Origin of the sequence: Aeromonas bivalvium (assembly GCF_046078285.1) — a bacterium.
GTDB lineage: Bacteria > Pseudomonadota > Gammaproteobacteria > Enterobacterales > Aeromonadaceae > Aeromonas > Aeromonas bivalvium.
Genome location: NZ_JBGXBV010000001.1, coordinates 1,371,228 through 1,427,855 on the forward strand (window position 1 = coordinate 1,371,228; position 56,628 = coordinate 1,427,855).

The 56,628-nt window shown below is 63.6% G+C and carries 53 protein-coding genes (2 of these 53 running past the window's edge); 28 read left to right on the plus strand and 25 right to left on the minus strand.

What is annotated here, in order from left to right; genetic code table 11:
* The 13 genes from ACEUCR_RS06220 to torS all read right to left on the minus strand — a co-directional run.
* A protein-coding gene (locus tag ACEUCR_RS06220) for an ABC transporter permease (protein ID WP_041995675.1) crosses the window boundary here: on the minus strand, positions 1-124 show its start. 851 nt of this gene lie to the left of the window's left edge; 124 of the gene's 975 nt are visible here — the first part of the coding sequence; the start codon lies at positions 122-124; its stop codon lies off the left edge, out of view.
* Positions 125-219: 95 nt separating this feature from the next.
* Positions 220-1,776, minus strand: a complete 1,557-nt coding sequence (locus tag ACEUCR_RS06225) for an ABC transporter substrate-binding protein (RefSeq protein WP_041995672.1) — start codon at positions 1,774-1,776, stop codon at positions 220-222.
* 70 nt (positions 1,777-1,846) lie between these two features.
* Positions 1,847-3,568, minus strand: a complete 1,722-nt coding sequence (locus ACEUCR_RS06230; RefSeq protein WP_041995669.1) for a dipeptide ABC transporter ATP-binding protein — start codon at positions 3,566-3,568, stop codon at positions 1,847-1,849.
* Between the two features lie 486 nt (positions 3,569-4,054).
* Positions 4,055-4,537, minus strand: a complete 483-nt coding sequence (locus ACEUCR_RS06235) for a phosphatidylglycerophosphatase A family protein (protein ID WP_111873374.1) — start codon at positions 4,535-4,537, stop codon at positions 4,055-4,057.
* Positions 4,534-5,493, minus strand: coding sequence for a thiamine-phosphate kinase (gene thiL, locus ACEUCR_RS06240; RefSeq protein ID WP_111873375.1), 960 nt, complete (start codon positions 5,491-5,493; stop codon positions 4,534-4,536). The genes ACEUCR_RS06235 and thiL overlap by 4 nt, the downstream gene beginning before the upstream one ends.
* A gap of 55 nt (positions 5,494-5,548) precedes the next feature.
* Positions 5,549-5,962 carry a transcription antitermination factor NusB gene (gene nusB, locus ACEUCR_RS06245; RefSeq protein ID WP_111873376.1) on the minus strand — a complete coding sequence of 138 codons (414 nt, stop codon included), beginning with the start codon at positions 5,960-5,962 and terminating at the stop codon, positions 5,549-5,551.
* A gap of 14 nt (positions 5,963-5,976) precedes the next feature.
* On the minus strand, positions 5,977-6,447 hold the full coding sequence (gene ribH / locus ACEUCR_RS06250; RefSeq protein WP_041995660.1) for a 6,7-dimethyl-8-ribityllumazine synthase: 471 nt from the start codon (positions 6,445-6,447) through the stop codon (positions 5,977-5,979).
* A 131-nt stretch (positions 6,448-6,578) separates the two neighbouring features.
* The gene (gene ribBA, locus ACEUCR_RS06255) at positions 6,579-7,688 is read right to left on the minus strand and encodes a bifunctional 3,4-dihydroxy-2-butanone-4-phosphate synthase/GTP cyclohydrolase II (RefSeq protein WP_041995658.1); all 1,110 of its coding nucleotides are present in this window, start codon (positions 7,686-7,688) and stop codon (positions 6,579-6,581) included.
* A 75-nt stretch (positions 7,689-7,763) separates the two neighbouring features.
* Positions 7,764-8,420 (minus strand): riboflavin synthase, encoded by a 657-nt coding sequence (locus tag ACEUCR_RS06260; protein WP_408746901.1) that lies wholly within the window; start codon positions 8,418-8,420, stop codon positions 7,764-7,766.
* 20 nt (positions 8,421-8,440) lie between these two features.
* Entirely contained in the window at positions 8,441-9,550 is a 1,110-nt protein-coding gene (gene ribD / locus ACEUCR_RS06265) for a bifunctional diaminohydroxyphosphoribosylaminopyrimidine deaminase/5-amino-6-(5-phosphoribosylamino)uracil reductase RibD (RefSeq protein ID WP_408758932.1), read from the minus strand.
* Between the two features lie 178 nt (positions 9,551-9,728).
* Positions 9,729-10,178 (minus strand): transcriptional regulator NrdR, encoded by a 450-nt coding sequence (gene nrdR, locus ACEUCR_RS06270; protein WP_041995651.1) that lies wholly within the window; start codon positions 10,176-10,178, stop codon positions 9,729-9,731.
* Between the two features lie 165 nt (positions 10,179-10,343).
* On the minus strand, positions 10,344-11,597 hold the full coding sequence (gene glyA, locus ACEUCR_RS06275; protein ID WP_041995648.1) for a serine hydroxymethyltransferase: 1,254 nt from the start codon (positions 11,595-11,597) through the stop codon (positions 10,344-10,346).
* Positions 11,598-11,811: 214 nt separating this feature from the next.
* Entirely contained in the window at positions 11,812-14,694 is a 2,883-nt protein-coding gene (torS, locus tag ACEUCR_RS06280; protein WP_408788820.1) for a TMAO reductase system sensor histidine kinase/response regulator TorS, read from the minus strand.
* 71 nt (positions 14,695-14,765) lie between these two features.
* Here torS and torT point away from each other — a divergent pair, with 71 nt between their 5' ends.
* The 3 genes from torT to ACEUCR_RS06295 all read left to right on the plus strand — a co-directional run bounded on the left by torT (position 14,766) and on the right by ACEUCR_RS06295 (position 16,835).
* Complete coding sequence (gene torT, locus ACEUCR_RS06285) at positions 14,766-15,842, plus strand: TMAO reductase system periplasmic protein TorT (RefSeq protein WP_408788823.1); 1,077 nt, start codon at positions 14,766-14,768, stop codon at positions 15,840-15,842.
* A 196-nt stretch (positions 15,843-16,038) separates the two neighbouring features.
* Entirely contained in the window at positions 16,039-16,548 is a 510-nt protein-coding gene (locus ACEUCR_RS06290; RefSeq protein ID WP_408788826.1) for a GNAT family N-acetyltransferase, read from the plus strand.
* Between the two features lie 11 nt (positions 16,549-16,559).
* Positions 16,560-16,835: a hypothetical protein gene (locus tag ACEUCR_RS06295; RefSeq protein WP_041995636.1), complete on the plus strand. Its 276-nt coding sequence runs from the start codon at positions 16,560-16,562 to the stop codon at positions 16,833-16,835.
* 146 nt (positions 16,836-16,981) lie between these two features.
* Here ACEUCR_RS06295 and torR read toward each other — a convergent pair whose 3' ends face one another.
* Positions 16,982-17,692, minus strand: coding sequence for a two-component system response regulator TorR (gene torR / locus ACEUCR_RS06300; protein WP_041995947.1), 711 nt, complete (start codon positions 17,690-17,692; stop codon positions 16,982-16,984).
* A 147-nt stretch (positions 17,693-17,839) separates the two neighbouring features.
* Between torR and torC the strand changes: the two genes are divergently transcribed.
* From torC to ACEUCR_RS06355, 11 genes are all read left to right on the plus strand, one after another.
* Positions 17,840-19,003 carry a pentaheme c-type cytochrome TorC gene (gene torC / locus ACEUCR_RS06305; RefSeq protein WP_408788829.1) on the plus strand — a complete coding sequence of 388 codons (1,164 nt, stop codon included), beginning with the start codon at positions 17,840-17,842 and terminating at the stop codon, positions 19,001-19,003.
* Positions 19,004-19,030: 27 nt separating this feature from the next.
* On the plus strand, positions 19,031-21,541 hold the full coding sequence (gene torA / locus ACEUCR_RS06310) for a trimethylamine-N-oxide reductase TorA (RefSeq protein WP_408772468.1): 2,511 nt from the start codon (positions 19,031-19,033) through the stop codon (positions 21,539-21,541).
* Positions 21,542-21,636: 95 nt separating this feature from the next.
* Entirely contained in the window at positions 21,637-22,305 is a 669-nt protein-coding gene (gene torD, locus ACEUCR_RS06315) for a molecular chaperone TorD (protein ID WP_408788832.1), read from the plus strand.
* A gap of 46 nt (positions 22,306-22,351) precedes the next feature.
* Positions 22,352-22,720, plus strand: a complete 369-nt coding sequence (locus ACEUCR_RS06320; protein ID WP_041995626.1) for a hypothetical protein — start codon at positions 22,352-22,354, stop codon at positions 22,718-22,720.
* Between the two features lie 210 nt (positions 22,721-22,930).
* Positions 22,931-24,877: an acetate--CoA ligase gene (gene acs / locus ACEUCR_RS06325; protein ID WP_111873385.1), complete on the plus strand. Its 1,947-nt coding sequence runs from the start codon at positions 22,931-22,933 to the stop codon at positions 24,875-24,877.
* Positions 24,878-25,165: 288 nt separating this feature from the next.
* Positions 25,166-25,624 carry a type II 3-dehydroquinate dehydratase gene (aroQ, locus tag ACEUCR_RS06330; protein ID WP_041995621.1) on the plus strand — a complete coding sequence of 153 codons (459 nt, stop codon included), beginning with the start codon at positions 25,166-25,168 and terminating at the stop codon, positions 25,622-25,624.
* 26 nt (positions 25,625-25,650) lie between these two features.
* Positions 25,651-26,112: an acetyl-CoA carboxylase biotin carboxyl carrier protein gene (gene accB, locus ACEUCR_RS06335; protein ID WP_041995618.1), complete on the plus strand. Its 462-nt coding sequence runs from the start codon at positions 25,651-25,653 to the stop codon at positions 26,110-26,112.
* A 14-nt stretch (positions 26,113-26,126) separates the two neighbouring features.
* The gene (gene accC, locus ACEUCR_RS06340; protein ID WP_041995615.1) at positions 26,127-27,467 is read left to right on the plus strand and encodes an acetyl-CoA carboxylase biotin carboxylase subunit; all 1,341 of its coding nucleotides are present in this window, start codon (positions 26,127-26,129) and stop codon (positions 27,465-27,467) included.
* A gap of 176 nt (positions 27,468-27,643) precedes the next feature.
* Positions 27,644-27,907 carry a DUF997 family protein gene (locus ACEUCR_RS06345; RefSeq protein WP_408788835.1) on the plus strand — a complete coding sequence of 88 codons (264 nt, stop codon included), beginning with the start codon at positions 27,644-27,646 and terminating at the stop codon, positions 27,905-27,907.
* On the plus strand, positions 27,897-29,360 hold the full coding sequence (gene panF, locus ACEUCR_RS06350) for a sodium/pantothenate symporter (protein ID WP_408788838.1): 1,464 nt from the start codon (positions 27,897-27,899) through the stop codon (positions 29,358-29,360). The genes ACEUCR_RS06345 and panF overlap by 11 nt, the downstream gene beginning before the upstream one ends.
* 86 nt (positions 29,361-29,446) lie before the next feature.
* Positions 29,447-30,853 carry a PTS transporter subunit EIIC gene (locus ACEUCR_RS06355; protein ID WP_408788840.1) on the plus strand — a complete coding sequence of 469 codons (1,407 nt, stop codon included), beginning with the start codon at positions 29,447-29,449 and terminating at the stop codon, positions 30,851-30,853.
* On the opposite strand, the gene ACEUCR_RS06360 is transcribed toward ACEUCR_RS06355, so the two are convergent.
* Positions 30,838-31,749 (minus strand): LysR family transcriptional regulator, encoded by a 912-nt coding sequence (locus tag ACEUCR_RS06360; protein ID WP_408788843.1) that lies wholly within the window; start codon positions 31,747-31,749, stop codon positions 30,838-30,840. The genes ACEUCR_RS06355 and ACEUCR_RS06360 overlap by 16 nt on opposite strands.
* Before the next feature lie 96 nt (positions 31,750-31,845).
* Between ACEUCR_RS06360 and ACEUCR_RS06365 the strand changes: the two genes are divergently transcribed.
* The 3 genes from ACEUCR_RS06365 to ACEUCR_RS06375 all read left to right on the plus strand — a co-directional run bounded on the left by ACEUCR_RS06365 (position 31,846) and on the right by ACEUCR_RS06375 (position 35,062).
* Complete coding sequence (locus ACEUCR_RS06365; RefSeq protein WP_392443461.1) at positions 31,846-32,868, plus strand: zinc-binding alcohol dehydrogenase family protein; 1,023 nt, start codon at positions 31,846-31,848, stop codon at positions 32,866-32,868.
* A 569-nt stretch (positions 32,869-33,437) separates the two neighbouring features.
* The gene (gene prmA / locus ACEUCR_RS06370; RefSeq protein WP_041995597.1) at positions 33,438-34,316 is read left to right on the plus strand and encodes a 50S ribosomal protein L11 methyltransferase; all 879 of its coding nucleotides are present in this window, start codon (positions 33,438-33,440) and stop codon (positions 34,314-34,316) included.
* Between the two features lie 200 nt (positions 34,317-34,516).
* Positions 34,517-35,062, plus strand: a complete 546-nt coding sequence (locus ACEUCR_RS06375; RefSeq protein WP_408746891.1) for a sugar O-acetyltransferase — start codon at positions 34,517-34,519, stop codon at positions 35,060-35,062.
* A gap of 384 nt (positions 35,063-35,446) precedes the next feature.
* Here the strand turns inward: ACEUCR_RS06375 and ACEUCR_RS06380 are convergent, their stop codons facing one another.
* Both ACEUCR_RS06380 and ACEUCR_RS06385 read right to left on the minus strand, forming a co-directional pair.
* Positions 35,447-35,995: an NAD(P)H nitroreductase gene (locus ACEUCR_RS06380; RefSeq protein ID WP_408788846.1), complete on the minus strand. Its 549-nt coding sequence runs from the start codon at positions 35,993-35,995 to the stop codon at positions 35,447-35,449.
* Positions 35,996-36,129: 134 nt separating this feature from the next.
* Positions 36,130-38,157, minus strand: coding sequence for an oxidoreductase (locus ACEUCR_RS06385; protein WP_408788849.1), 2,028 nt, complete (start codon positions 38,155-38,157; stop codon positions 36,130-36,132).
* A 309-nt stretch (positions 38,158-38,466) separates the two neighbouring features.
* Here ACEUCR_RS06385 and sppA point away from each other — a divergent pair, with 309 nt between their 5' ends.
* Positions 38,467-40,308: a signal peptide peptidase SppA gene (sppA, locus tag ACEUCR_RS06390; protein ID WP_111873391.1), complete on the plus strand. Its 1,842-nt coding sequence runs from the start codon at positions 38,467-38,469 to the stop codon at positions 40,306-40,308.
* Positions 40,309-40,389: 81 nt separating this feature from the next.
* Here sppA and ACEUCR_RS06395 read toward each other — a convergent pair whose 3' ends face one another.
* A complete protein-coding gene (locus tag ACEUCR_RS06395) occupies positions 40,390-40,950 on the minus strand; it encodes an NUDIX hydrolase (protein ID WP_392445182.1) in 561 nt (186 codons plus the stop codon).
* Positions 40,947-41,747, minus strand: coding sequence for a DUF2989 domain-containing protein (locus tag ACEUCR_RS06400; RefSeq protein WP_041995581.1), 801 nt, complete (start codon positions 41,745-41,747; stop codon positions 40,947-40,949). Before ACEUCR_RS06400 ends, ACEUCR_RS06395 begins: the two co-directional genes overlap by 4 nt.
* A gap of 215 nt (positions 41,748-41,962) precedes the next feature.
* Between ACEUCR_RS06400 and ACEUCR_RS06405 the strand changes: the two genes are divergently transcribed.
* Together ACEUCR_RS06405 and ACEUCR_RS06410 are read left to right on the plus strand one after the other, a co-directional pair.
* Complete coding sequence (locus tag ACEUCR_RS06405) at positions 41,963-43,396, plus strand: glyceraldehyde-3-phosphate dehydrogenase (protein ID WP_408788852.1); 1,434 nt, start codon at positions 41,963-41,965, stop codon at positions 43,394-43,396.
* A gap of 40 nt (positions 43,397-43,436) precedes the next feature.
* Complete coding sequence (locus tag ACEUCR_RS06410) at positions 43,437-43,715, plus strand: YeaC family protein (protein ID WP_041995575.1); 279 nt, start codon at positions 43,437-43,439, stop codon at positions 43,713-43,715.
* Between the two features lie 315 nt (positions 43,716-44,030).
* Here the strand turns inward: ACEUCR_RS06410 and ansA are convergent, their stop codons facing one another.
* Positions 44,031-45,038 carry an asparaginase gene (gene ansA / locus ACEUCR_RS06415; RefSeq protein WP_041995570.1) on the minus strand — a complete coding sequence of 336 codons (1,008 nt, stop codon included), beginning with the start codon at positions 45,036-45,038 and terminating at the stop codon, positions 44,031-44,033.
* Positions 45,039-45,451: 413 nt separating this feature from the next.
* Between ansA and gltS the strand changes: the two genes are divergently transcribed.
* Complete coding sequence (gltS, locus tag ACEUCR_RS06420; RefSeq protein WP_041995567.1) at positions 45,452-46,654, plus strand: sodium/glutamate symporter; 1,203 nt, start codon at positions 45,452-45,454, stop codon at positions 46,652-46,654.
* Positions 46,655-46,732: 78 nt separating this feature from the next.
* Here gltS and ushA read toward each other — a convergent pair whose 3' ends face one another.
* Complete coding sequence (gene ushA, locus ACEUCR_RS06425; protein ID WP_111873396.1) at positions 46,733-48,400, minus strand: bifunctional UDP-sugar hydrolase/5'-nucleotidase UshA; 1,668 nt, start codon at positions 48,398-48,400, stop codon at positions 46,733-46,735.
* 258 nt (positions 48,401-48,658) lie between these two features.
* On the opposite strand from ushA, the gene ACEUCR_RS06430 reads away from it, so the two are divergent.
* The 3 genes from ACEUCR_RS06430 (at position 48,659) to ACEUCR_RS06440 (ending at position 50,442) form a co-directional block, all read left to right on the plus strand.
* A complete protein-coding gene (locus ACEUCR_RS06430) occupies positions 48,659-48,988 on the plus strand; it encodes a DUF2956 domain-containing protein (protein WP_111873397.1) in 330 nt (109 codons plus the stop codon).
* 137 nt (positions 48,989-49,125) lie between these two features.
* Positions 49,126-49,461 (plus strand): hypothetical protein, encoded by a 336-nt coding sequence (locus ACEUCR_RS06435; protein WP_408788856.1) that lies wholly within the window; start codon positions 49,126-49,128, stop codon positions 49,459-49,461.
* A 114-nt stretch (positions 49,462-49,575) separates the two neighbouring features.
* On the plus strand, positions 49,576-50,442 hold the full coding sequence (locus ACEUCR_RS06440; RefSeq protein ID WP_408788859.1) for a tetratricopeptide repeat protein: 867 nt from the start codon (positions 49,576-49,578) through the stop codon (positions 50,440-50,442).
* 93 nt (positions 50,443-50,535) lie between these two features.
* Here ACEUCR_RS06440 and ACEUCR_RS06445 read toward each other — a convergent pair whose 3' ends face one another.
* Positions 50,536-51,939: a sigma-54-dependent transcriptional regulator gene (locus tag ACEUCR_RS06445; protein WP_041995553.1), complete on the minus strand. Its 1,404-nt coding sequence runs from the start codon at positions 51,937-51,939 to the stop codon at positions 50,536-50,538.
* A gap of 151 nt (positions 51,940-52,090) precedes the next feature.
* Positions 52,091-52,918 (minus strand): FKBP-type peptidyl-prolyl cis-trans isomerase, encoded by an 828-nt coding sequence (fkpA, locus tag ACEUCR_RS06450; RefSeq protein ID WP_041995550.1) that lies wholly within the window; start codon positions 52,916-52,918, stop codon positions 52,091-52,093.
* Between the two features lie 119 nt (positions 52,919-53,037).
* Between fkpA and ACEUCR_RS06455 the strand changes: the two genes are divergently transcribed.
* Together ACEUCR_RS06455 and ACEUCR_RS06460 are read left to right on the plus strand one after the other, a co-directional pair.
* A complete protein-coding gene (locus tag ACEUCR_RS06455) occupies positions 53,038-54,006 on the plus strand; it encodes a WD40 repeat domain-containing protein (RefSeq protein ID WP_408788862.1) in 969 nt (322 codons plus the stop codon).
* 14 nt (positions 54,007-54,020) lie between these two features.
* The gene (locus ACEUCR_RS06460) at positions 54,021-54,236 is read left to right on the plus strand and encodes a SlyX family protein (RefSeq protein ID WP_041995546.1); all 216 of its coding nucleotides are present in this window, start codon (positions 54,021-54,023) and stop codon (positions 54,234-54,236) included.
* Between the two features lie 72 nt (positions 54,237-54,308).
* Here the strand turns inward: ACEUCR_RS06460 and ACEUCR_RS06465 are convergent, their stop codons facing one another.
* Complete coding sequence (locus ACEUCR_RS06465) at positions 54,309-54,932, minus strand: FKBP-type peptidyl-prolyl cis-trans isomerase (protein ID WP_041995544.1); 624 nt, start codon at positions 54,930-54,932, stop codon at positions 54,309-54,311.
* 111 nt (positions 54,933-55,043) lie between these two features.
* The gene (locus tag ACEUCR_RS06470; RefSeq protein WP_041995542.1) at positions 55,044-55,250 is read right to left on the minus strand and encodes a YheV family putative zinc ribbon protein; all 207 of its coding nucleotides are present in this window, start codon (positions 55,248-55,250) and stop codon (positions 55,044-55,046) included.
* Between the two features lie 39 nt (positions 55,251-55,289).
* On the opposite strand from ACEUCR_RS06470, the gene ACEUCR_RS06475 reads away from it, so the two are divergent.
* Positions 55,290-55,955, plus strand: a complete 666-nt coding sequence (locus ACEUCR_RS06475; RefSeq protein WP_408788865.1) for a hypothetical protein — start codon at positions 55,290-55,292, stop codon at positions 55,953-55,955.
* A gap of 132 nt (positions 55,956-56,087) precedes the next feature.
* Positions 56,088-56,628, plus strand: partial view of a chemotaxis protein gene (locus ACEUCR_RS06480; protein WP_408788867.1) — the 5' portion only. Its footprint extends 365 nt past the window's final position; only the first 541 of its 906 coding nucleotides appear in the window; it begins with the start codon at positions 56,088-56,090; its stop codon lies beyond the right edge, outside the window.

A 56,628-nucleotide genomic window follows, 5' to 3' on the forward strand; every position in this document is an offset into this window, starting at 1 on the left:
CGGATTGTCCCACCAACTCACGCAGGGGATCCCCCAGGTTGTCCTGGATGGAGAAGGCGACCAGGCTGATGACGAACATCACTATCACGGCCTGATAGAACCGTTTCAGCAGGAATGTAAACATGCTTGTCCTTGACTCTGGCCGATGTCTTGGCATCGGCTTCTGTTAATGGCGGGGGCACCGTCACGATGCCCCCGCCCGTCCTTCTTGCGGGGTAATTACTTGCCTACCACCAGGTCGCCAAAGTACGGGAAGTTCATCACGTTGACGATGGGCTTGATGTCGGCGTTTTTCTTGGCGCCGTAGGCCAGGTTTTCCCAGTGCAGGGGCACATAGGCGGCGTCGTCGATCAGCATGGCTTCGACTTTCTGCAGCATGGCGCTACGCTTGGCCGGATCGGTTTCCGCGTTCGCTTCCATCACCAGCTTGTCCGCTTCTGCGTTGGCATAACCGGCACAGTTGTACTGGCCCATGCCGGTCTCGGCGCTCTTGGTGAAGGTCAGGAACTCGAAGAAGTTCGCGGTATCTTCGGTGTCGGAGTGCCAGCCGATCAGCTGCATGTCTGCGGCGCACTTGTCAAACTCCGGCCAGTACTGGGCCACCGGCATGGTCTTCAGATCCACCTTGATGTTGATCTTGGAGAGCATGGCGGAGACGGCCTGGGCGATCTTGACGTCGTTGACATAACGCGCGGCCGGGGAGATGAAGCTCATCTTGAAGCCCTGCTCGTAACCCGCTTCCTTCATCAGGGCCTTGGCCTTGGTCAGATCATACTGGGGCACCAGGGCCTCGTTGTGACCGGCATAGCCTTTCGGGCTCAGCTGGCCGGCCGGGGTACCGAAGCCCTTGTTGATCTTGTCGACGATGCCCACCTGGTTGATGGCATAGTTGATCGCCTGGCGCACGCGCTTGTCTTTCAGGGCCGGGTTGGTGCTCTGGTTCAGCTCTATGATGATGGCGCGGGTACCGGACAGGGTCACCAGCTGGGTGTCCTTGCCCTTCTGGACCCGCTCCAGATCGTTGGGAGCGACCGGGTAGATCACGTCCACGTCCCCACCCAGCAGGGCGGCAACACGGGTCGCGTCTTCCTTGATGGGCACCAGGGTCAGGTTGTCGACGTTGCCCTTGGAGGATTTGTCCCAGTAGTTGGCGTTGCGGGTGTACTCCAGCTTGACGCCCTGCTCGCGGAACTTGACGCTGAACGGGCCGGTACCGGAGACGTGGGTGGAGGCGAAGGAGTCGCCGTTCTTGACGATCTCGCCCTTGTCCTTGCCCGCCTCTGTCTTGCCGGTGTAGAACTTGGAGTCCATCGGGAAGATGTAGGTCACGGTCTGCAGCACCAGGGGATAGGGCTTCTCGGTGACGAGATCCACTGTGAAATCATCCACCTTCTTGACGTCGGCGATGGGGTCGAAGATGGCCTTGAAGTCGACGGAATCTTTCAGACGCTTGACGGTCCACACCACGTCATCGGCGGTGAAGTCGTTGCCAGAGTGGAACTTGACGCCCTTGCGCAGGTGGAAACGCACCGTCTTGTCGTCGATGCGTTCAAATTTTTCGGCCAGACGGGGCTCGAACTGCAGGTCCTGCGTCCAGCGCATCAGGGGATCGAACACCAGGTGAGACATCTCCAGGGTCTGACCGGAGAGCTGCTCCTGGGGATCCAGCGAAGTGGGGTCAGAGGCGACGGCGACCTTGATGTCGGCGGCAGAGACATTGAAGGCCAAACCGGCCGCAAACAACGCCATTGCAATCTTGGATAATCCTTTCTTCATGTCTTTCTCCATGCTGTTAGCTTCTTATTGACACTCTTTTTCTAACAAAAACCGGCACGCCGGCACTTTCCTAGCTTGCGATTTCCAGCCCCTCGCGGGACATTCCCTTGAACTCCGGCATGAGGGAAATCAGCTTGCGGCTGTACTCATGCTCGGCATTGGTAAAGAGTTTCTCGGTCTGCGCCACTTCCACCAGATGACCGTGTTTCATCACGCCGATCCGATCGCACATCTGGCGGATCACCGGCAGATCGTGGCTGATGAACAGCATGGTGAGGCCAAGCTCTTTCTGCAAATCCTTGAGCAGGTTGAGGATCTGGGCCTGAACCGACACATCCAGCGCCGAGGTGGGCTCGTCACAGATGAGAAAGCGCGGCCGGGTCGCCAGGGCGCGGGCAATGGAGATGCGCTGACGCTGACCACCGGAGAACTCGTGAGGATACTTGACCCCGGCGCCGCGACCCAGGCCGACGTGATCCAGCAGATCGCTGACGATGCCATCGATCTGGTTCTCCTCGGCCAATCGATGGAAGCGGATCGGCTCGGCGATGATGTCGCGCACCTTCATGCGCGGGTTCATCGAGGAGTAAGGGTTCTGGAACACCATCTGCATCTGGCGACGCAGCGGGCGACGATCGCTCTCGCGCTTGATGGCGGTAAGATCGATCCCCTCGAAGAAGATCTTGCCGCTGTCGGGCGGATATAGCCCTGTGATGGCGCGGGCTATGGTGGACTTGCCGGACCCCGACTCCCCCACCAGGCCGAAGGTTTCACCCTCGAAGATCTCGAAGCTGATGTCGTTGCAGGCGCGCACGTATTCACGGCGGCTCGGGAAGAAGGAGTCCTTGGTGACGAACTTCAGATCCACGTTTTCCACCCGCAGCAGGGCCCCTTCATAGGCCCGCTCGTCCTGGCTCTGACCGAGCCAGTGGGTCTTCAGATCGATGCTGGTATCCGGCGCGCCGGCATCCTCGATGTAGGAGACCAGGGGGAAGCGCACCAGCTTGACGTCGGAGCGGGGCACCGCCGAGATGAGGCTGCGGGTATAGGGGTGATTGGGGCGCCCCAGCACCTGCTCCGTGGTACCAAATTCCACCAGATCGCCGCGATACATGACCGCCACCTTGTCGGTGACGTTGGAGACCACCCCCATGTCGTGGGTCACCAGCATGCAGCCCACGTCCCGCTCCTTGCACAGGGTGCGGATGAGCTGGAGGATCTGATCCTGAATGGAGACATCCAGCGCCGTGGTGGGCTCATCGGCGATGATGAGTTCGGGGTCGCACGAGAGCGCGATGGCGATGACCACCCGCTGGCGCATGCCGCCGGAGAACTGGTGCGGATACTGCTTGATGCGCAGCTCCGGGCTCGGGATCCCCACCGCCTGCATCAGCTCGAGGGCCTTGGCGACCGCCTGGCTGCGAGTGAGATCCGTGTTGGCGAGGATGGTCTCCACCAGCTGATGCTCCACGGTGAACAGCGGGTTCAGGGAGGTCATGGGATCCTGGAAGATGAACCCGATGCGGGAGCCACGAATGGCCCGCATCTCATCCTGGCTCTTGCCGGAGATGAGCTCACCGTTGAGATAGATGTCCCCCCGGGCGATATGACCCGGCGGACTCAGCAAATCGATGACGGCATTGCCGATGGTGGATTTGCCGGCGCCGGACTCACCGACGACACCGACGACCTCACCCTTCTCGATGGAGAAAGAGAGATCCTTGACCGCGGCCAGTACCCCGTAGCGGGAGGGATACTCGATCCGCAAGTTTTTGACTTCTAGCAAGGACATGTTTACCTCTGCGGGGGACATCCGTCCCAAACAATTCTTCCGTAAATCAGCCGCAGATGCCGGTTTGTGCCTTGGGCAATAGATGCTCAATCCATGGGGCAGGGAAACCAGCGATCCGGGCGGGTTTTTTGCATTTTTTTGGAATAACCCGCCAGTAACTTAGACGCTTTGACCGAAAGAGTAAATGACCTGGATATACAATTTCGCAATACTTTGCGGTGCGACCTGGGCGCCAGGTAGTCATAAAGCGTGATCTATCGCCTAAAAAATAGCTTTTTAAACTAATTTTGCATTAATAAACAAAGTTAACATGATACAAAACGTTAACATCTGGCAGATGTGACTGATGCAGACAGGAACGGTAGCGTCGAATGAGTAGTGAATATTTATGTGAAAAGGGTTTCTGATGGCAGCATCTGCCAATGAATGAAAATCAGGCAGTCATAAATAAAGGGCGCCCCAGGGGCGCCCTCCTTCCTGCCCGGCTCAGACGAGCCAATGGGCCAGCAATTGCATACAAAACAGGGCAAAGAATCCGGCAATCACGTCATCGAGCATGATGCCAAGGCCGCCATGGATGCGGCGATCGAACCAGCTGATGGGCCAGGGCTTGAGCACGTCGAACAGCCGAAACAGCGCAAAGCCCGCCAGCAGCCACTCCCAGCCCGCCGGCGCCGCTATCATGGTGATGCCAAACCCTATCACCTCGTCCCAGACGATGGCGCCGTGATCCGGCATGCCGATGGCGTCGGTGGCGCTCTGGCAGATACGAATACCCGCCAGAAAGCCCAGCACCAGCAGGGCGATGAACCAGGGGGTCGACAGGCCACTTGCCAGCAAGTAAAGCGGGATGGCGACCAGGGTGCCCATGGTGCCAGGGGCCCAGGGAGAGAAGCCGGCACCAAAGCCCACCGCCAGCAGGTGGAGGGGATTTTTCAGGTTCAGGCGTTTGAGCTCGGGCTTGATCATGCGAAGTGATCCCAACCTTTGAGGGAGAGCGCCACCGGCTGCTCCGCCCGAATGTAATCGATGCCGGGCTCCCCCGCCAGAATACGGCCGATCCGGCTGAACTTGACCCCGCTGTGGGCCAGGGCCGTATCCAGCGCGCCGCGATGATCTTCCGGCACTGTGAAGCAGAGCTCGTAGTCATCGCCACCGGCCAGGGCCAGCTGCCAGGCATCTTCCGGGAAGACGGCATCCTGCATCACGGGGGAGAGGGGCAGCAGGTCGAGATCGATCTGGGCCCGCACGCCGGAGGCTTTCAGGATATGGCCGAGATCCGAGGCCAGGCCGTCGGAGAGATCCAGGGCGCTGTTTGCCAACCCGCGCAGGGCCTGGCCAGCCAGAATGCGAGGATGGGGGTGCTCGAGACGCGGCAGGACGGCGGCCAGCTGGTTCTCGTTGAGGTTGCGCTTGCCCAGCAGATGGGAGAGCGCCAGGGCGGCATCCCCCAGGGTGCCGGTGACATAGATGCCGTCCCCGACCCTGGCGCCGCTGCGCAGCAGGGCGCGGCCCGACGGCACGGATCCCTTCACCGAGACGGTGATGGAGAGCGGCCCCCGGGTCATGTCGCCCCCCACCAGGGCCACGTTGTAGTATTCGGCAAGCTCGAGGAAACCCTCGGCAAAACCGGCCACCCAGCGCTCGTTGATGGCGGGCAGGGTCAGCGCCAGGGAGACCCAGCGCGGCTCGGCCCCCATGGCGGCGAGATCGGACAGATTGACCGCCAGCGCCTTGTAGCCGAGATCCACCGGATCCATGTCGGGCAGAAAGTGGACGCCGCTCACCAGGGTATCCGTGCTCACCGCCAGCTGGCTGTCGGCTGGCAGGGTCAGCAGGGCACAGTCGTCCCCCGGGCCCAGCACCACGTCCTTGCGGGCGTGGGGCACCTTGAAGTACTTCTCTATCAGTTCAAATTCACCCATACAGTAAAAAGCCAGCGGTTAGGCTGGCTCCTCTCTTAATGCTGTGGCACAGGGATTAACGCTTGTTCAGCGTCTTGATGACCTTGTCCAGCACACCGTTGACAAACTTGTGGCTGTCATCGGCGGCAAACGCCTTGGCCAGCTCGATCGCTTCGTTGATCACCACGCGGGGCGGCACATCATCACGACGGGTCAGCTCATAGGTCGCCAGGCGCAGGATCGCCTTGTCCACCATGTCCACTTCATCGAGCGGACGGGAGAGGAAAGGCGAGTACACCTTGTCCAGCTCGTTGCAATGCAGGGCAACCCCGAACAGCAGATCGCGGAAATAGTTCAGATCCACCCCTTTGGTGTCCTGATCTATCTTGAACTGCTCTTCGATGTCCCCCACGTTGGCCTGGGTCATCTGCCACTGGTAGATGGCCTGGGTGGCGCAATGGCGGGCCTTACGGCGCTCAGACGGTTTCAATCTACTTCTCCTCGTTACACGTCCAGTTGTTTCAGGACGTTGATCATTTCGAGCGCACTCAGTGCAGCCTCTGCACCCTTGTTACCCGCCTTGGTACCGGCGCGCTCGATGGCTTGTTCTATGTTCTCTGTGGTCAGCACGCCGAAGGCGACGGGAATTTCATGCTCCATCATCACCTGGGCCAGGCCCTTGCCATTCTCGCTGGCCACCAGTTCGAAGTGGTAGGTACCACCACGAATGACGGTGCCGAGGGCGACGATGGCGTCATACTTGCCACTCTTGGCCAGCTTCTTGGCCGCCAGAGGGATTTCGACGGCACCCGGCACACGTACCAGAGTGAGGTTGCTGTCTTGCACCTGACCCTGACGCTTGAGTACGTCAACGGCGCCCTCGATCAGGCTCTCGTTGATGAAGCTGTTGAAACGGGCAACGACAATTGCAACGCGCGCCTCAGGGGCGGCGATATTCCCTTCGATAACCTTCATTGGCAATCCTGTAGCTATGCAGTCAAATATGGCCGGGGTCAAAAGTGCGCACAGTCTAGCACAACAGACCCACGACAAAAACCATGGCCGCAACGGGCGGCCATGAGCGCGATTTCATTGGGGCGACACGCTTATTCGCCGACGTATTCCACGACTTCAAGGCCGAAACCGCCGAGGGCGTGATATTTTTTCGGCGAGCTCAGCAGGCGCATCTTGCCGACCCCCAGGGTCTTGAGGATCTGGGAGCCGACGCCGACCCGGCGCGAGGTGCCCTGCCACTTGGCCCCTTCCGGCGCCAATCCCTTGTCGGCGGCCTCGAACCCCTTGACCCTGGCCAGCAGCTCGGCGCCCTGGGCCTCGGCCCCCAGGATCACCAGCACACCCCCCTCTTCGGCGATGCGGGCCATGGATTTGGGCAAGGGCCAGCTGCGGGCCGCGTGGCGATCGGTCAGCAGCAGATCGCTCAGCACGTCGTGCAGATGGACCCGCACCAGGGTCGGCTGATCGGCTGTCACCTCGCCTTTCTTGAGGGCGAAATGCACCTGGTTGTCTATGGTATCGCGGAAGGTGATGAGGTCGAACTCGCCAAACTCGGTGGGCAGCTTGCACTCGGCCACCTTCTCCACCGTGGTCTCGTGCTGGTTGCGGTACTCGATGAGATCCGCAATGGTGCCAAGCTTGATGCCATGCTGCTCGGCGAAGACCTCAAGGTCGGGACGGCGCGCCATGGTGCCATCCTCGTTGAGGATCTCGACGATGACGGAGGCCGCCTCGTAACCGGCAAGACGCGCCAGATCGCAACCCGCTTCGGTGTGACCGGCCCGGGTCAGCACGCCGCCATCTTGCGCCATCAGCGGGAAGATGTGACCGGGCTGCACCAGATCGGCGGCCTTGGCATCAGGGGCCACGGCGGCCTGTACGGTGACGGCGCGATCGGCGGCGGAGATGCCCGTGGTCACCCCCTCGGCCGCCTCTATGGTCACGGTGAAGGCGGTGGAGAACTGGGCATTGTTGCGGTCAACCATGAGGGGCAGCGCCAGCTGCTTGCAGCGATCCCGGGTCAGGGTCAGGCAGATGAGGCCACGGCCGTAGCGGGCCATGAAGTTGATGTCCTCGGGCCGCACACAGGAGGCCGCCATGATGAGGTCCCCTTCGTTCTCCCTGTCTTCGTCATCCATCAGGATCACCATCTTGCCCGCCTTGATGTCGGCGATGATTTCCTGGGTTGTGCTAAGCGCCATGGGCTACTCCGTCAAAGGTGATAAATGCGTAAGGGCTAGATGGGGGCTGCTGGCCCCGTTTCAATCAGACCGGGCTCACAAAAAGCCCGATTGGGCCAACTTCGCCAGGGTCAGGGTGCTGCTCGGCGCCTGGGCTCCGGCCCCGCCTTGCAGCAACCGCTCCAGATAACGGGCTATCTGATCCACTTCCAGATTGACCCTGTGACCGGGCTTCCAGCGCGCGATCGTGGTCTCTTCTGCGGTATGGGGCACTATGGTGAGCAAGAACGCATCTCCCTTGACGGCGTTCACCGTCAGGCTGATGCCATCCACCGCAATCGAGCCCTTCTCGGCGATATAGCGGGACAGGTCCGCTGGCGCCTTGATCCAGTACTCGATGGCGCGGCCGCTGCTCTGTCTGCTCATCACCTGGCCCATGCCATCCACGTGGCCTGAGACCAGATGGCCGCCGAGGCGCGAACTCGGGGTCAGTGCTTTTTCCAGGTTCACCCTGTCCCCGACCTTGGCCTGGGCAAAGCCGGTGCGTGCCAAGGTTTCCAGCGACACATCGGCGCTGTAGCGTTTGTCCCCCAGGGCGATGACGGTGAGACAGACGCCATTGGTGGCGATGGAGTCGCCCAGCTTGACGTCGCTGAAGTCGAGGCCGGGAGCCTCCACGGTCAGCACCACATCCTCTCCCTGACGGCGCAGCTCGGTCAGGGTGCCCATGGCTTCGATAATTCCGGTAAACATCGTCTTGCCTCTCCTCGAGCTCAGGCTAGCCTGGCCGTGATCCTGATATCCTGGCCCACCAGGCGTACATCCTTGAGGGTCAACTTGGGCGCCTGGAACAGTCGCGCCAGACCGGGCAGCTGGAACATGCCCCTACCCTCATCCCCCAGCAGCTTGGGTGCCTGGTAGAGCACCAGCTCGTCCACCAGTCCCTTCTCCAGCAGGGCGCCACACAGGCGCGGCCCCGCCTCCACCAGCACTGAATTGACCCCCTGTTTGGCCAGCAGCATGAAGAGGCTGACCAGGTCGACCCGCTCCTCCAGCCGGGGCAGCACCATCTGCTGCACCGACTCGGGCCACGCGCCGTCGCTTTGCAGTCGCGCCAGCAGCACGGGGCCCGGGCTGGCAAACAGCGGCAAATCCGGGGTGAGTCGGTTTTGCGAGTCGATCACCACCCGCAGCGGCTGGCGCAGGCTCTCCCTGGGATAGGCGACCTTGACCGAAGGGGGCAGCTCGTCCCAGCGCACGGTCAGGGAGGCCTTGTCCGCCAGCACGGTTTCAGCGCTGGAGAGCACGGCGTCATGGCGCGCCCGCAGCCGCTGCACGTCCCGGCGCGCCTCGGGGGAGGTGATCCACTGGCTCTCGCCGCTCGCCATGGCGGTGCGACCATCCAGGCTGGCCCCCAGCTTGACCGTCACCTGCGGGAAACCGGTGCGCATCCGCTTGAAGAAGCCGGGATTGAGGGCTTCGGCCTCGGCGGCCAGCAGGCCGAAGTCGGTCTTGATGCCCGCCTCGGAGAGCATCCGCAGCCCACGCCCGCCCACCTGGGGATTGGGGTCGACCATGGCGGCCACCACCCGGGCCACGCCAGCCTCAATCAAGGCCTCGGCGCAGGGCGGGGTGCGGCCATGGTGGGAGCAGGGCTCCAGGGTCACATAGGCGGTGGCGCCCCGGGCGGCCTCACCGGCGCCATGGAGGGCATAGACCTCGGCATGGGGCTGACCGGCACGCTGGTGCCAGCCTTCGCCGACGACAACACCATCCTTGACCAGCACGCAACCGACGCAGGGATTGGGGGCCGTGGTATAGCGGCCGCGGCGGGCCAGTTCGAGGGCCCTGCTCATCCATTGGTAATCGTCTTGACTAAACATCTGGGCTCCCGTGTCAGGCGAGAAAAAGTGGGTCTGTGAAGCAACCGGGCAATGGGTCTACTTCTCAAGCTTGGCGATCTCTTCGTCCCTATCTGCCATCTGCCATAAAGAGGGCGAATATCCTCGAAGCTGCGATAGACGGGGGCGAAGCGGATGTCCGCTTGCCCACCCGATACCATTACTTCTCCAATTTGGCGATCTCTTCGCCGAATTCACGAATATCCTCGAAGCTGCGATAGACGGAGGCGAAGCGGATGTAGGCCACCTTGTCCAGGCCCTTGAGTTCGTCCATCACCAGGTTGCCCACCAGCTTGGAGGGCACCTCCCGCTCGCCGGTGGCGCGCAGGCGGGACTTGATGTGGTTCACCCCCTTCTCGATCGCCTCCATGCTCACCGGGCGCTTCTCCAGCGCCCGCAATATGCCGCCCCTCAGCTTCTCTTCGTTGAAGGGTTCGCGAGAGCCGTTGGACTTGATGACCCTTGGCATCACCAGCTCGGCCATCTCGAAGGTGGTGAAACGCTCGTGGCAGAGCAGGCACTCACGACGGCGACGCACCTGATGGCCTTCCGCCACCAGGCGGGAATCGATCACCTTGGTATCCACGGCACTACAGAAAGGGCAATGCATCACACCTCCGGCGCAAAGGATTCAAACATCCTGCCCTGGGGTCAGGAATGAGGTGGGCCAGTGTAACACGGCCCCCGGAAACCGGTAAAAGCCCATAAAAAACAATGCCGCCCCAGGCTGACCAGGGGCGGCATTTGGCACTTGTTTTCCCCAAAGGGAGAGCTATCAGGCGTAAACCGGCAGACGACGGCAGACGGCCAGCACTTTCTCGCGCACGGTGGCCAGCACTTCTTCGTTGTCGTGGTTGTCCAGCACGTCGCAAATCCAGTGGGTCAGCTCGATGGACTCGGCTTCCTTGAAACCGCGGCGGGTGATGGCCGGGGTACCGATCCGCACGCCGGAGGTGACAAACGGGGAGCGCGGGTCGTTCGGTACCGCGTTCTTGTTGACCGTGATGTTGGCCTTGCCCAGCGCGGCATCGGCTTCTTTACCGGTCAGCTCGCGGCCGATCAGATCAACCAGCATCAGATGGTTGTCGGTGCCACCGGAAACGATCTTGTAGCCACGCTCGATGAAGGTGGCGGCCATGGCCTTGGCGTTCTTGACCACTTGCGCCTGGTAGGTCTTGAACTCGGGCTCCAGGGCCTCTTTGAATGCCACTGCCTTGCCGGCGATGACGTGCATCAGCGGGCCGCCCTGGCCACCCGGGAAGACGGCGGAGTTCAGCTTCTTGTACAGATCTTCGTCGTCGGCGGCGGAGAGGATCAGACCACCACGGGGACCGGCCAGGGTCTTGTGGGTGGTGGAGGTGACCACGTGGGCGTGGGGCACCGGGTTGGGGTAGACGCCCGCAGCAATCAGACCGGCCACGTGGGCCATGTCGACGAACAGATAAGCACCGATCTTGTCGGCAATTTCGCGCATCTTGGCCCAGTCAACGATGCCCGAGTAGGCGGAGAAGCCACCTATCATCATCTTCGGCTTGTGCTCGAGGGCCAGACGCTCCATCTCGACATAGTCGATCTTGCCGGATTCATCGATGCCGTAGGGGATGATGTTGTAGAGCTTGCCGGAGAAGTTGACCGGGGCACCGTGGGTCAGGTGACCGCCGTGGGCCAGGTTCATGCCCAGCACGGTATCGCCCGGCTGCAGCAGTGCCATGTAGACGGCGCTGTTGGCCTGGGAGCCGGAGTGCGGCTGCACGTTGGCGTAGGTGGCGCCGAACAGTTCCTTGGCGCGCTCGATGGCCAGGGTCTCGACCACATCGACGTACTCGCAACCACCGTAGTAACGCTTGGCCGGGTAGCCTTCGGCGTACTTGTTGGTCAGCTGGGAGCCCTGGGCTTCCATGACGCGGGGGCTGGTGTAGTTCTCAGACGCGATCAGCTCGATGTGCTCTTCCTGACGACGGGTCTCGTCTGTGATGGCCTGCCACAGCTGGGGATCATAGCCTGCGATGGTCATGTCACGTTTCAACATCCGTTTATCTCCTGAAAATCGTTTGCGCATGGGCGATATGGGGCCCGCGCATTGTAACCGCAGCGACATCAAAGGGACAGTCCGACCACCCAAAAAAATGTTGAATAAATGTAATAAAACCAGAAATTATCGCCCTTCTCCCCGGATGGGGGGCCAGCCGGTCTCTCATCGGGCCGGGGAGCCCCCTCTCCTTTGAGTCACTCTTCCCTTTGCGTCATTCCTCTCTGTCCCATCCCTGCGCCCGCCGCCAGTGCGTCAGGATCCCCAGGGCCCTGGGCCACTCCTGCGCCAGGACGCCGGGCGCCACCCGCCCCGACTCCAGCCCCTCGCACACCTGGACCAGCCTCGCCAGCCCCAGGCTGGCGGCGCTGCCCTTGAGCTTGTGGGCGAGCTGGTGACGCTCCGGCCCGGCGTCACTCCCCTGCAAGTCGGCCACCAGCTCGCCCCCCTGCTGCTCGAACAGGGTCAGCATGGTGGCGAGGCGCCTGGCTCCCAGCAGTGCAAGATCCTCGTCCAGCTGCGCCCTCGTGGCGGCAAACTCGGCGGGATCCACTTCGAAGGAGGCAAGGGCGTCCCGAGGCGCAACCTCCCCCCTGGGCCCGGTCGGGGCCGCGGCAGGGAGCCCTGGCACCTGGCCCTCGTCGGCAAAGATCCCGGTAATGGCGTCGGCCAGCTCGGCCAGACGCACCGGCTTGCCGACGAAACCGGCAAAGCCGCTCGCCAGGCAGTGCTGTATGTCCTCCGGGTACATCTGGGCCGAGATGGCGATGGCAGGCAGGGGGCTGTCATGCTCTTCCTCGCTGATGGCCACCAGGTCCTCCCGCAGGCTCAGGCCATCTGTGTCCGGCAGATTGATGTCGAGCAGGGCCAGATCGAAAGGGCGCGCCGTGATGGCGGCCAGGGCGGCGCGGCCATCCTCGGCCATCACCACTCGATGACCGAGGCGCAGCAGCATCCCCTCGGCCACCAGCCGGTTTATCTCGTTGTCCTCTACCAGGAGAATGTCCCGCGGGGCATGGATGGATAGCCGCTCCCGCTGGCGCGGTTGCAGCAGGGCCGTGGGCTGCAACGCCAGACTGAACGAGAAGCGGCAGCCCAGGCCCGGCTCGCTGGCGAGGGCAAGCTCGCCCCCCATGGCCTCGACCAGACGGCGGCTGATGGCCAGTCCCAGACCGGTTCCGCCACTATGGCCCGCATCCCGCCGCCGCTGGCGAAACGCCTCGAACACCCTCTCCTGCTCGCCCGGGGGGATGCCGGGCCCGGTGTCGCTCACCGTGAAGGCGATGCAGGGCTGGGGGCAGGGGCCTCGACAGCCGAGGGGCGCCATGGTCAGCCGCACCTCCCCGCTGCGGGTGAACTTGATGCCGTTGCCAATCAGGTTGCTCAGCACCTGACGCAGCTTGCCGCCATCTCCCTCGACGGCGCGAGGCACCTCGGGCGCCAGTGACAGGCACAGGCTCAGCCCCTTGGCCTCTGCCCTGGGACGAAACAGCGCCAGCAGATCCCAGGCCAGGGCGTGCAGATCGAAGGGCGCCCGCCTCGCCTCCAGGTGGCCCGCCTCTATCTTGGAGTAGTCGAGGATGTCATTGAGGATCTCGAGCAGGGATTCACCGCTCTGGCTGATGGCGGCCAGATAGCGCTGCTGGCCGGGATCGAGCCCTGTGCCCTCCAGCAGGCTCAGGCCCCCTAGGATGCCGTTCATGGGGGTGCGGATCTCGTGGCTCATGGTGGCGAGGAAGACCGACTTGGCGCGATTGGCCTGCTCCGCCTCGGCCCTGGCCTGGGCTTGCTTGGCCACCTCCTCGTTGAGGCGGGCATTGACCAGGCTGAGCTGATCCGTGCGCTCCGCCACCCGGGATTCGAGCTCCTGCTGATAGCGGCGCAGCTCGATGGCGTTGTCGCGAAACACCGCCAGCGCCCGGGCCAACTGCGCCAGTTCGTCTCCCCCGCCGACGGGAGGCAGGGGCTGACCCAGATCCCCCTGGGCCAGGGCGCTCAGCCCCCGGGTGGTGCGCTGCAAGGGCCAGACGATGCGACCATAGACGAAGCGCCACATCAACAGGCCGAGGGCCAGCAGGGTCAAGGCCCCAATCAGCCCCAGGCCATGCTCGGTCAACGCCAGCCGCTCGCTCAGGCGGCTCTGGCTCTGGGCCAGGGAGCTGCGGGCATCATGAACCCCCTCGGCCACGCTGCCGTTGAGCCGCTCCATCAGTACCTGATTGCTGGCCGAGAGCGCGGCCAGGGCCTGCCCTACCCCCAGCCATTGGCGACGGATTTCGCCAAGCCGCTCCCCCCGGGCCAGCTGGTCCAGGGCGTCAGCCACTCGCAGGCGACGCCCGGGATCGGCGACGGCCCCGGCCCTGAGCCGGATCACCGCCAGATCCTGTTCATACTCCGCCATCAATCCATCGAGGCGAGCCCCGTTGTCGGCACGCCACAGCTCCTCGAGCCGCTGCTGCTGCATCAGGGTGCGATGGCGCAGCTCCGTCATCTGCTCCAGCCAGTCGAGATCCTGTTCGAGCAGGGTATCCAGGGCCGAGCGGGCGGCCTCCCCCCGCAGGGCATAGAGGCCGCTGATGTTGGCCACCGTGACCGTCTGGGCATTCTCCATCTGGCTGCGAGCCAGCTCGGCGACCCTGCCGGACGCCGCCACCAGCTCGCCGCGCAGCGCCTCCCCCTGCCCTTGCAGCGCCAGCCGCTCCCCCACCAGGCGCCCCTGCTGCCCCAGGTTGCCCAGAATGGCCAAGCCCAGCTGATCCAGGGATTGCCAGGCGACATCCTGCTCGCGCCCCTCCCCCAACTGGTCGAGCAGCCGTTGCAACTGCTGGCCCTGCAGGGTCAGCAACCGGCCCTGATGGCTTCGCTCCGCCTCGTTGGCCGCCATGGTGAGCAGGCGGGACGAGGCGAGGATGTCGCCGCTCACCTGGGCCAGTTCCCGGGCGCCGTCCAGGGTCAGCAGGGTATGTTGCAGCCGCCGCTCCAGCCCCCCCAGATGGCCCAGGCCAAGCCAGCCCACCAGGGAGGCGGTCAGGGTCAGCAGGGCCATCAGGGAGAAGGCGAGCAGCAGCTTGCCGCCAAGACCGGAGAGAGTGCGCACGACAGGGCCCCTTGGTTGTCACTGTGATTGTCGGGATAATATGGTCTCACACTGTAACAAAAGCTGCTCCCATGCGAAGCCTGATCCTCTGCCTGCTGCTCACCCTGCCCGCCGTCTGCGCCCGGGCGGCCTTCACCATTCAGCCCTGGCCCGAGACGGCGGACCCGTTGCAGTTGCCGCCCCCCTTGTCCTGGACCGGCCCGGTGCGCGCCGAGCGCCCCTTCGAGCTGTGCGCCCTCTATCCGCATCTGCGCGATGCCTACTGGCTCTCGGTCAATCAGGGCATGGTGGAGGAGGCAAGCCGGCTCGGCGTCGGCTTGCGGGTCCATGAGGCGGGGGGCTATGGCGCCAGCAGCGAGCAGGCACGCCAGCTCGCCGCGTGCGCCCGGGAGGGCAGTGACGCCATCTTGCTCGGCGCCGTCGATGGGCCTGCGCTGGCCGAGGCCATTGGCAAGAGTCCGCTGCCCGTGTTCGGCCTGGTCAACGCCCTGCCTCCCGCCCATGTGGTCGCCCAGGTCGGCGTGCCCTGGTATCAGATGGGGTGGCGCATCGGCCACTGGCTGGCCCTGCGTCATCCCGCCGGCAGCCCGCCGGTGCGGGTCGCCCTCTTGCCCGGGCCCGAAGGCCGGGGCGGCAACAGCGTGGTCGAGCCGGGCTTTTCCGCCGCCATCGCCGGCAGTGCCATCACCCTGGTGGACACGCTGCGCGGTGACAACAGCCGCGAGATCCAGCGCAGCCTGGTGCAACAGTTGCTGACCCGCCACCCGCACCTCGACTATCTGGTGGGGGGGGCCATGGCGGCCGAGGTGGCGGTGAACGAGCTGGCCCGCCGTGGGGATCAGGGCGCCGGACAAGGGCCCGCCGTGCTCGCCATCTACTTCAGTCACGGGGTGCAACGTGCCCTGCTGCGCGGCAGGCTGGCACTGGCCAACAGCGATCAGATGCGCGAACAGGGCCGCCTCGCCGTGGCCCAGGCCGTCTGTCTGTTGCAGCGCCCCGATGCCAGCGAGGCCCAGTGCCCTCGCCACATGGGGCCCGCCATCCTGACCCTGAGCGGCCCCCTGGCCGCGAGCGGCGACACCCTCTCGGACCCCGCCTTTCGTCCCGTCTATCGCCTCGCCCCCGGCGCTCCGCCTCCCCGCCAGTGAAGGCTGGCCACGGCTCCCGTGGCAGAGACGACAGAGAGGCGCGGCCCAAACCTGAACCCAGGCTGTACAGGGTGTCGATTGTCTACCTTCCTGCCCCAAAACCGGACGCCCGTCATGGTTCCCCCTGCCCGGCGGACCTATGATTCTCATGCGAAGCCTTTTTCCACTCCGGATGGCGCAAGACAGGAGACAGCCGATGACCAGCCTCATGCTCAAGCCCGTCAGCCAAGACCCCTATCCCGCCTTTACCCTGGCCTGTCACCGGGATGCCTGGCGCATCGGCCACGGCAGCGACGCAGGCTTTGACGAGCGCCAGACCCGGGCCTGGCTCCATGCCCTGGCCCGGCAGCGGCCCCATGGCCTGTTGCACCTCTGCCATCATCTGTGCCCCATTGGCCAGCTGGCCCTGGCGCCGGTCATGGTTCATCAGGATGGCAGCCGGCGTGGCCACATCCATCTGATCTACCTGGTGCCACAATGGCGAGGCCGGGGCCTGGGATGCTGGCTGCTGGCCCAGGCGCTGCAACGGATCCGCGCCGCCGGCTGCACCTCGGCCTCCCTGCGCTGCCTGTCCGCCAACCTGGCCGCCGAACGTTTCTGTCTGCGCCAGGGTTGGCGCAAGGAGGGGCTCCCTGATGCAGAGGGACAGTTGCTCATCACCCCCCTGTCCCCTCTTCCCTCTCACCACCCCCACCTCTCGGCATAAGGAGGCATCCCATGAACCATCTGCTGCTGTTGATCCTGCTGGGCTTTGCCCTGTTCTACTGGGTCTACTTCTGTCGCGGGCGCAAGGGGCGCCCGGTCGACTGGCAGTCCCTGCCCACCCGGGAGCAGTACCTGGCTCTCCATCCCGAGGCCAGAGGCGAGGACGGGATCGCCTGTCACCACTGCGGTCACCTTGGATTGCAGGCGCAGGGCAGGGTCCATCTGGCCGACTTTCGCCATCAGTACGCCTGCCCCCGCTGTCACCGGGTGCTGTTCAGGAGCCAATAGGCCCGGCCCCGGGCAAGCCCAGGCCAGGAGAGAGGGGAGGCAAGCAGAGGGATCGCCTCAGGATCAGGGCGCGGCCATGGCGAACCGGGCGCCCTGGCCGGGCACGGTGACGAGCCGCCGGGGAGCTGGCAGGGGGAGGTCTCGCCTCAGGGTTGCAGCTCGGCGGCGAACAGATAGCCCTCGCCGTGCACGGTGACGAACAGCTGGGGATCCCGGGGATCCGGCTCCATCTTGCCCCGCAGCCGCCGGATCAGCACGTCTATGGTGCGATCGCTCGGCCCGTCGCCGCGATGGCTGATGAGGGAGAGGATCCGCTCCCGGCTCAGCACCCGCCCGGGGTGGGCGACGAAGGCCACCAGCAGCTCGTACTCCGCCTTGGTCAGGCGCACGGGGACCCCATCCTTGCTGAGCTGGCGACGGGGAATGTCGAAACGCCAGGGGCCAAAGCGCACCGCATCGTCGCCCTCGTCGCTTTGAGTCTCGCTGCCCATCAGGGAGATGCGCCACAGCAGGTTCTTGACCCGCACCAGCAGCTCCCGCAGCTCGAACGGCTTGGTGACATAGTCATCGGCCCCCATCTCGAGGCCCACGATTCTGTCCACCGCATCGCTGCGCCCCGTCACCAAGATGATGCCCACCCTGCTTTGGGCCCTGAGCTCGCGGGTCAGCTGCAGACCATCCTCCCCGGGCAGGTTGATGTCGAGCATGATGAGGGAGACGCTCTCCCGCGCCAGCAGGGCCCGCATCTCCTTGCCATCTCCCGCCGCGCTCACCCGATAGCCTTCGCGCTCGAAATAGCCGACCAGTTTCTCGCGGGTCACGACATCGTCTTCAACAACCAGGATATGAGGGCGCATCGGCGGGCTCCGCAGCAGTAACAGGGTCATCATTCTATTCATATTTTGTCATAAATACCCCTATTTCATTAATTTCCCCCGCCAACCCTGTTCACAGCATCTCCCTATCATGGCCCCCATCAAAAGAGTCATAAGAGACGAACACTCATGAAAAAACTGTGGCAATACCTGCGCACCCCCAGTCGGCGCTGGTCGGTACTGGCCCTGGTACTGGTCGGGGTCGGCGTCACTCTGGCCGGCTCGATCGGTCTGCATTACGGCTTCGAGAAGACCAGCAGCCTCGAGTTCTGCATCTCCTGTCACACCATGGAGAGCACCGTCTACCCCGAGTACAAGGAGTCGGTGCACTTCAAGAATGCCTCCGGCGTCCAGGCCATCTGCACCGACTGCCACCAGCCGAAAGACTTCGTCGGCAAGGTGGCCCGCAAGATGGAGGCGGCCAACGATCTCTACCAGCAGTTCATCGGCCACAGCATCGACACCCAGGAGAAGTTCGAGGACAGGCGCCTGCACCTGGCCGAACGGGTCTGGGCCCGCATGAGCAGCCAGAACTCCAAGACCTGCAAGTCCTGTCACAGCTACGACAACATGGACCACGCCAAGCAGTCCCCCGCCGCGGCCCTGGCCATGAAGGATGCCGCCGCCAAGAACATGAACTGCATCGAGTGCCACAAGGGCATCGCCCACGAGCTGCCCAACATGGCCGGCGGTTTCAGGGCCAGTTTCGCCGCCCTGCAGGCCCAGGCGACCGAGGCCCCCGCCGCCGAGGTGCTCTACAGCCTGGGCGAGAAGGACCTGTTTGCCAGCCAGACGGCGAGCGAACCGGCCGGCCGCCTGCTGCCCGCGTCCCGCATCGAGGTGCTCGAGCGCGGCGACGATCGGCTCAGGGTCAGGATCCAGGGCTGGCGCGAGCAGGACGGCAAGGGTCGGGTGCTGAGCGAGTACATGGGCAAGCGGGTCTTCGTCGCCACGGTGCGCGATGAACTCAAGGCCGATGAGACAGTGCTGGAGCAGCAGACGGATCCGGCGACCCATATCCGCTGGCAGCAGGTTGCCGTCACCGCCTGGGTCGATGGCAAGGGGCTCGAACCCTCCCTCAAGCCCATCTGGGATTACGCCGGCGAGATGTACAAATCCACCTGCAACTCCTGCCACGGAGCGCCGGATCCGGCTCACTTCACCGCCAATGGCTGGATCTCGGGACTCAAGGCGATGTCGGCCTACTACCGCCTCAGCAAAGAGGAAGAGCGCACCCTGCTCAAATACCTGCAGAGCCACGCCGCCGATACCGGTGGCCAGGGCCAGCACTAACCCAGTCTCAGAGAGAGGACACACACAATGATCTCAGTTTCCCGACGTGGTTTTCTGGGGGGCATGCTGGCCGGTGGTGCGGCAGCCCTGATTGGCCCCTCCCTGCTGGGGCGCGCGGTACAGGCCGCCGAGGCCCAGGACAAGCTGGTGCTGTCAGGCTCCCACTGGGGCGCCTTCCGCGCCCGGGTGGTCGAGGGGCGCTGGGTCGAGACCCGCCCCTTCGAGCACGACAAGCACCCGACCGAGATGCTGCAAGGCTTGCGTGAGGTGGTCTACAACCCCTCCCGGGTCCGCTATCCCATGGTGCGCCTTGACTGGCTGCGCCAGGGGCACCTGTCCGACACCCGCGAGCGTGGCCAGAACCGCTTCGTGCGGGTGACCTGGTCCCAGGCCCTGGATTTCTTCTATCACGAGCTGGAGCGGGTGCAGAAAACCCATGGCCCGAGCGCCCTCTATGCCGGCCACTCCGGCTGGCAGTCGGTGGGCAAGTTCCACTCCGCCGGGGCCATGCTGGGGCGCGCCATGAACCTGCACGGCACCTATCTCGCCAAGGCGGGGGACTACTCCACCGGCGCCGCCCAGGTGATCCTGCCCCATGTGGCGGGCGCCATGGAGGTGTACGAGCAGCAGACCTCCTGGCCCCTGGTGCTGGAACACAGCAAGACCATCGTCATCTGGGGGTCCGACCCCATCAAGAACCTGCAGGTGGGCTGGCTGGTGCCGGATCACGGGGTCTACGACTACTGGGCGCAGCTCAAAGAGAAGGTGGCCAGGGGCGAGATCCGGGTGATCAGCGTCGATCCGGTCAAATCCAAGACCCAGAAGTTCCTCGGCTGCGAGCAGCTTGCCCTCAACCCCCAGACCGATCTGCCCTTGATGCTGGCACTGGCGCACACCCTGCACAGCGAGGGACTGCACGACGCCAGGTTCCTCAAGGAGTACACCACGGGCTACGACAAGTTCCTGCCCTACCTGCTGGGCACCAGCGACGGTCAACCCAAGAGCGCCGACTGGGCGGCGGCCATCTGCGGCGTGCCTGCCGACACCATACGCGAGCTGGCACGGACCATGGCCAGTGGCCGCACCCAGCTCATCGGCGGCTGGTGCGTGCAGCGCATGCACCATGGCGAGCAGTACGCCTGGATGCTGGTGGTGCTGGCGGCCATGCTGGGCCAGATCGGCCTGCCCGGCGGCGGATTTGGCTTCGGATGGCACTACAATGGCGCCGGCACCATCACCTCCAACGGCCCCGTCATGTCCGGTTTCAGCTCCGTCATTCCCGGCACCAAGCCGCTGCACGACGGCGACTTCAAGGGGTACTCCAAGTTCATCCCTGTGGCCCGCTTCGTCGACTGCATCCTCAATCCGGGCAAGACCATCGACTTCAACGGCCAGAAGATCACCTACCCGGCCATGAAGATGGCGGTGTTCTGCGGCAACAACCCCTTCCACCATCAGCAGGATCGCAACAAGATGATCGCCGCCTGGCGCAGGCTGGAAACCGTGGTCAGCATCGACCATCAGTGGACCGCCAGCTGCCGCTTCGCCGACATAGTGCTGCCCGCCACCACCACCTATGAGCGCGACGACTTGGAGCAGTGGGGTTCCCACGCCAACGCCGGCATCCTGGCCATGCACAAGATAGTGGAGCCCCTGTTCGAGGCGCGCGACGACTACGACATCTTCGCCGATCTCTGTCGTCGCTTCGGGCGCGAGGCCGAGTTCACCGGCGGCAAGAGCAAGCTGGAGTGGATCCAGAGCATCTATGACGATGCCCGCCTGCAGGGCCGTGGCATAGGGGTGCGCCTGCCCCGCTTCAGCCAGTTCTGGCATGGGGAAGGCTTCGTCAGCTTCCCGGCCGGGGAGCCCTGGGTGCGCCATGCCGCCTTCCGCCAGGAGCCGGATCTGGAACCGCTTGGCACACCTTCTGGCCTCATCGAGATCTACTCCAAGACCATCGCCGACTTCGGCTATGCCGATTGCCCCGGCCACCCGGTCTGGATTGAACCCTATGAGCGCTCCCACGGCGGCCCGGGCAGCCAGCAATTCCCGCTGCACCTGCAATCCTGCCATCCGGACAAGCGGCTGCACAGCCAGCTCTGCTCCTCGGACGACTACCGCGCCAGCTACACGGTGCAGGGGCGCGAGCCCCTCTACATGAGCCCGGCAGATGCCAGGGCGCGCGGCCTCAAGGACGGGGATCTGGTGCGGGTGTTCAACGGTCGCGGTCAGGTACTGGCGGGCCTGGTGGTGAGCGAGGACTACGCTCCTGGCGTGGTGCGCATCCATGAGGGCGCCTGGTACGGCCCCCAGGAAGGGGGCAAGGTCGGCACCCTGTGCACCTATGGCGATCCCAATGTGCTGACCGCCGACATAGGCGCCTCCAGCCTCTCCCAGGCCACCACGGCCCACACCGCCCTGGTGGAGGTCGCCAGGTTCGAAGGGGAGATACCGGCGGTCACCGCCTTCGGCGCACCCGAGTCGGCGGCAGGGATAGACCCCATGTTCCCGGCCCGGGAGGCAAGCCTGGGGGGCTAGTCCCGAGTCAAAAGGGACCCCATGGTTTCCTTTATTGCCAAAGTCGTTAGAATCGGGGGCCAACACGGCTCCCGACTGTCATCAACGGAGGAAAAATGCAGGAATTTCTGGCCACAAGCGAACGCAGGGCCGAACTCTACTGGTGGTTCGCCACCCTGTTTGCCGCCGAACTGTCTGATGAACAGATCGCCGAATACGACAGCTATGACGTACGCAGCTTCCTGAAGAGTCTCTCTACCCTGGACCCGATGCGCGACGCCGTGGCCGAACTCAATGACGCCATCGCCCGTCTGCTGGTGCGCCCCGATCGCCAGCTGGAACTGGCCGCCGATTTCGCCGGCCTCTTCCTTTGTGACCCCAAGCAGGGGGTGCCGCCTTACGAATCCCTCTATCGCGGGGAAGGGGGCCTGCTGATGCAAGCGCCCATGGCGCAGATGCAGGCGCGCCTCACCCGCCTTGGCATCAGCGTCAGCGACAAGTACAAGGAGCCCGAGGATCACCTGGCCATCGAGCTGGATCTGATGGGCAACCTCATCATTCGCGCCGCCGAGGCGCGCACTGCCGATGAGCGCGCCCGCTGGCTCGCCGAACAGGATGGGCTGCTGCACGAACAGCTGCTCGGCTGGTTCAGTCGCTTCGAACAGAGCTGCCGCGCCAAGGACAGCTTCGGCTTCTATGGCGCCTGCGCCCGCCTGCTCGGGGTCTTCCTGCTGATGGATGCCAACTACCTGAACCTGGTTCAGGCAGACCAGCCGGCCTCCTGAGCCATGCTGACGCTCCCTTGCTGCGCGCCAGCGGCGTCCTGACCCCATGAAGACGGCCCTGTTGCTCATCGCCTGCTGGCTGCTGGCCCTGATCCCGAGCGAGCAGGGCCTGACCCCCCTTGTCACACTGCTTTTTGACAGCAACCGCGAGCTCTATGGCAGCGCCCAGCTCACCGGCTTTGCCGGTGTGCTGCTGACCCTGTATCTCGCCAATCTGGGGGTGGAGGTGGTGCTCAGACGCCGCTTCCAGCTCGCCGGCATGCTGACCCTGCTGGTCGCCTGGGTCGCTTTCATCCATTGCGATGGGGGTGAGCCAAACTGGTGGCTGCTGTGGGCGCTGGCGCTGCCCTTTCATCTGCTCTCTCTGCTGGTGCTGGTGCGCGGCATCCAGGCCTTCGGCCGCCAGAAGGGCTAACCACTCGCCCAGGCGGCGTCGACCAGCTTGCCTCTTTCTTGCTCTTGCGCTGCTCGTCGGCCGCACACCTGCCCCTTCGTCCCCGACGCCCACCCTGTCTACGGGAAATGAGGGCTGGCGCACGGCTATCCAAAAGTCTAATTGCCCTCCCCCGGCAAAGGTATAAGTTGTTATCTAATTATTAAAAGGATGTATTCAAAGGAGTGAAAGATGAGCGAGCACAAGGTCTACCCGGTCAAGACCCACATCAGCCAGGGGGCTCTGCTGGATCAAGCGGGCTATGAGGCCATGTATCAGGCCTCGGTGCAGGATCCGGACGCCTTCTGGGCGGAGCAAGGCAAGATTGTCGACTGGATGACCCCCTACACCAAGGTCAAGAACAGCTCCTATGACCCCGGCCATGTCTCCATCAAGTGGTTCGAGGATGGCCAGCTCAACGTCTCCGCCAACTGCCTGGACAGACACCTGGCCCAGCGTGGCGACAAGGTCGCCATCATCTGGGAAGGGGACAACCCCGCCGAGGATCGCACCCTCACCTATCGCGAGCTGCATGCCGAGGTGTGCAAGTTTGCCAACGTACTCAAGGCGCAAGGGGTCAAGCGCGGTGACGTGGTCTGCCTCTACATGCCCATGGTGCCGGAAGCGGCCGTGGCCATGCTGGCCTGTACCCGCATCGGCGCCGTGCACAGCATCGTCTTCGGCGGCTTCTCCCCCGAGGCCCTGGCCGGGCGCATCATAGACTCGGGCTCTTCCATCGTCATCACGGCCGACGAGGGGCTGCGTGGCGGCCGTGCCGTCCCTCTCAAGAAGAACGTGGACGAAGCGCTCACCAACCCACAGACCCGCATCGAGAAGGTGATCGTGCTCAAACGCACCGGCGGCGACGTCGCCTGGCACGGTCACAGGGATATCTGGTGGCATGACGCCATGGCCACGGCGAGCGCCGACTGCGCCCCGGAGGCGATGAACGCCGAGGATCCCCTCTTCATCCTCTACACCTCGGGCTCCACCGGCAAACCCAAGGGGGTGCTGCACACCACCGGCGGCTACCTGGTCTATGCCGCCCTCACCTTCAAGTATGTGTTCGACTACCACGAGGAGGACATCTACTGGTGTACCGCCGACGTGGGCTGGGTCACCGGCCACTCCTACCTGGTCTACGGGCCGCTCGCCAACGGCGCCACCACCATCATGTTCGAAGGGGTACCCAACTACCCCGCCAGCAACCGCATGAGTCAGGTGGTGGACAAGCACAAGGTCAGCATTCTCTATACCGCGCCGACCGCCATTCGCGCCCTGATGGCCAAGGGCAACGAGGCCATCGAGGGTACCTCTCGCGCCAGCCTGCGCATCATGGGATCGGTGGGGGAACCCATCAACCCGGAAGCCTGGGAGTGGTACTACCGCACCATAGGGGACGAACGTTGCCCCATCGTCGATACCTGGTGGCAGACCGAGACCGGTGGCATCCTGATCAGCCCCCTGCCCGGCGTGACCGCCCTGAAACCGGGCTCAGCCACCCGTCCCTTCTTCGGGGTGCAGCCCGCCCTGGTGGACAACCTGGGTGAGCCCCTGGAGGGTGCCACCGAGGGCAACCTGGTGATCACCGACTCCTGGCCCGGCCAGATGCGCACCGTGTTCGGCGACCACGAGCGCTTCGAGCAGACCTACTTCTCCACCTTCCCCGGCCGCTACTTCACCGGCGACGGTGCCCGTCGCGACGAGGATGGCTACTACTGGATCACGGGTCGGGTCGATGATGTACTCAACGTCTCCGGCCACCGCATGGGCACAGCCGAAATAGAATCGGCCCTGGTGGCCCATCCCAAGATCGCCGAGGCGGCGGTGGTGGGCGTGCCCCACGAGATCAAGGGTCAGGGCATCTATGCCTATGTCACCCTGATCGCCGGGGAGGAGCCGAGCCGCGAGCTGCATAAAGAGGTGAAGGAGTGGGTGCGCAAGGAGATTGGCGCCATCGCCACCCCGGATGTGATCCACTGGGCCGAGGGGCTGCCCAAGACCCGCTCCGGCAAGATCATGCGCCGGATATTGCGCAAGATAGCCACCGGCGAGACCGACAGCCTGGGGGATATCTCCACCCTGGCGGATCCGGGTGTGGTCGACAAACTCATTCGCGAGAAGTCGGAAGCGGCCTGATCCCGTTTCGTTTGTTGCTCGACAAAGCCGGCCTTGCGCCGGCTTTGTCATATCTGACCTGTCTGAACAGGCGGACACGGCACCAGCGCAACTCTGGGCGCCAACATGGTCAATAAACAGACAGATGTAGAGATTAGACCAGTAAAATGCTGCTAATTTTCACGAAATCAATATAATTGCGAAATCTGTGTGCCAGTGCACACCGAATTGCGCAAAAAATGGCTAGATTTCTGGTCATCCGCAAGATAGCCGAACGTTATCGGCATTATCATCGAGGATGTACTCATTATGTCGCAACATCACCGCATTCTCCTGCTCAACGGGCCGAACCTGAACCTGCTGGGCAAACGGGAACCGGGCATCTACGGCAGCCAGACGCTCGATGAGATCGTCGCCACCTTGCAGCTGCAGGCCGGCGAACTCGGTGTCACACTGGAACACCTGCAATCCAACGCCGAACATCTGCTGCTGGAGCGCATCCATCAGGCCATGGGCCAGGTGGACTTTATCATCATCAATCCTGCCGCCTTCACTCACACCAGTGTCGCGCTGCGAGATGCCCTGCTGGGGGTGGCCATCCCCTTCATCGAGGTGCACCTCTCCAACGTCCATGCCAGAGAACCCTTCCGTCATCACTCCTATCTGTCCGATGTCGCGAAAGGGGTGATCTGCGGACTCGGGCCGGATGGTTATACCTTTGCTTTAACCGCGGCTGTGCGTCACTTGGCACGGCTTGATAATCACTGATCAGACAAAGAAGAAAGAGAATGCTAATGGATATCCGCAAAATCAAAAAGCTGATTGAACTGGTTGAAGAGTCCGGCATCGCCGAGCTGGAAATCTCCGAAGGGGAAGAGTCTGTTCGCATCAGCCGTAATTTCTCCGGCCAGGTTAGCGTCGCACCTCAGATGATGATGCAACCGGCCCAGGTACAACAAGCCGCCGCTGCCCCGGTGGCTGCCGCTCAGGCCGCTGCCCCGGCCGCCGATGCCGCCCCGAGCGGTCACCTGATGCGCTCCCCCATGGTGGGCTCCTTCTACCGCGCCTCCAGCCCGGATGCCAAGCCGTTCGCGGAAGTGGGTCAGCAGGTCAATGTCGGCGACACCCTGTGCATCGTCGAAGCCATGAAAATGATGAACCAGATCGAATCTGACAAGGCTGGCGTGATCAAGGCCATCCTGGTCGAGAATGGCCAGGCCGTCGAGTTCGACGAGCCGCTGTTCATCATCGAATAAGGGGATATTCACCCATGTTGGACAAAGTAGTCATCGCCAACCGCGGTGAAATTGCCCTGCGGATCCTACGCGCCTGCAAAGAGCTCGGGATCAAGACAGTGGCCGTTCACTCCACCGCCGACCGGGAGCTCAAACATGTGCTGCTGGCCGACGAATCCATCTGCATCGGCAAGCCCGCCAGTGGCGAGTCCTACCTCAACGTGCCGGCCATCATCGCCGCCGCCGAGGTGACCGGTGCCGTCGCCATCCACCCGGGTTACGGCTTCCTCTCCGAGAACGCCGATTTTGCCGAAGTGGTCGAGCAGTCCGGCTTCATCTTCATCGGCCCGCGCGCCGAGACCATTCGCCTCATGGGTGACAAGGTCTCCGCCATCGAGGCGATGAAGAAGGCGGGCGTCCCCTGCGTACCCGGCTCCGACGGCCCGGTGGACAACGATGCCAAGCGCAACGCCACCATCGCCAAGCGGATCGGTTACCCGGTGATCATCAAGGCCGCCGGTGGCGGCGGTGGACGCGGCATGCGCGTGGTGCGCAACGAGGCCGAGCTGGCCTCCGCCATCGCCCTGACCAAATCCGAAGCGGGCCAGTTCTTCAAGAACGACATGGTCTACATGGAGAAGTACCTGGAGAACCCGCGCCACATCGAGATCCAGGTGCTGGCTGACGGCCAGGGCACCGCCCTCTATCTGGGTGAGCGGGACTGCTCCATGCAGCGTCGCCACCAGAAGGTAGTGGAAGAGGCGCCGGCGCCGGGCATCACCGAGGAGATGCGCAAGTTCATCGGCGAACGCTGCGTGCGCGCCTGTCTCGAAATCGGCTACCGCGGTGCCGGTACGTTCGAGTTCCTGTACGAGAACGGCGAGTTCTACTTCATCGAGATGAACACCCGGATCCAGGTCGAGCACCCGGTTACCGAGATGGTCACCGGCGTGGATCTCATCAAGGAGCAGCTGCGCATCGCCGCCGGTCAGCCCCTGTCCATCACCCAGCAGGACATCCGCATCCGTGGCCATGCCATCGAGTGCCGGATCAACGCCGAAGATCCGTCCACCTTCATGCCCTCACCGGGCCTGATCCAGCGCTTCCACGCGCCGGGTGGCATGGGCGTACGCTGGGACTCCCACATCTATGCCGGTTACAAGGTACCGCCCTACTACGATTCGATGATCGGCAAGCTGATCTGCTACGGCGAGAACCGCGACATCGCCATCGCCCGCATGCGTCACTCCCTGGACGAGCTGGTGGTGGAAGGGATCAAGACCAACGTGGCCTTGCAAAAAGAGATCATGAAGGACGAAAACTTCCAGCACGGTGGCACCAACATCCACTATCTGCACAAGAAGCTGGGTCTGTAAGGGATTGCTGAGCCCGACCACGACGGTACTGTGGCTGCACAAGCCGTCGGGTCTGTGAGGGAGCCTCTTCGACATAACGCATCCGCACCATCAGGGGCGGCAGCATAAAAAGGGCCATGGCGACATGGCCCTTTTTTGTTATCCTTGCGCCCTTCCGATAGCTGGAGGCCGCCATCTTGTCTCGTTTTTCCCTCGCCCGCCGGGAAGCCGCGCTCTGTCTGCTGCTGACCCTGCTCTATTTCCTCGCCTGGTATGGCTGCGCCTACTTCATTCCCGAGTCCCTTCGGCTCTGGGGCATTCCCCTCTGGTTCCTGCTCAGCTGCATGCTGATGCCGCTGCTGTTCATGGGTCTGTGCGCCTTCATGGTCGGCAAGCTGTTTGTCCATATCCCTCTCGATCCCGAGTTGCCAGGTCAGCAGGAGGCCCCCTATGAACCTTGAGTTGCTGCTGCCCCTGCTCATCTATCTGCTGCTGGTGCTCGGCATCGGCTACTGGGCCAGCCGACGGCGCCGGGGGGGAGACTTCATGCAGGAGTACTTCATCGGCAACCGCAGCATGGGGGGCCTGGTGCTGGCCATGACGCTGGTGGCCACTTACACCTCTGCGTCCTCCTTTATCGGCGGGCCGGGGGCCGCCTACAAGATCGGCCTGGGCTGGGTCTTGCTGGCGATGATCCAGCTGCCCACCGTCTGGCTCACTCTGGGGGTGCTTGGCAAGAAGTTCGCCATCATAGCCCGCCGGGTCAATGCGGTGACCATCAACGACATGCTGTGGGCCCGCTACCAGAGCAAGGCGGTCGTGGTGCTGGGCTCGGTGACCATCATCCTCGCCTTCATCGCCACCATGGTGGTGCAGTTCATCGGCGGCGCCCGCCTGCTGGAGACGGCCACCGGCCTCAGCTACCAGCAGGGGCTATTGCTGTTTGCCAGCTGCGTGCTGCTCTACACCATCATCGGCGGTTTTCGCGCCGTGGTGATGACCGACGCCCTGCAAGGCATCATTATGCTGATCGGCACAGGTGCCCTGCTGGCCGGGGTCTTGATCGCCGGGGATGGCCTGCCAAACCTGCTCCACCGGCTCGAGGTGATCGATCCCAAACTGGTGAGCCCGCAGGGGGCCGGGGACATGCTGACCCAGCCCTTCATGCTGAGCTTCTGGATCCTGGTCTGTGTCGGTGTGGTGGGACTGCCCCATTCGGCCCTGCGCTGTTTCGGCTATCGCGACAGCAAGGCGCTCCATCGCGGCATCCTGATCGGCACCATCGTCAGCGCCCTGCTGATGTTCGGCATGCACCTGGCCGGGGCGCTGGGCCGCGCCCTGCTGCCCGCCATGGACAGCCCGGACAAGATCATGCCGGCCCTGATGATGGAGGTGCTGCCCCCCTGGCTGGCGGGGATCTTCCTCGCGGCCCCCATGGCGGCCATCATGTCCACCATCGACTCCCAGCTGATCCAGGCCTCGGCCACCCTGGTCAAGGATCTCTGGCTCAATTACCTGAGCCCGAAACAGAGCCAGGAGAAGCTGGAGGTGCGGGTGCCGCGCCTGTCGCTCATCACCACCCTGATCCTGGGCGCCCTGGTGCTGCTGGCGGCGCTGCAACCGCCGGAGATGATCATCTGGCTCAACCTGCTCGCCTTCGGCGGCCTGCAGGCGGTCTTCCTCTGGCCCCTGGTGCTCGGCCTCTACTGGCCCCGCGCCAACGGCCAGGGGGCCCTGGCCAGCATGGTGGCCGGCCTGCTCTGCTATGGCATCTTGAGCCAGTGGGGCATCAAGCTGGCCGGGCTGCACGCCATCGTGCCCAGCCTGGGGCTGGGGCTGGCCGTCTTCGTGCTGATCAGCCTGCTGACGCCAGCACCGGGGCAGACGGTGCGCCAGCTTTTTGATCGAGATTAACTTCTCGGCGATTAACCAAGGGCGATCTATCCCTTGAGAGAGGGAAGAGGTAAAGTGTGCGCCATGTCACATTTTCATCCTCTTCCATGACTGTCCAATCCCGTCGACAGCGGTTGATCCAGGCCATGCAGCGGCTGGGCTACGCCCTGCTGCTGCCCGTCTCCATCCTGCCTCTGGCCGCCCTGCTCCACCGGCTCGGCGAGCCCGATGCCCTCAACCTGCCCGTGCTGGTCCTGAGCGGCCAGGCCATCTTCGGCCAGATGCCCCTCATCTACGCGGTGGCCATCGCCTTTGGCATAGGCCGCACCGAACGGGGCAGCCTCGCCTTCTCGGGGGCGGTGAACTTCCTGCTGCTGAGTTCGGCGCTCTCGGCGCTGGCCCCGGGCCTGCATGCCGACCTGGTCTGCGGCATGCTGGCGGGCGTCACCACGGCCCTGGTCGCCCCCTGGTCCCCTGCCCCGGCCAAGGAGGGAGCCTTCTCGCCATCCGGCCCCTGGCAAGGCCCCCTGCTCAGCGCCCTTCTCTGCCTGCTGCTCGCCGTGCCCATGTCGTGGCTCTGGCCCGCCCTGGAGCAGGGGATCAGCCAGATCACCACGGATCTGGCGACGCCACTGGGCGCCTTCTGCTACGGGGTGCTCAATCGCCTGCTGCTGCCGTTCGGGCTGCACCAGCTGCTCGGCAACCTGGCCCTGCTGGGGGAGGTCAACCAGCTGGCGCTGGCCACGGCCCAGCCACTGCATCAGGGCTATGGAGCCGGTCTTTATCCCATCGTCATGTTCGGTCTGCCCGGCGCCTGTTTTGCCATCTGGCTGCACCGCCACCGGCTGCGCCAGGTGCCCCACGGCGCCCTGCTGCTGAGCCTGGCCCTCACCTCGGCCTGCATCGGCATCACAGAGCCCATCGAGTTTCTGTTTGCCTTCACGGCCCCCTGGCTGTTTCTGGCCCATGCCCTGCTCACCGGCCTGTCGTTCGCCATCTGCAGCGCCCTCGACATCGAGATCGGCAGCTACTTCTCCGCCGGCCTGCTGGATCTCAGCCTGAGCTATGGCCGCGGCCTGCACGCCTTCTGGGTCATTCCCCTCGGGATCATGTTCTTCGTCGGCTACGCCCTGCTGTTCTACCGCCTGCTGGGACGGGTCCCCCTCAGCCTGGACAACCAGCGCCAGGATATGGCCAACATACCCCCGGCCGATCCCCAGATGCTGGCCATCCAGTACCTCAAGCTGCTGGGGGGCATGGATAACCTGCAGGCCATCAGCGTCTGCCTGACCCGCCTCAGCGTGCGGGTGCGGGAGATGGCCCTGGTCGATACCTCACAACTGCTCAACCTCGGCTGCCTCTCCTGGATCGAGATCAACGAGCATCAGCTGGTGCTGGTACTCGGTCCCAACGCCGGCCTCATCGAGGGGCAGATCCGCATGCTGGCCGAGCGTCAGGCCGTGCCCCTCGGCCTCAAGCCCAATCATGACGCGAGGGATCAGGGCTCCTGGTGATCCCTGCGCCCATCCCCTGGCGCGGGGACAAAGGAGAGCCGCTCGGCGACAAAATCCATCAGGGTGCGCAGGGCCGGTGCCAGATGCTCCCGGCTCGGGTAGATGAGATAGAAGGGGTTCGCGGGAATGGGGTGCTCCGGCAGCAGGGTGCGCAGCCGCCCGCTCGCCAGATCCTCCTGACAGACATGATAGGGCAACAGGGCAATGCCTCCCTGGTGCAGTGCCAGCTCCCTCAGGGCCAGCAGGCTGTTGCTGACGCAGGCCCCCCGGGGGCGCCAGCCTCCTTCCTGCAGTGGCCACACCGGCAGAGCCGAATGCACCAGGCAGGCGTGCTGTGCCAGCTCGGCCAGGTGCCGGGGCGTACCCCGGGCCGCCAGATAGCCGGGGGCCGCCACCAGATGGCGCGTCACCTGACCGATGCGCCGACAGATGAGGCTCGAATCTTTCAGGGGCGCCGCCCGCAGCGCCAGATCGTATCCCTGCCCCACCAGATCCAGCTGCTCGTCGCACAGGGTCAGCTCGATCACCACCTCGGGGTAGAGGGCTTGAAACTCGGCCACTATCTTGCCGAGCAGCAGGGTGCCCGTGGCCTCGGGGGCCGTGACCCTCACCCGGCCCGCCGGGGCCTCCCGCAGCCTTGCCATGGCGAGATGGGCCCCCCGCGCCAGGGTCAGCAGAGCCCGGCAATGCTCCACATAGACCTCTCCTTGCGCCGTCAGACTGAGCCTGCGGGTGGTGCGCTGCAACAGCCGGACCCCGAGCAGTGACTCGAGGCGAGAGATCTTCTGGCTCACCGAGGATTTGGGCATGGCGAGCGCCTCTGCGGCGGCGGTGAAGCTGCCCTGATCCACCACGGTGGCAAATATCCCCATCAGTTCCAGTTCGGTATTGTTCATATATTCAAACAGTCTTTACCAATTACCCATCTTAATTCGAATAATTGACCAGACTAGACTGGCAGGCAATCCCAAACTGATCCTGAAGGAATTGCCATGAAAGCCATTGCACTCACCCACTATCTGCCGAGCACCCACCCCGACTGCTTTATCGCCGCCGACCTGCCCACCCCGACCCCGGGCCCGCGGGATCTGCTGGTGCGGATCAGGGCGACCTCCGTCAATCCGGTCGACACCAAGGTACGCGCCCCCAAGGCCAAGGTAGAGAGCAACCCGCGGGTGCTGGGCTGGGACGCCGTGGGCGAGGTGGTGGCCGTGGGCCAGGAGGTGACCCTGTTCAAGGCGGGTGACCGCGTCTGGTATGCGGGCGACATCAGCCGCCCCGGCAGCAACAGCGAGCTGCAGCTGGTGGATGAGCGCATCGCCGCCCTGGCCCCCGTCAGCCTCTCAGATGTGGAGGCCGCCGCCCTGCCCCTGACCGCCATCACCGCCTGGGAGGCGCTGTTCGAACGCATGGGCCTCACCCGGGAAAGCACGGGCCGACTGCTCATCATAGGCGGCGCCGGCGGGGTCGGCTCCATCGCCATCCAGCTGGCGCGCCAGCTCACCAGGATGGAGGTGATTGCCACTGCTTCCCGCCCCGAGACCCGCGACTGGTGCCTGGCAATGGGGGCCCACCAGGTGGTGAGCCATCACCAGCTGCAAGCCGACCTGGCCGAGCTCGACATCAGCCAGCTCGATGCCATCTTCTGTACCAATGCCACCGAACAGCACTGGGATGCCATGGCGAGCCTCATCCGTCCGTTTGGTCACATCTGCACCATCGCCGAATCGAGCGAACCCTGGGATCTTGGCCTGCTCAAACCCAAGAGCGTCACCTTCAGCCAGGAGTTCATGTTCACCCGCTCCCTGTTCCAGACCCCGGACATGATAGAGCAGCACCATCTGCTCGGCCGGGTGGCCGCCCTCATCGATCAGGGGGTGCTCAAGACGACCCTCACCCGCACCCTGCCGGAACTGACCCCGGCCACCCTGGCCCAGGCCCATGGCGAGCTGGAATCAGGCAGCATGATGGGCAAGCTGGTGATCGACATGGCCCGTTTCGCCAGCCAACCCTAAATGGGTAGAAAACGCACCATGATGGGGTGGTTTCACCAGAGACAAGCACCAAAAGCGCACACTGGGCCAGACCACGCCAACGAGATGGCGGACCCGGCGGGCCGCTCGGCGCAAGAAATATCCAAGATACTGTTTTTCAGGTAAAAAAATGGGCCATCCCGACCGGGATGACCCTAAATACCTGAACGTTGGGGGTAACAATCACACACACATCCTTTGCAGGACAACAAGGTTATTGCAGCTCCCATGCCAACTTCATCAAACGACCCGATCCGGGTCGTTTTCATTCGCCAAAGCGGCGACCCTTCCCACTCCAGACACTCTCTCACCATAAAAAAAAGCGCCACCCGAGGGTGGCGTGAAAGATGACGGAACTTTCCTAGAGCAAAGCAGTAAGGATGAATACATTAACCGTGCCAACCTTGTTAATGATCCCGCCTTCGATGCCAGATAGCGATGCCAGGCACCCCTGTCTGCCTCGGTGAGCCCCTTGCCTGCGGGCAAACCACGACAGCACAGGCCCGGGATGATAGAATCCCGCGGTTTCACATTTATGAAGAGTCGACCCCATGCCCTGGATACAAATTCGAATCAACGCCACCGCCAAGACGGCGGACAAGGTGAGCAACATGCTGCTGGGGCGTGGTGCCCAGGCCGTGACCTTTATGGATGCCAAGGATGTGCCCGTCTATGAGCCCATGCCGGGCGAGACCCCGCTCTGGGGCGAAACCGAGGTGATGGGACTGTTCGATGCCGAAACCGATCCCGCCCCCACCATCGCCTTCTTCCAGCAGATCTTCGGGGAAGACGTGGGCTACAAGGTGGAGCAGCTGGAAGACAAGGACTGGGTGCGCGAATGGATGGATCACTTCCACCCCATGCAGTTTGGCGAGCGGCTCTGGATCTGCCCGAGCTGGCGCGACGTCCCCAACCCGGATGCGGTCAACGTCATGCTGGATCCGGGCCTGGCCTTCGGTACCGGCACCCACCCCACCACGGCGCTCTGCCTGCAGTGGCTGGACGGGTTGGATCTGACCGGTAAAACCGTGGTCGACTTTGGTTGTGGCTCCGGCATCCTCGGCATCGCCGCGTTGAAACTGGGGGCCGCCCGGGTCATCGGCATCGACATAGACCCCCAGGCCATCCAGGCCAGCCATGACAACGCCGAGCGTAACGGTGTCGCCGGCCAGATAGAGCTCTACCTGCCGGCGGATCAACCACAAGACGTGGAAGCTGACGTGGTGGTGGCCAACATACTGGCCGGCCCGCTGCGCGAACTCGCCCCCCTCATCGCCGGACACGGCAAACCGGGCAGCCTGATGGCCCTCTCCGGCGTGCTGGAGAGCCAGGCCCCTGAGCTGGAGACCATCTACGGCCAGTGGTTCGAGATGGACCCGACCGCGGTGAAGGAAGAGTGGTGCCGCCTCTCGGGCCGCAAGCACGGCTGATAGAGAGCGGCCATTGCGGCGGCAAGCACGGCTGATAGAGAGCGTAATCCTTCTATGCAGACCAACAAGGGCACCCCAGGGTGCCCTTGTCGTTTCCCGGCGCTAGCTGCGCGCCCTTCTTCCCACTCTGGGGAGAGCCTCACGCTTCTATCCCCCTCGATGGCTTATGCTCTCCTCCTCCACCCCATTGAGACCCAGCCATGACCGAATACGAGAAGATGATCGCCAGTCAACCCTACGACTGCATGGCGCCGGAGCTGGATCTGCTGCGCCGGGAGGCGGCCCGCCGCTATCGCCGCTTCAATCGCGCAGACGAAGAGGATGAGCCGCTGGCGCAGCTCAAAGAGATGGTCGGCGAGCTGGCAGAAAACGCCTTTATCTGCCCGCCGTTTTATTGCAGCTATGGCCGCCACATCAGCCTGGGAGTCGGCTCCTTCATCAATCTGGGAGCCACCTTGCTGGATAATGCCCCTATCCGCATCGGCGCCGAGGTGATGATAGGGCCGAACGTGCAGATCTACACCGCCGCCCATGCCCTGGACGCCGATGAGCGCATCCAGGGGGTGGAGACGGCGCTGCCGGTCACCATAGAAGACAGGGTCTGGATCGGCGGCGGCGCCATCCTGCTGCCCGGGGTCACCATAGGGCGAGACGCTGTCGTCGGCGCGGGCGCCGTGGTAACCCGGGACGTCCCGGCCGGGGCCAGGGTGGTGGGCAACCCGGCCCGGATCCTGGCCCCGGCCTGACCAGGGCTCGCACTGGCCTTGCTCTCGAATGCGGCCAGCGGGATGGTGGGGAGCCGCCATAAAAATGAAGCCCAAGGTCACGAAGACGTTGGGCTATATAAAAAGGTGCTACGGAATTGCGACTCTCATCGCAGAAAATCAGAAGGCGAACCTTCTGAACTGGCGGGTGTGATAATAGCGGCGCGCAAACGTTTTACATAGTGAAAAATAGCGAGAGTGCGAACTTCCTCTCACTATTTAAAAAAGAGTCTGTCGCCGACAAAAACCGGGTATTCCCCCCCTTTTCTTCCCGGCGCCACTCTGGGTATTATCGCCAGCTGCATAGAAAAAGCCCTGACAGATCAGGGCTTTTCAATCAGGTCTCATGACCGCCTGCGCCGCTCATCAGAAGCGGCGGACAAACTCCCCAAGGGGTAGCTCGCGCAGCTTGCGCGCCTCCAGCATGGGTGTCCCCAGATAGAGAAAGCCCACCAGCTGATCCTCGGCGGCCAATCCCAGCCCCTGCCTGATGTGTTCATCGAAGATAAACCAGCCGGAACGCCAGATGCCGTTGAAGCCTTGCGCCTGGGCCGCCATCTGCATCGCCATCAGGGCGCAGCCGGCGGAGAGCTCCTGCTCCAGTTTCGGTACCTTGGGGTGTGCCTGATAGCGGCTCGCCACAGCCACCACCAGGGGCGCTCGCAGGGGCGCCTGCTCGCTCTTGGCGACGCTGTCGGCATCCTCTCCCCGCAGCCGGGCCGCCTCCCCCAGCAGGGTGCCCAGACGCTCACGCCCCTCCCCCTCGAACAGGATGAACTGCCAGGGAGTCAGGGTGCCATGATCCGGTGCCCGCAGCCCCGCCTTGAGGATATTGTCGAGCGCCTCGCCGCCCGGGGCGGGCTCGGTCAAGCGAGCGCAGGAGTGGCGATTGAGCAGCAGAGTGAGGGCATCCATGGGTAATTCCTAGTCAGGGCAATGATGGCGCTACCTTAGCACAGCACCGGATGAAGAAAACCCCTGGGGCTCAGGGGTTTATCGTCATATCCGCAGGCAGGGCCATCAGGATGCTGCGCTCGGTGAGTCCAGACTCAGATCACCGCGGCCAGCTCGGCTCCTTGCCGGATGGCGCGCTTGGCGTCCAGCTCGGCGGCCACGTCGGCACCGCCTATGATGTGCACCGGCTTGCCCGCCGCCTGCAGGCCCGCCTGCAGCTCTCGCAGCGGCTCCTGCCCGGCGCAGATGATGACATTATCCACCGGCAGGCACTGTCTGGCCTCGCCCACCTGGATGTGCAGCCCCTCGTCGTCGATGCCCAGGTACTGCACGCCGGAGAGCATCTTGACCTTGCGGTTTTTCAGCACTGTGCGGTGGATCCAGCCTGTGGTCTTGCCAAGGCCGTCGCCCACCTTGCTCTCCTTGCGCTGGAGCAGCCAGATCTGGCGCTCGGGAGCGTCGACCACGGGCGTCATCAGGCCGCCGCGCTGGGCGAGCTGGCGGTCTATGCCCCACTCCTTGAGCCAGTGATCGCGATGATGCTCGGCGTCCCTCTCCATCTTCTTCTCGACGAGATATTCGGCCACGTCGAAACCTATCCCCCCTGCCCCTATCACGGCCACCTTCTCGCCCACCGGCTTGTGGTCGCGCAGCACGTCGAGGTAGCTCAGTACCTTGGCATGCTCGATGCCCGGGATATTGGGGGTGCGCGGCCGTATGCCGGTGGCGAGGATCACCTCGTCAAAGCCGCCGCCGAGCAGGCTCTCGGCGCTCTGGCGCTGGCCGAGATAGAGCTCGACGCCGCACTTCTCCAGTCGTCTGGCGAAGTAGCGCAGGGTCTCGTGAAACTCCTCCTTGCCCGGGATCTGCTTGGCGAAGTTGAACTGGCCGCCAATCTCGCTGCCCTGATCGAACAGGCTCACCTGATGACCGCGCTCGGCGGCGTAGCAGGCGAATGCCAGCCCGGCAGGCCCCGCGCCCACCACCGCCAGCCGCTTGGGCTGGGGCACCCGGCCAAACGTCAGCTCGGTCTCGAAACAGGCCCTGGGATTGACCAGGCAGGAGGCGCGCTTTTGCTTGAACACATGGTCGAGGCAGGCCTGGTTGCAGGCGATGCAGGTGTTGATCTCGTCCGCCCGGTTCTCGGCGGCCTTGATGACAAACTCGGGATCAGCCAGGAAGGGGCGCGCCATGGAGACCATGTCCGCCTCCCCCCCCGCCAGAATACGCTCGGCCACCTCGGGGGTATTGATGCGGTTGGTGGTGATGAGCGGCACGGTGAGGTGCTTTTTCAGCTCGGCGGTCACCCAGCTGAAGGCGCCACGCGGCACGCTGGTGGCGATGGTGGGGATCCGCGCCTCGTGCCAGCCGATGCCAGTGTTGATCAGGGTCACCCCTGCCTGCTCCAGCGCCTTGCCAAGGGCGATCACCTCGGGCAGCGAGGAGCCCTGCTCCACCAGATCCAGCATGGAGAGACGGAAGATGATGATGAAATCGGGGCCGACCCGCTCGCGGATGGCGCGCACTATCTCCAGCGCAAAACGCATCCGCTTTTCGCTGCTGCCGCCCCAGTCATCCCTGCGCTGATTGGTGCGCTCGCAGATGAACTGGTTGATGAGATAGCCTTCCGACCCCATCACCTCGACACCGTCATACCCCGCATTGCGGGCAAGCTGGGCCGTGCTGGCAAAGTCGCGGATGGTGCCGCGGATCTGGCGCTCGCTCATGGCTCTGGGCTTGAACGGGGAGATGGGGGCCTTGAGGGGGCTCGGCGCCAGGCTGAAGGGATGATAGGCGTAACGACCCGCATGGAGGATCTGCAGCGCTATCTTGCCCCCCTCCCGGTGCACCGCCTCGGTCAGCTTGCGATGCTTGCCTACCTGCCAGGGGAAGCTGAGCTGGGAGCCGTGAGGCACCAGGCGCCCCCGCAGGTTGGGAGCGATGCCGCCGGTGACGATGAGGCCGACGCCACCGCGCGCCCGCTCGGCATAGAAGGCGGCCAGCTTGTCAAAGCCCCCCTTCTCCTCTTCGAGGCCGGTATGCATGGAGCCCATCAGCACGCGGTTCTTGAGCTGGGTAAAGCCGAGATCCAGGGGAGTCAGCAAGGTTGGATAGCGGCTCATGATGCACTCCTTTGCGAGGCCGGCACGCAGAGATCCAGACGTAGCAGCACCCGGATACACAACTGGGTAACGCCAAGGTCGAGGGGGGTCAGCAAGGTTGGATAGCGGCTCACGGGGCCTCCAGTTAATTTTTTGTTATCAAATTGAGGCTAGAGTAAAGAATCGAAAATGCTTTTTCAAACAAATGTTTGGACATTTTTTCGGCGAACAGCTGTAGCGCCAGCGCCCCCCGCGATGGAACATGGCAATCGGCGGGGCAACTGGTTAATAATGGCTCCTCTAACCCATTGACAGGGCGATACCGCGACTATGTCTATTTTCAAAGGCCTGGGCTGGCTCTTTCGCAGCCTGTGGCGCCTGCTCAACTTCACCCGGCTGATGCTGGTCAATCTGCTGTTCCTTGCCGTCGTCCTGACTCTGGTGTTCGTGCTGGGGATGCAACAAGAGGCGCCCCAGACTCCGATCGAGGGGGCCCTGACCCTGGATCTCGACGGCACCCTGGTAGAGCAGCTCACCCAGGTGAGCCCGAGCGAACAGCTGCTGCAACAGATGGGCAGCCGCGACGATCTGCCCCAGGAGCTGCTGCTGTCGGATCTGCTGTGGGCCATCCGCTCCGCCGGGGAGGATGACCGCATCCAGGCCCTGGTGCTCCAGCCTCAGGGGCTGCAGGGCAATCTCTCCAAGTTGCAGGAGGTGGCCGATGCCATCGACGACTTCAAGGAGAGTGGCAAGCCGGTCATCGCCATGGCGGACTACTACACCCAGGGCCAGTACCTGCTGGCGGCCCACGCCGATCACGTGCTGCTCAACCAGAGCGGGGCCGTGTTGCTCGAGGGGCTGGGGGTCTACCAGACCTACTTCAAGTCGGCGCTGGAGAAGCTCAACGTCACCCCCCATGTGTTCAAGGTCGGCACCTACAAGTCCTTCGTCGAACCCTACACCCGGGATGACATGTCTGCCGAGAGCCGGGAGGCGAACCAGCGCTGGCTGGATCAGCTGTGGCAGGCCTATGTCAGCGACGTGGCCAGCCAGCGGGAGGTCGAACCCGACGCCATCTCCCCGAGCAAGGAGCAGTTCCTCGAACGCCTGAAAAAAGCGCAGGGCAATGCCGCCGGGTATGCCCTCGACAACGGCCTGGTCGACGAGCTCGCCACCCGGGAGGAGATGAACCAGGCGGTGATCAAGGAGGTCGGCGAGCGCGAGGATCACAGCTGGCGCGGAGTCGGGCTCAAGGAGTATCTGGCCGCCATCCCGGATCAGTATCCCCAAAGCGGCAAGGATGAGGTGGGCCTCATCAAGGCCAGTGGCGCCATCATGGATGGCATCCAGCCTGCCGGCACCATAGGGGGCGACAGCCTGGCCAGCCTGCTGGCCGATGCCCGCCTGGATGACAAGGTGAAGGCCGTGGTGCTGCGGGTCGACAGCCCGGGCGGCAGCGCCTTCGCCGCCGAGCAGATCCGCGCCGAGCTGCTGGCGCTCAAGCAGGCGGGCAAACCCGTGGTGGTCTCCATGGGCAGCTATGCCGCCTCCGGGGGTTACTGGATCGCCGCCGATGCGGACAAGATCTTCGCCTCCCCCACCACCCTCACCGGCTCCATCGGCGTGTTCGGCCTGTTTGCCACCGTCGACCAGGCCCTCTCCCAGTTTGGCATCCACAGCGACGGGGTCGGCACCACCGACTTCGTCGGCCTGGGGGTGACCCGGGCCCTGCCGCCCCACGTGGGCGAAGCCATCCAGCTCAACGTCGAGAACACCTATCAGCGCTTCCTCGGCCTGGTCAGCAAGGGCCGTGGCCTGAGCATGACGGAGGCGGAAAAAGCGGCACAAGGCCGGGTCTGGACCGGACTGGATGCCAAGGAGCTGGGACTGGTGGACGAGTTTGGCAGTCAGGATGACGCCATCGCGGCGGCGGCCGAACTCGCCAATCTGAAGGAGTGGCAAGTGACCCCCATCCTGCCCGAGGAGTCCGCCAAGGAGAAGTTCCTGCGCGAGCTGCTGGGCAGCAGCGCCCGGGCACTGGCCCCCGCCCTCAAGGGCACCATCCCGGCCCCCCTCGGCGCTAGTCTCAGCGCCCTCAACCAGGCCCTGGATCCCCTGGTGCGTTTCAACGACCCCCAGGGCACCTATGCCTGGTGCCCGGTCTGCCGTTGAGCGACCCGCTGACTACCCACCATGACAAACCGCCCCTTTCCGGGGCGGTTTTCTTTTGCGTCCCAGGTCGTCACCCGGGGATCAGAGGGGGCCCAGCAGCCCCTCACTGTGCCAGCGGTGCAGCTGGGCCAGCACCCGGGTCTCGCGATGGGTCCACTGGGGACAGCGGCCGCCGAGCAGCCATTGATTGTTGTGGAGCGCCTCCTCCATGGCGTGCCAGTCTGCGCTGAAGCCGAGCCGCTGCTCGTAGGCTTGCAGCCTGGGCTGACTGCGGCTCTCTGCCACCTGGCACAGGTAGTAGAGGGAGCGGATGCAGTAGGCGTCATAGTCGGGCTCCCGGGCGCTGCGATACTCCCGGGTCTCGCCGAGCAGGGCTCCCTGAGCCAGCAACTCGGCGCCACACTCTTCGCGCAGCTCCCGGGCCAGGGCATCCCTGTGGCTCTCGCCGGGCTCGACGCCGCCCCCCGGGAACATGAAGTCCCCGTTGACGCGGGAGTGCACCAGCAGCAGTTCCTCGCCCCGCAGTACCACGGCCCGCACGGTGACACGCTCCAGCAGCCGCTCCAGCCGGGGAAAGTCCCCGTGCATCAGGCGCAGGGAGAAGGGGGACAGCTTCAGCGTATCCGGATCCTGGGTGCTCATGGACGGTAGGCCCCCGCCTTGATCTGCGCCACCAGCTCCTCGGCCCGGGCATCCAGGGTCGCCAGCTCCTCCTTGCCCAGGGTGTGATAGAGGCCAAAGCGCTTGACCGAGAGATCGCCCCCTTCCTGAAAGGCGGTGCTGACCTTGCCCCACAGGTAGGCCTCCTGATACTGCTTCTGGCCCATGTGCAGGGTGCTCAATGAGGTCAGCAGCCGCGGGTCCACCTCATCCCCCGCCCGGTAGAGGGAGAGACCGTGCTCCATCACCTGGATGGCTCGCCTGGGGTCCGTCTTGGCATAGATGCCCCCCAGGGCGAGCTGCAAGGCGGGCTCCTCCAGGGCCTGGGTTCCCGCCAGGGCCAGGAACTGCTGGCGCGCCTGCTCGTTGGTGTTGTTGGTCCAGTGCCAGATCAACAGATAGGGATCCTGGGAGCCGCGAGTCTGCTCGTCGAGCCGCTCCAGCTCGGCGCCGGCGGCCAGCATCCCCTCGACCCGGCTGCTCTTGCGCTCCTTGGCGTACTTGTACTCTATGTGGGTCGAGCGTTCGATGCAGCGCAGGTAATCTTCCAGCTTGCTCATCAGCTCGTACTTGTGGCGATCGCTCCCCTCCTGCTTGAGGTAGAAGCGGGCCCGGATCACATCGGTGCGCTCATAGCGGCACCAGCCATCGTCCACCAGGTCCTGACAGAGCTCGGGGTGATTGGCACAGATGTTATGGAGGCGATCATCGTTGCAGGCAACGAGGCTGAGCCCCATGGCGAGACCAACAACGGCCCGACGTAGTGGAAAATGGGTCATGGTTTACATCTGGTTGATAACATCGACAGCCTGCTTTCGCCACCCTTGGCTAGCAAACCACTCACATATCCATTACAATGCGCGCGCCAAAAGCTGGCCGCGATTGCAGAATAATATAACGAATTATACGCCCCTACAGTGATCTGCATTTGACGAATTTCTTTTTGCTTCAACAACGTGAATGACACGGTTACGTGAAATAAAGGATCTGGTTAATGACCCACGAGCACTACTTGCAAGCGTGGCAGGAGAGCCAGGAGCTCGCCGAAGCCATGCAACCCTTGATCGGTCGCCTCTACCGCCAGCAAGGGATCGAGATCACCGTCTACGGACGCCCCCTGCAAAACGCCTCCACCATCGATATCCTCAAAGCCCACCGGGTGGTTCGCCGCCACGAAGGCCAGTCCCTCCCCATCCAGCACAGTTTCCCCCTGCTTCGCGCCCTGTGCGAACTGGCCCCCAGCGCCGCCGAGATCGATCTGGGCAAACTGGCGGTCGGCTACTGGCGCGACCATGGTGACGAGGCGGGCATCGCGGATTACCTCAAGGCCAAGCTGGCCCCGGCCCTGGGCCAGGGTGCCCTGCCGGCGCCCACCGACGTGGTGCTCTACGGCTTTGGCCGCATCGGCCGCCTGCTGGCCCGGCTGCTGATCGAGCGCACCGGCGCCGCCAACGCCCTGCGCCTGCGTGCCATCGTGGTGCGGGGCGGGCGCGAGGGGGATCTGGAGAAGCGGGCCAGTCTGCTGCGCCGCGACTCGGTGCACGGCCCCTTCAACGGCTCCATCGAGGTGGACAGTGATCGCAGCGCCATCATCGCCAACGGCACCTTCATCCAGGTGATTTATGCAAACAGCCCGGCCGACATCGACTACACCGCCTACGGCATTCACGATGCGCTGATCGTCGACAACACCGGGGTCTGGCGTGACGAGGCGGGCCTGTCCGAACACCTCAAGGCCCGCGGCGCCGCCAAGGTGCTGCTGACCGCCCCGGGCAAGGGGGAGATGAAAAACGTGGTGTTCGGGGTCAACCACGCCGTGATAGGCCCGGATGACAGGATCATCTCCGCCGCCTCCTGCACCACCAACGCCATCACCCCGGTGCTCAAGGTGATGCAGGACAAATACGGCATCGTCCACGGTCACGTGGAGACGGTCCACTCCTACACCAACGATCAGAACCTCATCGACAACTACCACAAGGGGGAGCGGCGCGGTCGCAGCGCGGCCCTCAACATGGTGATGACCAGCACGGGCGCCGCCAAGGCGGTGGCCAAGGCCCTGCCCGCGCTCAAGGGCAAGCTGACCGGCAATGCCATCCGGGTGCCCACACCCAATGTGTCCCTGGCCATCATCAACCTGTCGCTGGAGCAGAGCACGGATCGGGAGAGCCTCAACGCCTATCTGCAGCAGGCGTCCCTGAGCTCCTCCCTGCATCGCCAGATCGACTTCAGCGCCAGCACGGAACTGGTTTCTTCCGACATGGTGGGTTCCCGTTTTGCGGGTATAGTGGACTCCCAGGCCACCATCGCCGAGGACGATCACTGCGTACTCTATGTCTGGTATGACAACGAGTTTGGCTACAGCTGCCAGGTGGTACGGGTGATGGAGAAGATGGCTGGCGTAGTCCGCCAGGATCTGCCCGCCTGAGTCAGGCATTCATTGTTTCGGGTTTGCGAGGAGAGAGAGCATGTCATTTCAACAGGTCATAGGACAGATGCCCCAGGAAGTCTACGAGCGGCTCAAGACCGCGGTTGAACTGGGCAAATGGCCCGATGGCAAGCCCCTCACCGAGGAGCAGAAGGCCACCTCGCTCCAGGCGGTGATGGCCTGGCAGGCGATGCACCTGACCAACCCGGAACACATGAATATCGGGGCGGATGGCGAAATCGTGATGAAGAGCAAGAGCGAGCTCAAGCGCCAGTATCGCGACGAGGAAGAGATCGTCCGTATCGAGATCAACCACTGAGGGCGAGCTCAAGCAACGAAGCATCGCGACGAGGAAGAGATCGTCCGTATCGATCTCAGTCACTAAGCCTTGCTGCGAACCCTGGTTCGCACACCATAGCAAAGAGGGGAGCCATGATGGCTCCCCTCTTTTTCCACTCTCCCCCATGGTGGGGAGGTCAGAAGCTGTTCACGACCTGTAGCGAGAAGGCGTCAGCAAGGTGAAGAGCTGCGCAGGAACCGGAGCGTATAGATATACGTGAGCCTCTGGTTCACAAACACGCGAGCAGCACATGAGCCTTGATCACGGCTTCGCAGTAAGATCGTGGGCAGTTTCTCAGGGGGTCAGCTCACCACGCAGGGACTGCTGCATCAGCTCGCGGATGCGCGGGGCCGGCAGATCCTGGCTCAGCAGGAAGTGCAGCTTGGTGAGCGCCGCCTCGGCTGTCATGTCGAAGCCCGAGATGACCCCGGCCCGGGAGAGGGCATTGCCGGTGGCATAGCCCCCCATGTTGACCTTGCCGTGCAGGCACTGGCTCAGGTTGACTATGATGACGCCCCGGGCAGATGCCTCGGAGAGCAGCGCCAGCATGGCCGGGTTCTGCGGCGCATTGCCCACCCCGAAGGAGAGCAGGATCAACGCCCGCACCGGCTGTTGCAGTATGTTGGCGATCACCTCGGCCGAGATGCCCGGATAGAGGGTCACCACGCCGATGGGCTGGGGGGTGATGTCGTGCAGCACCAGGGGAGCCTGGCAAGGGGTGCCCAGCTCGCCCGCCTCCACGGAGATGGCGATCCCGGCGTTGAGCAGGGGCGGATAATTGGGGGAGTCGAAGGCGTGGAAGCCGTCGGCGTGCACCTTCTTGCTGCGGTTGCCGCGATAGAGCTGGTTGTTGAAAAACAGCGTCACCTCGTGGATCGGGTAGTTGGCCGCGATGTAGAGGGCGTTGAGCAGGTTCTGCTGGCCGTCGGAGCGCAGCTCGGCGAGCGGGATCTGGGAGCCGGTGATGATCACAGGTTTGTGCAGATCTTCGAGCATGAAGGAGAGTGCCGAGGCGGTGAACGACATGGTGTCGGTGCCGTGCAGGATCACGAAGCCGTCGTACTTGTCGTAGTTGTTCTTGATGTCCTCGGCAATACGCTGCCAGTCCGCCGGCGTCATGTCGGAGGAGTCGATGAGCGGCGCATATTCGTGAATATGGTAATCCGGCATCTCGGGCCGGTGAAACTCGGGCATCCGCGCCAGACAATCTTCCATGAAGCCCGCCATCGGCACATAACCGTGGTCGGAGCGCTGCATCCCTATGGTGCCGCCTGTGTAGGCGATGTAGATAGACTTCTTCACACCCTCTCCTCATCTGGGCTGGAAACCGGCGAATTATAGAGTTTAGCGCCGACAAAGACAGCCCGAACGGGCGGAAATCGGGGATGTATCACCTAATTATCCGCCGGCAACAAACAGATAATAATGTCAACAAACCGTATCTTTTCGGTTACATAACCAAGAAATTTGGATGTTACTAGTGCTTTTTGCTAATATCGCCGCCGTTATCACAAAACCCACATCCGCTGCGCCCACCCAGCTGGGCCCGACAGACCCGTAATACCACCATCGGGTCGGGCAGATTTGCCCCTCTTTTTTTATGACGCCAGACCGGTATGGAGCACCTTCCATGCCCTGGCCATGCGGTTTCAATCCCGGCTGAATCTGTGCGTCTTCCCGCGGGGAGACACAGCCAATCACCATGGGAGTACTCAATGTTACAACTCGATGCCTATGCCACCCTGGTGGCCGCCACCCTGGTCCTGTTGCTCGGTCGCCTGCTGGTCAACCGGGTGGAAAGATTGCGCGCCTTCAACATTCCCAAACCGGTCGCAGGGGGCCTGCTGGTCGCCCTGGTGCTGCTGACGCTGCGCTCGGCGGCCGGACTCGAGGTGAAGTTCGACACCAGTTTGCAGACCCCCTTGATGCTGGCCTTCTTCGCCTCCATCGGTCTCTCCGCCGATCTCGCCAGCCTCAAGCGGGGTGGCCGGGCCGTGTTCACCTTCCTCGGGGTGGTGACTGGCCTGCTGCTGATGCAAAACGGGCTGGGGGTGGTGCTGGCCAGCCTGATGGGGCTGGATCTGCACATGGGGCTGCTGGCGGGCTCCATCACCCTCTCCGGCGGCCACGGCACGGGCGCAGCCTGGAGCGCCACCTTCACCGACAAGTACGGGGTCCAGTCCGCCGCCGAACTGGCCATCGCCTGCGCCACCTTCGGCCTGGTGCTGGGGGGGCTCATCGGCGGCCCGGTCGCCCGCTATCTGGTCAAGAAGGTGCAGGTGCCCGGTGAGGAGCACAATCTGGACGAGGTGCCCCAGGGCTTCGAGATGCCGGAGACGGAGCGGCGCATCACCACCTTCAGCCTGGTCGAGACCCTGGCGCTGATCGCCATCAGCCTCAAGGGGGGCGAACTGCTCTCCCAGGGGCTGCTCGGCTCCGCCTTCGAGCTGCCGGTGTTCGTCTGCGTGTTGTTTGTCGGGGTGCTGCTGCGCAACGTCCTGACCCTGCTCAACTGGCACGAGGTGAGCGATCGGGAGGTCTCTCTGCTCGGCAACGTCAGCCTGTCGCTCTTCCTGGCCATGGCGCTGATGAGCCTGAAACTGTGGGATCTGGCGAGCCTGGCCCTGCCCATCTTCGTGCTGCTGGTGACCCAGACCCTGGCCATGGCCCTCTACGCCATCTTCGTCACCTTCCGGGTGATGGGCCGCAATTACGACGCCGCCGTGCTGGCCGCCGGCCACTGCGGCTTCGGCCTGGGGGCCACCCCGACGGCGATTGCCAACATGCAGGCGGTCACCATGCGCTTTGGCCCCTCCCACCTGGCCTTCCTGGTGGTGCCCATGGTGGGGGCCTTCTTCATCGACATCATCAACGCCATGGTGATCAAGCTGTTCATGGCGATGCCCTTCCTCTCCTGAGGCCAGGGCCGCTGCGTCCACAAAAAAACCGCAAGCCAGAGGCTTGCGGTTTTTTGTTGTCCGGCACCGGGTGCCTGCTTATTTGCACGACTCGCTGGAGGCGGAGTTGAGGTAGCTCACCTCCCCCTTGGGCGCGTAGTCGGCCGCCTGGATCACCTGCTTGGCGGCGAGGAAATCCTTGAGCACGGCGGCATCCACCAGACCGGCATTGACGGTGTCTATCTTGGGATAACCATCGCCACCGGCGGCGCTGAAGCTCGGGATGGTGAAGCTGTACTGGGCGCCGGCATCGAACGGCTTGCCGCCGATGCTGGTGATGCTGACCGACTTGGCCTGGCAGTCCACCGCCATCTCTATCCCGCCAAACTGGGCATAGCCCCCGGTGTTGCCGGTTTTGGTGGCCACCTGACCCAGATAGCTCACCAGCTCGCTGCCCGGCATCACGGCCTTGTTGACCGTGTTGCCGAACGGATGCACGGTCAGCACGTCGCGATAGGAGATGTCCCCGGCCTGGATGGAGGCGCGCACCCCGCCCGAGTTGACGATGCCAAAGTCGGTGCGCAGGGTCTGCGCGGTGGCCGTGGTGATGAGGCGACCTAGGTTGGTCTGCCTGTTGCGCACATTGGCGCGCTCCCCATCGAGCAGGCCGTCGGTGGATGCGATCACCACTCCCAGCTCCTGGGCCCCCTTGTCCTGGTAGACCTGCAACACCCCTTCCAGGGCCGGATCCCGCACTATCTCCTCCTGGATGAAGGCACCTTGCTCGTCCTTGAGGTTGACCGGGATCAGCTCGTAGCTGGTGAGGGTGAAGTTGCCATCCTGGTAGTCAAACTGGGCGCGCCCCACATACTTGCCCCACTCGTGGGCCTGCATGATCCAGGTGCCATTTTGTTGATCAGGCTGGCAATCGTCACCGGGCTTGAAGTCGGCATACTGGTTCGCCACCCCGGGCTCCATGCAGACCGGATTCTGGGAGTGGCCGCCAATGATGGCATCCAGCTTGCCTGCGGGCAGCTGACGGGCCATCTCCACGTCCCCGGGGGCATTGCTGCCGTGGGCGCCATCGGCGTAGTGACCCATGTGGGTAATCGCGAAGATGACATCGGCCGAATTGCCCTGCTTGATGCCGTCTATTACCCGCTCCACTTCCACCTTGGGATCGCGAAATTCCAGGTTGAGCACATTATTGGGGTCCACCAGCTGGGCGGTATCTTCCGTGGTCAGGCCAATAACGGCAACCCGCAGACCATTTTTCAGTTTGAATATCTTGTAGGGATCGAAATAACGCTGGCCTGTCTTCTTGTCATATATGTTGGCCGAGACCATGGGGAATTTGGCCCATTGCCGCTGCAGTTCGAGAATATCGAGGGGATTATCGAATTCATGGTTGCCGACCGCCATGGCGTCATAACCGATATGGTTCATGGCAATAAAGTCCGGCTCGGCATTTTGCAGATCCGACTCGGGCACACCGGTATTCACGTCCCCGCCCGACAGCACCAGCACCTCGCTGTCGGCGGCCTTGGCTTCGGCTCTCAGCCGGTCGACCAGGGTCTTCTGGGCCGCCATGCCATATTCGCCATCCTCGTTGTGCCAGAAGCGACCATGGGTATCATTGGTATGCAGCACGGTGAGCTTGCACACATTCTCGACACAGGGCTCGCTCTCGTTCTTGGAGGTATTGCAGCCCGTCATCGCTGCCAACACGGCCAATGCCAGGGTTCCCTTTATCAAATTATGTTTCATTCCTTCACACCTTGATTTTGTTAGTATTCAGCCTGACCATTCCAGTCTTGGTCGCGGGCAATATATCAACCTTTGATATCCAATCGGCATCCTGGCTGAAAAAAATGACATAAGTGTGATCCGGCATTATTTCCCATTCGAACAATCGAGCGGGAAAACGTTTATCTTCGTTTGGTGCTATCCCCGGCCGATATAAGATGCTCTGCCCCGCTGGCCCTGAGTGTGCAATAATGCGGCCCCATCCCAGTGGAGCAACCCATGGCCAAATACGACAGACCCTCCCCCGAGACCCAGCAGGCGGCCCTCAAGGTGGCCCGCGCCAATCAGAAGCCGGGACAGACCAAGGAGCAGACCCAGCTCATCGCCCAGGGCATCCAGAAGGGGATCGAGGAGTACAAGAAGCAGATGAAGGCCCGTGCCCGGGAGGCCAATCGCCTGAAGAAGCAGCAGAGCCGCGGCGCACCATCCCCCCAGCCAGAGCAGGAGCAAGAGGTCGAGGTGATCGAGGTGAGTCGCCAGCATCCCCTGCCCTGGCTGCTGCTGGCCTTGAGCTGGCTGGGCTTCGCCGCCTGGCACTGGCTGGCCTGATCCATGGCGATGCGCAAACCTTTGCCTGGGATCCGCCTCACAGGGCCAAGCTGCCGGGCTGGTCAAGGCGCCATGGCACTGGTTAAATCCCGCCCCTCACCCAGACTCGTCCCCTTACTCATCCACAGGAGTGCACCATGAATCCGGCTCCCCTCTATCTGCTGGCCCCCCTGACGCTCTTTATCGTCACCATGGTGCTCTATCGCATCTCGCCGCTGCGCGCCGTGGCCTCGGGCAGCGCCCGCTGGTTCATCCTGCCCGCCTTCACCCTCTTCATCCTGCTCATCGTCATCAACAACGCCGCCAACCCGGCCCTGCGCAGCCCAGGATTTCACTGGCTGATGCCGGGACTCGGTTTCGCCCTGTGCCTCTTCCCCGCCCTGCCCAAGGCGCTGGTACCGCGCCTGGCGATCAAGGAGGGGGCCTTCGCAGCCCTTGGCCTGATGCTGATGAGCCTGGCCATGGTCTACTGACAGCATGGATTGACCCGTTTTTCATAGCGGAAGAGGCGCTCTGTGACGGGCGCCTCTTGTACAAACCCTGGCCGATGGGCATCTTGGTGAGAGGATCGCCAGCCAGGAGGCCAGATGCACAACCCGCCTGATTTCATGGCGCAGTGGGATTACCAGGATCCCGCCGCCAGCGCCCAGCGTTTTCAAGCTCTGCTGGCCGAGGCCCACACCGCCGACCTGCAGTACGAGCTGGAGCTGCTCACCCAGCTAGCCCGCACCCACTCCCTGCAACGCCAGTTTGCCCAGGCGCACCAGCTGCTCGACCAGATAGAGCCCCGCCTCACCGATGCCACCCCCCGCGCGCGCCTGCGCACCCTGCTGGAGCGCGGCCGCACCTTCAACTCCGCCGGCGACAAGGCCAGTGCCAGGACACTGTTTGAACAGGCCTGGCAACAGGGGCTCAGGCACAAGGAGCTTTATCTCGCCATCGATGCGGCCCACATGGTGGCCATCGCCGCCCCGCTGGAGGAGCAGAGCCGCTGGCACCAGCTGGCGATGGAGCTGGCGGAACGCAGTACCGATCCCAAGGTGCGCGGCTGGCTCGCCACCCTTTACAACAATCAGGGCTGGACCCTGTTCGAACTGGGCCGCCTGGAAGAGGCCAGCCAGTGCCAGCAAAAGTGCCTGGCCTGGCACCAGCTGCACAACAATCCGGCCAAGGCCTTCATCGCCCGCTGGAGTCTGGCCCGCATCCAGCGAGCCCGGGGCCTGCATCAGGAGGCGCTGACCGATCTGACCCAGTTGCAGGAGGACATGGCCGCAGCCGGTGCTCCCGAGGATGGCTATCTGTTCGAAGAGCTGGGGGAAAATGCGCTGGCACTCGATGATCCGGCCGCGGCCGAATACTTCGCCCGCGCCTGGTTTTTGCTGTCGCAAGATGGCTGGCTCAAGGCCAACGAAGCAGATCGGCTGAACCGGCTCAAGCGGCTGGGCAAGCTCTAAACCACGTTTACAGCAGCGGGGCGGCCAGTTGGCCGCCCCCGTTCACCTCTCCAGGATGACGAATCATGGCTGCCCTGGGGATATTGCCGTTACTTATACCCGGCTCGCCTCTTCCCAGCTCTGTTTCTTGCGATAAATGGTGGAGGGACTGATCTCCAGCAGAGCCGCCGCCTTGGGAATGTTGCCGTCGCAGCTGGCGATGGCCTGCTCTATGGTCTCCTTCTCCACCAGCCAGAGCGGGCGGATCGGGGCATTTGCCTGGGCGGGGGCAACGCCGCCGGTCGCGGTGGCCAGGGCGGCGCCGGCCTGCAGGCTGCGCCCTCCGTTGAGGGGGGGCGGTAGTATGGCCGAGCTCACCAGCTCGCTGTCGTTGAGCACCACTATGTTGCGCACCACGTTTTGCAGCTCGCGCACGTTGCCGGGCCAGGGATAATCGAGCAGCACCCGCGCCGCCTCGGCGTCGAAATCCTTGAAGCGCTTGTTCTCTTCCCTGGCGTAGTTCTGCAGCAGGTTGCGCGCCAGCAGCAGTATGTCCTCGCCACGCTCGCGCAGGGGGGGCAGGCTGAGGGGGATCACGTGGAGTCGATAGTAGAGATCCTCGCGAAAACGCCCCGCCTTCACCTCCGCCAGGGGATCCCGGTTGGTGGCGCAGACGAAGCGCACATCCACCGTCTCCAGCTTGCCGCTGCCGACCCGTTGCAGGGTGCCGGTCTGGATGAAGCGCAGCAGCTTGCTTTGCAAGTCGAGATCCATCTCGCAGATCTCATCCAGAAACAGGGTACCGCCATCGGCCAGGCTGGCGGCCCCCTTGCGATCCCCCTGGGCCCCGGTAAACGACCCCTTCACGTGGCCGAAGATCTCGCTCTCCATCAAGTCATGGGGAATGGCGGCACAGTTGAGGGCGATGAAGGGGCGCTCGCTGCGGGGGCTGCACTGGTGAATGGCCTCGGCGCACACCTCCTTGCCGGTGCCGCTCTCCCCGGTGATGAACACGGTCGCCTTGCTCGGCGCCGCGCTCTCTATGATGCGATAGACCGCCTGCATCGGCAGGGAAGCGCCGATGAAACCGGCGAAGGAGCTGCGCTCGAAGTTCTCCCGGTATTGGGCCACCAGGAAGCTGAGCTGCTGATGGTTGACGGCGTTGCGCACCGTGGCGCACAGTCGCTTGCCATCGAAGGGCTTGGTCAGAAAATCGAACGCCCCCAGCCGCATCGCCTCCACCGCCACGTCCACCGAGCCGTGCGCCGTGATCACCACCACGGCGCTGGGCAGCTGCTGCTCGGTGATCTGCTGCAAGATGTCCATCCCGGACATGTCCGGCAGCTCCAGATCGAGCAGCACCACGGTCGGCGGCTGGGCCAGCATCAACTCGATGGCTCGCTGCCCGCAGTCGGCGGACATGACTTCATACCCCTCCTGACGCAGGTACTGTTCGTAGACCACGGCCAGGCTGCGGGTGTCTTCCACCAGCAGTACGCGAGGTTTGTTTTCCGCCACGGCGATTCATCCTTGCGATTGATTTGCTTGTTTATTTTGCTGGGCTATCGCCATGGACTCAAGCCTGCGATCGCCTCTTTCTTGTACTCTGTCCGGCAAGCACCCGTAAAAACGGCTCCCGAAGGAGCCGTTTCACATCTCAGCCGTCGCCTTACTGCTTGGCAGCGGCGTCCGCCTTGGCGGCATCCCCTTCGGCGGCAGGCGCTTCGATGGCGAGCAGCTCGACATCGAATTCCAGCACGGCATTGGCCGGGATGGAGCCGGCACCATGCTCGCCATAGGCCAGCTTGGAGGGCAGGAAGAACTTGAACTTGGAGCCAACAGGCATCAGTTGAACGCCTTCGGTCCAGCCCGGGATCACCTGGTTGAGCGGGAAGGTGGCCGGCTCGCCACGATCGACGGAGCTGTCAAACTTGGTGCCGTCGATCAGGGTCCCCGTGTAGTGCACCTTGACCACGTCGGTGGCCTTGGGCTTGGCGCCGTCGCCCATCTTCTCGACCTGATACTGCAGGCCGGATTCGGTGCTCTTCACCCCTTCTTTCTTGGCGTTGGCGGCCAGGAACTCTTCACCCTTCTTCAGGTTCTCCTCGGCGTCCTTGTCGGCCTTGGCCTTGGTCAGCTCGTTGATCTTGGCATCATAGGCCTGCAGCACCTTCTGGATCTCTTCATCCTTCATGTCTGCCTTCTTGTCCAGACCGTCGGTCACCCCCTTGAGGATGACGGCGTTGTCCAGCTTGATACCGAGCTCTTGCTGACGCTCCAGGGTGTTGGCGATATAGCGACCCATGGAGAGGCCAATTGCATAACCAGATTGCTCTTCAAAGCTCTTGGCATCCGCCTTGGGCGCCTCTGCCGGCTGGCTGGCTTCTGCCTTGACCTCTGCGGTGTTGGTTGCAGCAGGTTTCTCATCTTTTTGGCAAGCAGTCAGACCTACGGCAACCGCCGCGGCCAGCAGGGACACCTTCAGAAAATTGTTCATCAGTTTCTCCAAAACTCTAAATACCGCTCTCGGTTCCTTCGTGAAATGAGAGGTTTATCGTGATAAGCGCCTTATACTAACGCCGGGATCCCAGGTAACGAAAGCATGAGACAGGAAAAATGATAAAAAGTGCCATTTATCTGATCGGGGTTTGTCTGATACTGACAGGCTGCAATTCCGAGTCTGCCTCGGATCGCCAGATCCCCCTCTCCAGCGCAGGTGCGGTGAGCGCCGATCTGAGCCAAGATGGCAAGCTGGCACTGGTCTCCAGCATAGAGCAGGGCACCCTGGCCTGGGATCTGGAACACGATCGGCAGTTGTGGCGCTGGCGCCTGTCGGACAAGCCGCAGGAGCAGGTCTTCATCACCCGCTTCGGCCCGGGGGCGAGCCATGCGGTGATCGCGAGCCTGGAGACCTTTGCCATTTGGCGACTGGATAATGGCCAGGCCGAGGGCTACTACTCCCTGCCCGAATCCAAACTGCGCGACATCGCCATCTCGAGCGACGGCCGCGCCGTGCTGATCGGCCGCGAGGATGGCAAGGCCGAGCTGGTGGACACCCAGAGCGGGCGCCGGATACAGTTTCTCGGCCACAGCGAGCAGGTCAACAGCGTGGATCTCTCCCCCAATGGCCGCTACGCCCTGACCGGCGGCAACGACTACAGCGCCTACCTGTGGGATACCCAGAGCGGCCAAGTGCTGCACCGCTTCAATCACCAGGGCCGGGTGGTGATGGTGCGCCTGGACGAGTCTGGCCGCTACGCCTTCACCGCCGACAGCCGCAGCGGCCGCATCTGGGATCTGGTCAGCGGCAAGGAGCTGAGCCGCCTCGACAAGTCATCCCGCTTCGAGGTCTACACCAGCGCCCGCTTCGCCAACCAGGGCAACTGGCTGATCACGGGCGCCCCGTCGCGCAAGCTCACCCTGTGGCGAGTCAAGGATGGCAAGGCCCTGGCCAACTGGCAGGTGGCCCCCCGCCCCGGGATCAAACCGCCTAGCGCAGTGGTGTACGCCGCCGCTTTGCGCGACAATGGCCACCTCGTCAGCGCCAGCTCCAGCGGCCTGGCGGAAATCTGGACCATCAAGTAAGGACCTAAAGGCCCATGAGTCAGCAACTTAACGATCGCATCGAGACCCTGGAAAGCCGCCTCGCCTTCGCCGAATACACGGTGGAGCAGCTCAATGACGAGGTCACCACCCAGGGCCGCGAGCTGGATCGACTCAAGCACCAGATCCAGCTGCTGGTAGATAAACTGCAGGGCGTGCAGCCAAGCCAGATCGCCAGCATGGCCGAAGAGACGCCGCCACCCCACTACTGAGCCCGTCCCTTCGCCCCATAAAAAAACCCGCGACAGTCGCGGGTTTTTTTATCATGGGGTCAGGCCCGGGGATCAGTGCTGGTGGCCCTTGCTGCCGCAGCCGCCACCACCGCAGCAACCGCCCTGCTCCTCGGCGTCATCATGGCTGTGGCCATGGTGACCGCCGCCACAGCAGCCGCCCTCGTGATCATGGTCGTGATCATGGTGATGACCGTGGTCATGGCCACAGCCACCGGCACCGTGCACATGGCCGTGCGCCAGCTCTTCTGCGGTCGCGGCACGCACCTCTTTGACTTCCACCTTGAACGCCAGGGTCACGCCGGCCAGCGGGTGGTTGCCATCGACCTTGACGAAGGATTCGGAGACTTCCACCACGGTCACCGGGCGGTGGCCATCGTCGGTCTCGGCGACGAACGTATCCCCTTCGGACACTTCCATGCCGTCGAACAGTTCACCCGGCACTTCTTGTACCAGGGTCTCGTCGTATTCACCGTAAGCCTGGGCCGGGGCCAGGGTCACTTCGAAGGCATCGCCCACACTGCGCCCTTCCAGCTCGGCCTCGAGGCCGGAGACCAGATAGCGAGTGCCATGCAGATAGACCAGAGGCTCCTTGCCGATGGTGCTGTCGATGACTTCACCGTGCTCGTCGGTGACCGTGTATTCCAGCGTAACTACGCTCAGGGGAGCTACTTTCATGTCAGTGATCCTGCGAATGAGAGAAAAAACCGCCCCAGAATACCCTAAAATGCGGGGCAAGCATATGGCGCGACCCGAGCCCGTCCCTGAGACGCACCGCCGGCAGCGTCATCATTCCGGCCGAAAGACGCCGATCACCTGCTCGGCCTGGCGGCTCGCCTCGGCCACCGCCTCCTGGGTCTGCACCTGGGTATCGCCACACTGGACGCAGGTCACCTTCTCGACTCCATGCTCCAGATACAGCATCATGGTGTCCATTTTGCCGCACGCCGGGCATGTCGCCCCGGCAATGAAGCGTTTTTTACGTCTGGTTTCCATTTTTGTTACCTCCGGGCAGCATCATATCAGGATTTACTCATGCATCACGCCATCGAATGTCAGCATTTTTCCCCCCGCTACCTGCACGCCGGTGCCCGCAAGCGAGCCCCCATGGGCCAGTTGCTGCATCTGGTTCAGGGTGCGGCCCTGCTGCGCCTTGGCCAGCATGAGCTGCTGCTCCCCGCCGGCAGCGCCTTCTGGCTGCCGGCCGAAGCACTGGCGGCCTTCACCCCCCTGGCCGGTTGCCGCTATGTCCGCGTACGCTGCTCCCTGCGTCTGCCCCAGCCGAGCCAGGCGGGCTGGCTGACGCCCGGCCCCCTGCTCAGCAGCCTGCTGGAGAGCCTGACCGACTGGCAGCGGCCACGGGAGTGGCACGGCCCCTATGGCCAGCGCCTGCAGGTGATCCACGATGAACTGCTGCACCATGCGCTCCAGCCTCAGGCCCATGACGCACTGCAGCTGGCCTGGCAGGCCCTGGCCCGGGGCGAGGAAGGGGCCGAGGCCACCTGGAACCGGCTGGGCGGCGCCCTGGTCGATGCCGATGCCCTCGTCAGCCAGTGGCAGCTGGTGCAGGCCCTGCGCCTGCTCAAGGGGGGCAACAAGGCTGACACCCTCCCCGGCAAGCTGGGTCTGACCCCGGCGGCGCTGGAGCAGGCCAGCCTGCGCTGGCTGGGCTGCCCCCTCGCCGACGGTCTGGCTGGATGAGGAGGATCCCTGGCCGCCACCAGGGAAGATTACAGATTTTCCGAGTGCGGTCGCTAACAGTGCAGGGCCGCCTTGAATGAACCCGGGTCCGCACCGTTTTGCCCTTATTCTCTCGACCACAGGATTTTTGCCATGAAAAGCAAGGCCAACCAATCCCAGGGGATGTTGCTGTTTCACCTCGCCGCCCGACAGTCATTCGCCATCGGTACCCTCAAGGTGAAGGAGATAGTGCCCTATACCCGATTGACCGCCCTGCCCCACGCACATCCGACCGTGCTCGGCGCCGCCAACATGCGCGGCACCACCATTCCCGTCATCGACATGGCGATGGCGGTGGGCTATCGACGCATCAGCGAAGAGGAGATGGCGAACTGCTTCATCATCATCACCGACTGCCGTCGTACCCTGGTGGGCTTTCTGGTCCGTGGCATCGACAAGATCACCGAGTGCAACTGGCGCGACATAGAACCCCCTCCCGCGGCCCTTGGCAGCAATGTGTTCGTGACCGGGGTGACCCGGGTGGGCGATCAGCTGATCCAGCTGCTCGATGTGGAACTGATCCTGTCGCGGGTCTATCCGGACGACCCCAGCCACCTCTATCCCGTGCTGACCGACGTGCAGCGCGAGCGCATCAAGCCGATGCGGATCCTGCTGGTGGACGACTCAGCGGTAG

Coding starts and splice junctions, on each gene's coding strand:
- ACEUCR_RS06225 (WP_041995672.1), bottom strand. CDS start 1,776: ATGAAGAAAGGATTATCCAAGATTGCAATGGCGTTGTTTGCGGCCGGT.
- ACEUCR_RS06230 (WP_041995669.1), bottom strand. CDS start 3,568: ATGTCCTTGCTAGAAGTCAAAAACTTGCGGATCGAGTATCCCTCCCGC.
- ACEUCR_RS06235 (WP_111873374.1), bottom strand. CDS start 4,537: ATGATCAAGCCCGAGCTCAAACGCCTGAACCTGAAAAATCCCCTCCAC.
- thiL (WP_111873375.1), bottom strand. CDS start 5,493: ATGGGTGAATTTGAACTGATAGAGAAGTACTTCAAGGTGCCCCACGCC.
- ribH (WP_041995660.1), bottom strand. CDS start 6,447: ATGAAGGTTATCGAAGGGAATATCGCCGCCCCTGAGGCGCGCGTTGCA.
- ribBA (WP_041995658.1), bottom strand. CDS start 7,688: ATGGCGCTTAGCACAACCCAGGAAATCATCGCCGACATCAAGGCGGGC.
- ACEUCR_RS06260 (WP_408746901.1), bottom strand. CDS start 8,420: ATGTTTACCGGAATTATCGAAGCCATGGGCACCCTGACCGAGCTGCGC.
- ribD (WP_408758932.1), bottom strand. CDS start 9,550: ATGTTTAGTCAAGACGATTACCAATGGATGAGCAGGGCCCTCGAACTG.
- nrdR (WP_041995651.1), bottom strand. CDS start 10,178: ATGCATTGCCCTTTCTGTAGTGCCGTGGATACCAAGGTGATCGATTCC.
- glyA (WP_041995648.1), bottom strand. CDS start 11,597: ATGTTGAAACGTGACATGACCATCGCAGGCTATGATCCCCAGCTGTGG.
- torT (WP_408788823.1), top strand. CDS start 14,766: ATGCGAAGCCTGATCCTCTGCCTGCTGCTCACCCTGCCCGCCGTCTGC.
- ACEUCR_RS06290 (WP_408788826.1), top strand. CDS start 16,039: ATGACCAGCCTCATGCTCAAGCCCGTCAGCCAAGACCCCTATCCCGCC.
- ACEUCR_RS06295 (WP_041995636.1), top strand. CDS start 16,560: ATGAACCATCTGCTGCTGTTGATCCTGCTGGGCTTTGCCCTGTTCTAC.
- torR (WP_041995947.1), bottom strand. CDS start 17,692: ATGCGCCCTCATATCCTGGTTGTTGAAGACGATGTCGTGACCCGCGAG.
- torC (WP_408788829.1), top strand. CDS start 17,840: ATGAAAAAACTGTGGCAATACCTGCGCACCCCCAGTCGGCGCTGGTCG.
- torA (WP_408772468.1), top strand. CDS start 19,031: ATGATCTCAGTTTCCCGACGTGGTTTTCTGGGGGGCATGCTGGCCGGT.
- torD (WP_408788832.1), top strand. CDS start 21,637: ATGCAGGAATTTCTGGCCACAAGCGAACGCAGGGCCGAACTCTACTGG.
- ACEUCR_RS06320 (WP_041995626.1), top strand. CDS start 22,352: ATGAAGACGGCCCTGTTGCTCATCGCCTGCTGGCTGCTGGCCCTGATC.
- acs (WP_111873385.1), top strand. CDS start 22,931: ATGAGCGAGCACAAGGTCTACCCGGTCAAGACCCACATCAGCCAGGGG.
- aroQ (WP_041995621.1), top strand. CDS start 25,166: ATGTCGCAACATCACCGCATTCTCCTGCTCAACGGGCCGAACCTGAAC.
- accB (WP_041995618.1), top strand. CDS start 25,651: ATGGATATCCGCAAAATCAAAAAGCTGATTGAACTGGTTGAAGAGTCC.
- accC (WP_041995615.1), top strand. CDS start 26,127: ATGTTGGACAAAGTAGTCATCGCCAACCGCGGTGAAATTGCCCTGCGG.
- panF (WP_408788838.1), top strand. CDS start 27,897: ATGAACCTTGAGTTGCTGCTGCCCCTGCTCATCTATCTGCTGCTGGTG.
- ACEUCR_RS06355 (WP_408788840.1), top strand. CDS start 29,447: ATGACTGTCCAATCCCGTCGACAGCGGTTGATCCAGGCCATGCAGCGG.
- ACEUCR_RS06360 (WP_408788843.1), bottom strand. CDS start 31,749: ATGAACAATACCGAACTGGAACTGATGGGGATATTTGCCACCGTGGTG.
- ACEUCR_RS06365 (WP_392443461.1), top strand. CDS start 31,846: ATGAAAGCCATTGCACTCACCCACTATCTGCCGAGCACCCACCCCGAC.
- prmA (WP_041995597.1), top strand. CDS start 33,438: ATGCCCTGGATACAAATTCGAATCAACGCCACCGCCAAGACGGCGGAC.
- ACEUCR_RS06375 (WP_408746891.1), top strand. CDS start 34,517: ATGACCGAATACGAGAAGATGATCGCCAGTCAACCCTACGACTGCATG.
- ACEUCR_RS06380 (WP_408788846.1), bottom strand. CDS start 35,995: ATGGATGCCCTCACTCTGCTGCTCAATCGCCACTCCTGCGCTCGCTTG.
- ACEUCR_RS06385 (WP_408788849.1), bottom strand. CDS start 38,157: ATGAGCCGCTATCCAACCTTGCTGACTCCCCTGGATCTCGGCTTTACC.
- sppA (WP_111873391.1), top strand. CDS start 38,467: ATGTCTATTTTCAAAGGCCTGGGCTGGCTCTTTCGCAGCCTGTGGCGC.
- ACEUCR_RS06395 (WP_392445182.1), bottom strand. CDS start 40,950: ATGAGCACCCAGGATCCGGATACGCTGAAGCTGTCCCCCTTCTCCCTG.
- ACEUCR_RS06400 (WP_041995581.1), bottom strand. CDS start 41,747: ATGACCCATTTTCCACTACGTCGGGCCGTTGTTGGTCTCGCCATGGGG.
- ACEUCR_RS06405 (WP_408788852.1), top strand. CDS start 41,963: ATGACCCACGAGCACTACTTGCAAGCGTGGCAGGAGAGCCAGGAGCTC.
- ACEUCR_RS06410 (WP_041995575.1), top strand. CDS start 43,437: ATGTCATTTCAACAGGTCATAGGACAGATGCCCCAGGAAGTCTACGAG.
- gltS (WP_041995567.1), top strand. CDS start 45,452: ATGTTACAACTCGATGCCTATGCCACCCTGGTGGCCGCCACCCTGGTC.
- ushA (WP_111873396.1), bottom strand. CDS start 48,400: ATGAAACATAATTTGATAAAGGGAACCCTGGCATTGGCCGTGTTGGCA.
- ACEUCR_RS06430 (WP_111873397.1), top strand. CDS start 48,659: ATGGCCAAATACGACAGACCCTCCCCCGAGACCCAGCAGGCGGCCCTC.
- ACEUCR_RS06435 (WP_408788856.1), top strand. CDS start 49,126: ATGAATCCGGCTCCCCTCTATCTGCTGGCCCCCCTGACGCTCTTTATC.
- ACEUCR_RS06440 (WP_408788859.1), top strand. CDS start 49,576: ATGCACAACCCGCCTGATTTCATGGCGCAGTGGGATTACCAGGATCCC.
- fkpA (WP_041995550.1), bottom strand. CDS start 52,918: ATGAACAATTTTCTGAAGGTGTCCCTGCTGGCCGCGGCGGTTGCCGTA.
- ACEUCR_RS06455 (WP_408788862.1), top strand. CDS start 53,038: ATGATAAAAAGTGCCATTTATCTGATCGGGGTTTGTCTGATACTGACA.
- ACEUCR_RS06460 (WP_041995546.1), top strand. CDS start 54,021: ATGAGTCAGCAACTTAACGATCGCATCGAGACCCTGGAAAGCCGCCTC.
- ACEUCR_RS06465 (WP_041995544.1), bottom strand. CDS start 54,932: ATGAAAGTAGCTCCCCTGAGCGTAGTTACGCTGGAATACACGGTCACC.
- ACEUCR_RS06470 (WP_041995542.1), bottom strand. CDS start 55,250: ATGGAAACCAGACGTAAAAAACGCTTCATTGCCGGGGCGACATGCCCG.
- ACEUCR_RS06475 (WP_408788865.1), top strand. CDS start 55,290: ATGCATCACGCCATCGAATGTCAGCATTTTTCCCCCCGCTACCTGCAC.